Source organism: Micromonospora marina, from assembly GCF_900091565.1.
GTDB lineage: Bacteria > Actinomycetota > Actinomycetes > Mycobacteriales > Micromonosporaceae > Micromonospora > Micromonospora marina.
The window spans coordinates 169,921-227,591 of sequence record NZ_FMCV01000003.1 but is presented as its reverse complement, the minus strand read 5'-3'; the positions used below and the strand labels follow the sequence as shown (position 1 = coordinate 227,591).

Genomic DNA, 57,671 nt, shown 5'->3' with positions numbered 1-57,671 from the left:
GAGTCCTGCGGGATGAGCTGCATGCGGCGACGCTGGTGCACCGGACGGCGCCCCAGCGTCGGCTCCAGGACCTCGCCGGACAGCGTCACCCGGCCCGAGCTGGGGCGCAGCGTCCCGACGACGGCCCGGGCGAGCGTCGTCTTGCCGCAGCCCGACGTGCCGAGCAGGGCCAGCGCCTCGCCCGCGCGCAACCGCAGGGACACGTCGTCCAGGACGATCCGCCCACCCCGCGGCACGGTCAGCCCGGACACGGTCAGGACCTCCGCGCCCCGCACCGGCGTGGCGGCGCGGCGGCGCATCTCGGCCGGCAGGTCCGGCACGGCGGCGAGCAGGTCCCGGGTGTACGCGGCGGCCGGGCGGGCGAGCACGCGGGCGGTCGGCCCCTCCTCCACCACCACGCCGCCCCGCAGCACGATCAGGCGATCGGTCATCCGGGCGGCCGCGGCGAGGTCGTGGGTGACGAACACGACCGCCAGCCCGCGCCCGGCGGAGAGCCGGTCCAGCTGGTCGAGCACCTGCTTGCGCACCAGCCCGTCCAGGCCCGTCGTCGGCTCGTCCAGCACCAGGCCGCGCGGGTCGCCGGCCAGCAGCCGGGCCAGCGCCAGGCGTTGCTGCTGACCGCCCGAGAGCTGGTGCGGGTACCGGCGCAGGAAGGCCCGGTCCCCCGGCAGGCCCACCTCGACCAGTCCCCGGCTGACGGCCGCATCGGACCGGTCCGCGGCCAGTTCCCTGATCTGCGCCCGTACCCGCAGCGTCGGGCTCAGCGCCGACGGCGGATCCTGCGGCAGGTACGCCAGCACCCGCCGCCGGACCCGGCGCACCTCGGTGCCGGAGGCGGTCAGCACGTCGTGCCCGTCGACCGTGACCGTGCCCCCGGCCACCCGGAGTCCGCGCCGTACCGCGCCGACGAGGGCCATCGCCAGCGTCGTCTTGCCCGCCCCGGACTCGCCGACGACGGCGACCCGCTCACCCTCGGCGACCCGCAACGACAGGTTCTCCAGGACGGCCCGGCCGGCGGTGTCCTCGACCCGCAGCCCACTGATCTCGATCATCGCAGCACCCGCCCGACGATCCGGTCGATGCCGAGGTTCGCGGCGACGGTGAGCACACCGAGCAGGATCGCCGGCACCGCGACGCCCCACGGGGTGAGCTGGATGCCCTCGACGTTCTGGCTGATCATGGCCCCCCAGTTCGGGCCACTGGAGCCGAAGCCGAGGAACGCCGCCGCAGCCGTCAGCGTGACCGCGATGGCGAGGCGGGTGCCGAAGTCGGCGAGCACCGGCCGGACGATGTTCGGCAGGATCTCCCGGACGATCACCGACAGGTGCGAGTCGCCGCCGGCGTACGCGGCCACCACGTACCCGTCCTCGACCGCGCGGAGCGTCTCGGCCCGGGTCACCCGGGACACGAACGGCGTGCCGGTCAGCACCACCACGATGATCATCGTGGTGGCGCTGTACCCCCAGCCGTGCAGCAGCACCAGCAGGATCAGCACCGGCGGCAGGCCCAGCAGCAGGTAGTCCAGCCGGGACACCACGGCGTCGGTGATCCCGGCGAAGTAGCCGCCGAGCAGGCCCAGCACCAGACCGAGCACCGTCGCCAGGATCGTCGCCACCACCGGCACGGCCACCAGCGGACGCCCGCCGGCCAGCACCCGGTCCAGCACGTCCCGTCCGGCGCTGTCGGTGCCCAGCGGGCTGCCCGCCGCCGGAGCGCTGTAGGGCAACCCGACGATCCGCTCCGGCTCGCCGGCGAACAGCGGGCCGAACAGCGCCACACCCAGCACGAACAGCACCACGGCCGCGGCCGTCCCGGCGAGCAGCCACCGCGCGGCCCTCATCGGGCGGCCACCCGTAGCCGGGGGTCGACCGCGAGGACGAGCAGGTCGGCCACGACGAACGAGACGAGGATGATCGCGGCGAGCAGCAGCCCGACCCCCTCCAGGACCGCGGTGTCGTGGTTGCGGACCGCCGCCACCAGCGTCTGCGACAGGCCCGGGTAGTTGAAGACCACCTCGACCACTGTGGTGCCGCCGAACAGTCCGGACAGCAGCCACGCGAACGTCTGCGCGCACGGCGGTGCCGCCGCGGGCAACAGGTGCCGCGCCACGACGACCCGCTCGGGCAGCCCGGCCAGCCGGGCCGCCTCGACGTGGGGCATCGCGTCCGCGTCGATGACTGTCGCCCGCACGATCCGGCTCGCCCACGCCGCGCCGAACAGCGTCAGCGCGGCCACCGGCAGCACCAGGATCTCCGGCCGGTCCAGCGGGCCGCCGCCCAGCGGTGGCAGCGAGATCGCCGGCAGCAGCGGCCACAGGTCGGCGAAGACCAGCACGAGCAGACCGGCGGTGACGAACTGCGGGATCGACACCGCCACCACCGCGACAGCCGACACCACCCGGTCCACCCGGCCGCCGGGACGCAGCCCGGTGAGCAGACCCAGTCCCATCGCCAGCGGCACCGTCACCGCGGCGGTGAGGCCGACCAGGAGGCCGGTGGCGGCCAGCGGCTCGGCCACGACGTCCACCACCGGCCGGTGCATCGAGGTGCTGGTGCCCAGGTCGAGGCGCAGCGCCGCGGTCCCCCACTCGACGAACCGCACCGGCCAGGGCCGGTCGACGCCGAGTTCGGCCCGGCGCTGCGCGACCTCCTCGATGGTGGCGTCGGGCCCGAGTGACGCCGACGCGGCGTCACCCGGGAGCACCTCCGAGCCGGCGAAGAGCACCACCGCCACCGCGAACAGCGTGGCCACCGTCGCCAGCAGCCGTCGGGCCAGGAACCCGAGCGCGGTCACGCCGGCCCGGTCGCCCGGTCGAACAGCTGGACCGACTGCATCGTGCGGACCCCGCTGATCCCCTTACGGGCGGCGTCGAGCTGCTCCTGGAAGCCCCAGAGCAGGTCGCCGCCCTCCTTGTAGAACTCCTCCTGCAACGCCTTGAACGCCTCGGCGCGGGCGTTGTCGTCCACTGTCGCCTGGGCCTTGGCCAGCCGCGCCTGGTAGGCCGCCGACGTGCCGGTGACGTTGAACGGCGCCTTGCCGTGGGTGACCGCCGACAGGTGCACGGCGGCCGGCCGGTTGACGTAGTAGAACGCCTGGAACGGGTGCGTGGCCAGCGTCATGAGGTCGGCGTAGTAGGCGTCGGGCGAGATCTCCTGGAGGGTCAGCTCGACGCCCGCCTCCTTGAGCTGCTGGGCCATCAGCCGGCTGGCGTTGAGCATGCCGGGGACGATCTCGCCGGTACGCAGCGTCAGCTTGGTGATCCCGGCCTCGGTGAACAGCCGCTTCGCCTGCTCCAGGTCCCGGGCGCGCGCCGGCAGGTCGGCGTAGCCGGGCAGGCTCTTGCCGACCACGTCGTCGGCGGTCGAGCCGAGCCCGAGCAGCGCGTTGTCGACGAGCGCCTGCCGGTCCACCGCGAGCCGGACCGCCTGGCGGACCCGGACGTCGTCGAACGGCGCGAGCTTCTGGTTCATCGCGAACGACAGCGCGTTGGCGTTCGCCGCACCGCCGCGGACGACTGTCAGCTCGCTGTTCGCCGCCTCGGTCTTCGCGCCGGTGGAGCTGATGCTGACGGCGTAGTCGACCTGTCCCGCCTTCAGCGCCGACAGCCGGGCGCCGGCGTCGAGGATGCCGACGATCTGGAGTTCGGCCACGCTCGGCTTGCCACCCCAGTACTGCTCGTTGGCGACCAGCCGGGTCGTGGTGCCGTTGCGCTCGGCCAGCCGGTACGGGCCCGAGCCGATCGGCTTGCTGAACTCGGTCATGCCGGCCGGGAAGACCGGTGAGAAGACCACGAGGACGGCCTCCTTGAAGTCGCCGCGCGGGGTCAGCAGCGGGACCGTGACAGTGCGGTCGTTCACCGCTGTCACCTTGGCGAGGTCGACGTTGGCGTAGACGGAGGCCCGGTTGCTGGGCTTGGCGCCGAGCGTACGGATGCTGTGCACCACGTCGGCGGCGGTGACCGGCTTGCCGTCGTGGAACGTGACCCCGGAACGCAGGTTGATCGTCCACACGCTGCCGTCGGCGTTGGGCTGCACCGACTCGGCGAGCTGGTACTTGTACTCGCCGTTGTCGAGCACCATCAGCGAGTCGTACACGTGCCGCATGACGATGAGCGTCGCGCCGATGCTGGTCAGCAGCGGGTTGCCGGCCTCGGCGTCGGTGACCGCGTTCGGCGCGCCCACCTTCAGCACCGCCAGCGACCCCCCGCCGGCCGCCGCCGGCGACGGCTGCTCGTCGTCGTCGCCGCAGGCCGACAGCAGGGGCACGCCGGCCACCGCGGCGCCCGCGACGAGGCCCATCCGGAACAGCGCGCGGCGATTGAAGGGCGAGTCGTACGGGGTGGGCGACATGGTTCCTCCACAAAAGGTCGTGCCGGTGAAATCGGATCGCAAGACGTCTGCGGATCTGACGGTCGCCGATCATCGGCACGGGTGTCTGCTCAATAGGGCGCGGTGTCAGGGGGCCGTAGGGGCGGACATCAGCGCCATCAGGTCCGGGGTGTACAGCTCCCGCAGCGAGACGATGCCGGCCACCGCGTCGAAGTAGCGGGTGGTCAGCTCGGGGCTGCTGCCGACGGCGCGCAGCAGCGCGCGGCGCTTGTCCCGCGCCTCGGCCTGGGCCACCAGCAGGGTCGCCTGGTAGTTCTCCATCAGCCGCTGCTCGCGTTCCCGGTCGTAGTCGGCCAGCGCGGCGTCGAGCCGGGTCCGGTCGCCCAGGTGCTCGCCCACCGTCTCGGCGAGCAGGTCGGCCTGCATGAACGCGTCGGCGATGCCGCGCGCGGTCAGCGAGTCCTTGTGGTGACCGGCGTCGCCGACGAGCGCCCAGCCGGGCCCGTGGGCGCGGCGGAAGAAGTTCTGCTGGTCGCCGGTGCCGTGCAGGCCGCCGATCTGCCGGCCGCGTTCCATCTGCTCGTACAGCCGCGGCGCGTTGGTCCGGACGTTGTCGAGGTAGGCCGCGCGCGCGTCGTGCCGGACCTCGTCGAAGCGCTGCTGCGGACAGTAGGCGGCGATGAGCACCGCACCGTCGTTCGTCGGCACCGCCGACACCCAGCCGGTGTCGCCCTCGTACATCTCGAAGTGCGTCTTCGGGCCGTTCCAGAACGCGTAGTACGCGCAGGTCAGCGGCGGGTGGGACGTCGTCGTCGGCGCGCCGGTGAGCCGGGCGACGGTGGAGCGCATCCCGTCGGCGCCGACGACCAGCGCGGCCCGCTCCTCGCCGCGGTCGGTGCGCACCCCGACGACCCGGTCGTCCTCCCACAGCAGGCCGGTGACCCGGCAGTCGTCGCGGAACTCGGCACCGGCGTCGGCCGCGGCACCGGCCAGCAGCGGGTCCAGGACCGAACGGCGGGGCGCGTACGCCGCGCGGATGCCGTCGATGCCGCTGCAGCAGCCCTCGACGCGCACGTCACCCAGCTCGTAGACGACGTGGTCCAGCGGCGGGCAGCCGCTGGCCCGCAGCGCGCCCAGCAGACCCCAGCGGGCCAGCCGCGCGACGCCCGGCTGCTGGATGTACAGCGTGGAGAGCTTGTCGGCCGGAAAGGCGCTGCGGTCCAGCAGCAGCACCCGGTGCCCCTGGCGGGCCAGGAGCATGGCGGTCGGCGCGCCCGCGCAGCGGGCCCCGACGACGACGACGTCGTACATGATCGTTCAACCTCCATCGGCGGTACGGGCGAGGACCACGGCCGTGTTGATGCCCCCGAAGCCGAAGCCGGTGGACAGGGCGTACCGCAGCCGGGCGGGCTCGGGCCCGGGGCCGGCGAACCGGATCCGGGCATCGATCGGTCGGTCCAGGTTCGGGTTGGGGTGCACGAAGCCGCCGGTGAGCTGCGCGACTGTGGCGACGGCCTCGACCACCCCGGCCGAGCCGAGGCAATGGCCGGTCAGCGCCTTGGTGGCGTTCACCCACGGCCGGCCGGCGGCGGCGCCGAGCACGTCGTGCAGCGACGCGAGTTCCGTCTCGTCGCCCAGCCGGGAACCGGTGGCGTGGGCGTTGACGTAGTCCACCTCGTGCGGGGCCAGCCCCGCGGCGGCCAGGGCGGCCCGGATCACGCGGGCCTGCCCGGCCGCGTCGGGGTCGGCGAGCCGGTTGGCGTCCAGGCCGAGCGCGTACCCGGCCACCGTGGCCAGGATCGCCGCACCGCGCCGGGCCGCGGCGGCCGGGTGTTCCAGCACCAGCGCCGCGGCGGCCTCGCCGGGCACGAAACCGCGCCGGTCCCGGTCGAACGGCCGGCAGGCGGCGGCCGGGTCGCCACCCGGTTCGGCGAGCGCGCCGAGAACGGCGAAGCCCCGATGGTGCATCGGTGTCAGTTCGGTGACCGCGCCGACCAGGACGCAGCAGTCCACCGCGCCGGCCGCGACCAGCCGGGCGGCGTGCACGATGCCGACGTTTCCGCTGGCCGAGGCGCCGCCGACGGTGAACCCCTCGCCGGTCGCGGACAGCACCTCGCTGAGCGTCCCGACGTGGTCGGTGTCCTGGACGTGCAGGGCGAACCGCGCCGGCAGGTACGCCGGCCGCTCCTGCCAGGTCCGGTACAGCTCGTGCGTGTAGCGCGCGGTCAGGTTATGCCCGGCCACCACGATCCCGACCCGGTCGCCGGGGATCCCGGCGCCGGGCAGGCCGGCCCCGGTCCACGCCTGCAGCGCCGCCGCGACCGCAGCCCGCACCGGCTGCGGCGCGCGGGCCGCGGCCCGGACCGCCCGGCGGCGCAGCGGCTCGGGCACGCCGGCCACCGCGTCGTCGAACGACCACCAGGTGATCGGCGCGGCCAGGCCGTCAGCGGTGCCGACGACACCGGTGCGGCCCGCCCGCAGCGCCGTGGTGAACGACGGGACGTCCGCCCCGATCGCGCAGACGATTCCGGTGCCGGTCACCGCGACCGTGCTCACATGTGCGTCCGCAACAGCTCGACGATCCGGTCGAGGTCGTTGACGTCGCGGAACTCGGAGATCGGCACCACGATGCCGAGCCGCTCCATGGCCAGCGTCACGACCTCGGCCCGGTCGATGCTCGTGCAGCCGAGGTCGCTCAACGTGCGCCCGGCGGTGACGCTCGCCGGGTCGACGTCCGGGACGACCTCGACGAGGCTCGCCTTCACGACCTCGAAGACGGTCATGCCGGTGACACCCGCGTCCCGGGGCGGTCCCGCCTGGTGAACCGGTGGCCCCGCGTGGTCCCGGTCGCCATCCGGTTGTGCGGGTTGCCGTTGTGTCCCGCGACGAGCACCGAGCCCCAGCGGTCCAGCGACACGGCGCCGCCGTACTCCTCGATGACGTCGGTGTCCGGGTACACGTCCACCGACACCGGCACGTACCGGCCGGCGAAGCCGAGCCGCATCTCCTCGGTGCGTCCCGCGTGCGGCAGCGACGCGTGCATCAGCGTGGACCAGAACATGATGGCCTCGCCGGGCCGCATCACCATCGACACCGCCTTGGACTCGTCGGGCTTCCAGTCCGGGTCGATCTGCAGCTCACGGTAGTCGTAGCCGAAGAAACCGCGGCGTACGCCGTCCTTGTCGGTGCTGTTGATGGAGGTCGGGTCGTAGTGCATCTTCTTGGTCTCGTCGTAGAACATCGTCCGGTGGGTGCCGGGGATGAACTGGAGGCAGCCCGTCTCCTCGTTGGCCTCGGTGAAGGCCGTCCAGACGGTGATCGTGCCGCCGAAGTCCTTCGCGTCGCCGGGCCAGAGGATCTGCGGCTTGCCGGAGGCGTTGGCGAACGTGTCGGCCTGGTGCCAGTCGGTGCCCTCGTCGCCGGGGTACTTGGGGAAGAACTCCGACCGCCAGCACTGCACGTCCGGTCCGAGCACGCTGACGACGCGGTCGACGATCCGCGGGTGGCAGATGTGGTCGGCCAGGAACTCGTTGTCCAGGTGCCGGTCGTAGTTGGAGATGTTCGTGTTGCCGGACAGCGCGGCCTCGTCCTGGTAGACCGCGTGCGAGCGGTCCAGCAGGCGCAGCCGTTCCCGCCGCCACCGCCGCTGCATCTCCTCGACCTCGTACACCGGGAACGGGCCGAAGTACCCGTTGCGGTGGAAGTCGGCCAGCTCCTCGTCGGTGAGTGTGTAGTCGTCCTCCATGTCATCCTCCTACCTGTTGCAGGGAATGGTGGCGTCGGGACGCGTCCACCACCTCGGCGAGGCACCCGACCGTGGGCTCCTCCATCTCGGCGCCGGTCAGCGCGATGCCGAACCGGTCGTTCACCATGGCCACGATCCGGGTGAGGGCCAGCGACGTGGCGCCCAGGTCGAACAGGTCGCCGTCCACCGGCACGTCGCGGCGCAGCACCTCGTCGGCGATCGCCTTCACCCCGGACACGACGTCGTCGCCGGCCGGGCCCGCCGGGTCGGCCGGGCCGGCAAAGCCGGCCAGGCGGTCCAGGACGGCCACGTCGGCCTTGCCCTGCGCGGTGAGCGGGATGTCGGCGACCACGTGGAAGCGGGACGGCCGCAGGTAGCCGGGCAGGTCCGCCACCGTCGCGGCGAGGTCCGCCTCGGTGAGTCCGGCCGGGTCCGCGCCGGGCGGGGGCGCGACGTAGGCGACCAGGCGTACGTCGCCCTCGCCGAAGTCCTGGGCGGTCACCACAGCGGTGCCGACGCCCGGGTGGGCCAGGACCGCCGCCTCCACCTCGCCCGGCTCGATCCGGTAGCCGCGGACCTTCAACTGCCTGTCGACCCGGCCGAGGTAGACCAGGTCACCGTCGGTGCGCACGGCCCGGTCCCCGGAGCGGTACCAGCGCTCACCGCCGGAGGTGACGAAACGCTCGGCGGTCAGCTCCGGCTGGTGCAGGTAGCCCCGCGCCAGCCCGGCGCCCGCCACGTACAGCTCCCCCGGCGTGCCGTCCGGCACCACCGCGCCGGACTCGTCGCGCAGCTCGATCCGTACGCCGGGCAGGGGCCGGCCGATCGGGCTCACCGACGGCCGGTCGAGGTCCGCCGCGACGATCCGGCGGGCGGTGGCGTGCACGGTCACCTCGGTGATGCCGTACATGTTGACCAGTTCCGGCCGGTCGTCGCCGCGCCGGGCGATCCACGGCGCCAGCACCGCGACGTCGAGCCGCTCGCCGCCGAACACCACCAGGCGCAGCTCGTCCGGGCCCTCGTCGGCCAGGTAGGCGGCGGCGAGCCGGCGGAACGCCGACGGGGTCTGGTTGAGCACAGTGACCTGTTCGCGCCGTACCAGGTCCAGCATCAGCGCCGGGGTCCGGGCGACGCGCCCCGGTACGACGACGAGCCGCCCGCCGGACAGCAGCGCCCCCCACAACTCCCAGACCGAGAAGTCGAAGCCGATCGAGTGGAACAGCGTCCACGTGTCGTCGCCGCCGAAGCCGAACCGCTCGGTGCCGTGCTCCAGCAGCGCCACGACGCTGCGGTGCGACACCTCCACGCCCTTCGGCGCCCCGGTGGAACCCGACGTGTGGATGACGTACGCGGGGTCGTCCGGCCCGGCCTCACCGGCCGGCTCCGGTACCGCGTCCGCGCCGACGGCCCGGTCCGCCGGGCCGGCGCCGGCCGTGGCCCCGCCGTCGCCCGGGTCGCCGTCGGCGTCCTCGTCGTCGGCGTCCTCGTCGTCGGTGTCCTCGTCGTCGGTGTCGTCGTCCTCGCTGTCGTCGGCCCACAGCACCGGGCCCGACCACTCCGCGAGCGAGTCCGCGGTCCGGGTCACCGCCACCGTCACCGGAACCCGGCTGCCGGCCAGCACCGCGGCGACCCGCGCGGCCGGATGCTCGGCGTCCACCGGCACGTAGGCGCCGCCCGCCTTCACCACCGCCAGGACGCACACGACCAGGTCGACCGAGCGGTCGACGCACACTCCGACGTGGACGCCGGGGCAGACCCCGTACCCGCGCAGCCGCTCGGCCAGTTCGCCGGACAGGCGGTCCAGCTCGCTGTAGGACAGCCGGTGGTCGCCGCAGGTCACCGCGATCCGGTGCGGCTGTTCCGCCGCCCGCCGGGAGAAGATCGTGTGCAGGCAGTCAGTCACGGGCATCGGTCACCGCTCCGTCTTGGTGGCGTACATGCCCCAGTGCTGGGGCGTCAGCGACAGGTCGGACAGGCTGGACTGGACGAACATCCGATCCCAGCCGCCGCCGCCCTTCTCCGCCGGGATCCACTGGCGGGTGAACACCTCGCGGGTGGCCGGGTCGCTCATCGCGCGGACGCCCATCAACGTGTAGTACGAGCTGAGCGACTTCAGGTGGATGAAGTGGTGGATGCGGTCGGACCGGCCGAACGCCTCCTCGTACAGGTAGATGGTGGCGTGGCCGGCCAGCGCCCGGTTCCAGCTCTCGCACAGGGCCCGGGCGAACGCGCGTCCCTCGGCCCGGAACTCGTAGCGCAGCTCGCCGGTGCGGTGCATGAGGATGCCGCAGGTGGCGGAGTTGAGCTGCTCCTCGACCGGCACGTCGGTCTGCAGCTGCGCGGTGGGTACGGCGAACGTGGCGGCGCCCTCGGTGGTGCGCACCGAGTCCGGCGTCTCGTCCGACGTGCCGTACATGCCGAAGGCCGACGGGATGAGCACCGTCTCGTGCAGGTCGCCGTCGAGGAACATCCGGTCCCACGTGCCGCCGCCGCGGGCGGGGTCGATGCGCTGGCGCATGATGATGTCGCGCCAGCCGGCGTCCCGGCTGCCCATCTCGATCAGCGTCTCGTACGCGTGCAGCGACTTCAGGTGCATCAGCCAGTGGAGGCGGTCCTTCGTGCCGAAGGTCTCCTCGTAGACGAACACCGTGATGATGCCGGCGTAGTTGGTGTTGAGGTACTCCGACAGCTCCCGGGCGAACTGCCGGGCCTCGGAGCGGAACTCGGCACGCAACTGACCGACCCGCTCGACGATCACGCCGGCGTTGCCCGAGTGCAGGATCGCGGCCGGGTCGACCGAGGTCTGGGCCTGGGCGGTCGGCAACACGAACGGCGGACTCGATGTGGTGGTCATCGGAGACTCCTTCGCTTCGGCTGGTTCGGTGGGCGCCCGGACACGCTAGTCAGCATCGGAGCAGCCGCTCTGCTCACTAATGGCCACGGGCGGACAGTGCCGGCGCAGGACGTCGGCCGCCCCGCGCATCAGCAGTTCGGCGATCACGTCGACGTGCCGCAGCCGCCAGTCGGCCAGTTCGGTGCCGCGCACGTACCTGTTGAAGGCGCCCATCGCCGGTCCGGTGTGGACCTGGAAGTTCGCCCGTTCGGTGGTGTCGCCGCGCAGCGCCACCTCCGTGGCGCGGGCGAAGTACCACTTGAACGCCAGGGCCATCCGCCGTCGCGGGCCGGCCCGCTCCACCTCCGCGGCCCGGCCGGTGGCCCGGTAGTGCCGCTCGGTCTCCCGCCACACCTGCGCGAACGACCGGCGGAAGGTGGTCCGCTCCACGGCGTCGCGGATCGCGGCGGGCACCTCGTCCCAGGTGTCGTAGCGGTGGTAAAGCTGGAGCAGCTGGGTGGCCCGCGCCGCGAACATCGTGCCGCGGCGCAGCACCTGCACGCGGGAACCGAACTCGAACGTGTCACCGGCCGGCGCGTACGCGGTGTCCTGGATCCCGGCGCGCGCCAGCAGGTCCTTGACCTCGGGTGACGTCCCGGCCTCGGGAGTCGCCTGGTTGATCGAACCGGTGACCACGAAGTCGGCGCCGAGCACGAACGCCGCGGCGACCGCCTCCGGGGTGCCCAGCCCGCCCGCGGCGCCGACCCGGATCCGCTCCGGGTAGCGGTGCCGGAGCATCTCCGCGTCGCGCAGCAGGGCGAGGTCCGGCACGAGGGTGAGCGCGGACCGCGCGTCGGTGTGCCCGGCCGAGTCGGCCTCGGCGCACAGGTCACCGCTCACCGGCAGCCGCGCCGCCGCGGCGGCCTCCCCGGCGGACAGCGCACCCTCGGCCACCAGGGCGGCGAGCATCGCCGCCGGCGGCGGGGCCAGGAACGCGGCCGCGACCTCGGGCCGGGACACCTTCGCCACGACGTGCCGGACGGCGACCGGGGTGCCGTCGGCGCTCAGGTGCGCGCCGGCGAAGCGGAACCGCACCAGGGCCGCTGTGACAGCCGTGTACCCGGCCGCCTCGACGTAGCGGACGTCGTGCCGGACGTACAGCTCCGCCAGCGCCGACTCCAGCGCCGGGTTGTCCGGCATCGCCAGCAGGTTCATGCCGAAGCGGCCCGGACCGGGATCAGTCGTGAGCGAGCGCAGGACCGCCTCGACCTCGTCGCGGCGGAAGCCGCCCGCGCCGAAGAAGCCGAGCAGGCCCGCCTTGCCCAGGCGGGCGACCATCGCCACCGAGCTGATCCCGCGGTACATCGAGCCGGCGAGGTAGGACCACGTGACGCCGTAGTCGGCGCGGAAGCGCTGGCAGCCGAGCGCCGCCGGTCCCGGGCCGCCACCGTCCGGCACGGCCGGCGCCGCGGCGAGCACCGGGCGGAACAGGTCCGTCAACACCCGGCCCGGCCCCAGCTCCCGTACCGTGCGCACACCGCGGCCGACCAGGTACGCCATTGTCTCGCGCCACCGCACCGGGCGGCGCAGCTGCACGGCGAGCAGGTCGGGCAGCAGCAGCGGGTCGTGCGGCCGGGCGGTCACGTTGGAGATCACCGGCACCCGCGGCGGTGCGAACCGGACCTGCGCCAGCACCTCGGCGAACTCGCCCGCCGCGGCGCGCATGTACCGCGAGTGGAACGCGGCGGCCACCGGCAGCGGGACGCAGCGGCCCAGACCGGCGGCGGTGACCGCCCGGGCCGCCGCCGACAGCGACTCGCGCGGGCCGGAGAGCGTCACCTGGCCGTCGGCGTTGTCGTTGGCCACGTCCACGTCGTCGACACCGGCGGCGGCGAGCACCCCGGGCAGCCGGTCCATGCGTTGTCCGACGACGGCGAGCATGCCGCCGCCGGCCGCCCGCGCCATGATCTCGCCGCGGCGGCACACCAGGCGCAGCGCCTCCTCGAAGTCCAGGCAGCCGGCCGCGAACAGCGCCGCGTACTCGCCGAGGCTGTGCCCGGCGAGGTAGTCCGGCGGCGGCTGCTCGTCGCGCGCCGCCAGGTAGGCCAGCGCGCCGACGACGAACAGCGCGGGCTGCGCGTACCGGGTGTCGCCGAGCAGGGCGTCGTCGCGGCACAGCCGGGCCACCGGTACGCCGATGATCCGGTCGGCGGCGGCGCACTCGGCCGGGAAGCGGTCGAACAGGTCTCCGCCCATGCCCCGGCGCTGCGCGCCCTGCCCCGGGAACACCCAGGCGGACTTCGGTCGTGAGGACACGTCTTGGACTGTCCGGCCCGCCGGACCGGGCGTGCTGCCCAGAGTTGAGCAGCACGCCCGGTCCGGCGCCGCTTAGGTTGCGGCGAAGGCCGGCCTTCGGAGCGGGGAGCGTATGAACGAGCAGACCGCCATCCCGGACCGCGTCGAGATCGTCCTGGACGTCCTGTCGGGCGTGCTGCCCGCCGGGGTCACCGCCGACGCCGACACGCCCCTGGGCGATCTGGGGCTCGGTTCCCTCGCCGCCGCGCGGCTGCTGCTGGAGGTCGGCGCCGTGTTCGGCACCGAGCTGCCGACCGACGCCCTGCGCCGCTGCGCCACCGCCCGGGAGCTGGCCGAGCTGGCCGCCGACGCCGCGCCCGCCGGTGCGGGGCTGCGTCCCGAGGTACGCCCCGAGCCGGCACGGCGGCACGAGCCGTTCCCGCTCACCCCGCTCCAGGAGGGGTACCTGCTGGCCAAGGCGACCGGCCTGCCCGGCTGCCACCTCTACCGCGAGTACGACATCCCCGAGCTGGACGTGGACCGCCTGCGCGCGGCGTGGGGGCGGCTGGTCGGGCACCACGAGGCGCTGCGGCTCGTGCTGACCCCCGACGGGCGCCAGCGGGTGGCCGAGCGGCCGCCGGACTGGACCATGCCGGTCGGCGCCGACGCCCAGGAGGTACGCCGGCGCCTCTCCCACCACTCCTACGGATCGGCCGACGAGCCGCTGTGGTCGGTCGAGGTGACCCGTGCCGCGGACGGCGGCGGCGTGCTGCACCTCAGCGTCGACGCGGCGATCGTCGACGGCGCCGGGCTGGAGCTGATCGTCGAGCAGCTCCGGGCGCTCCACGACGACCCGGGGCACGAGCTGCCCGCCCCCGGCGCCGCGCTGCGCGACCTCGGCGTGGCGCTCGCCGCCCACCGCGACGGCCACGGGTACCGCGCCGGCCTGGAGTACTGGGCCGGCGCGCTGCGCGACCTGCCGCCCGGCCCCGCCCTGCCCACCGCCGGCGCGCAGCCCGGCCCGGTCCGGGTGCCGTACACGGCGGCGCTGACGCGGCGCGAGTGGGCCGCGGTGACCGCGTACGCGGCCGAGCTCGGCGTGTCCCCGACCGCTGTGGTGCTCACCGCCTTCACCGAGGCGCTGCGGCGGGCCGGCGCGGACGGGGCGTTCTCGCTCGTGCTCACCACGAACAGCCGGCTCTGGCTGCCCGCCGAGGCGGCCGCTGTGCCCGGGCCGTTCACCTCGACCACCGTGTTCGTCGCCGAGTCGGCGACCGGGCGGCCGTTCGCCGAGGCCGCCCGGGCGGTCCACGACCGGCTGCGCCGCGACCTCGAACACGCCGACGTGCCCGGCGTGGCCGCGCTCCGCGAGCTGCGGTCCCGCCGGCTGCCGGTCCCGGTGCAGCTGCCGGTGGTGTTCACCAGCCTGCTCGACGTGGGCGGGACCGGCGCCGACGGCCGGTACGCGGTCAGCCAGACCTCCGGCGTCACGCTCGACGCGCAGATCGGCGAACGCGACGGGGAGCTGCGCGTGCGGTGGGACGTGGTGCCGGACGCCTTCGGTCCGGGCGTGGTCGCCGCGACCTTCGCCTGGTTCGTCAACACGCTGCGCTGGCTGCGGCCCGTGCCCGACGGCGCCGGCCGGCCCCTCAACGACCTCCAGCAGGCGTACTTCGTGGCCCGGACCGCGGGTGGCACCGGGCCGTGGAGCGGCTGCCAGGTGGTGCACGCCTTCGCCGTCGAGCGGCTCGACCTGCCCCGGCTGGAGGCGGCCTGGCTGGGCCTGCTCGCCGCGCACGAGCCGCTGCGCACCGTCGTCACCCCGGACGGACGGCTGGTCACCCGCGAGGACGTGCCGGACCGGTGGCACATCCCGGTGACCGGGCCGGACGAACCGGGCGGCGCGCCGTCGTGCGACGCGGTGCAGCGGGACATGGTGGGGCGGGCCTTCCCGCTCGGCCGGCTCCCCCAGGGTGAGGTGCGCGTCCAGGTGGACGAGGCCGGCGCGGCGACCGTGCACGTGGCGCTGGACCTGCTGGTGGCCGACGGCCGCAGCATCCACCTGCTGCTGCGCGAGCTGATGCGCCGCTACGCCGAGCCGGGCACGCCGGTGGCCGGGCCGCCCCGCGCGCCGCAGGCGGCACCGGACCCGCACGCCCGCCGGTACTGGCAGGACCGCCTGGCCGACCTTCCGCCCGGCCCGCCGATCGAGGCGCGCACCGGGCCGCGACGGCGGCGTACCGCCCGGGTGCCGGGCTGGACGCGGATCCGGCGGCTGGCCCGGGAACGCGGCCTCGCCCTCGACGCGCTGCTCATGGCCGCGCTCACCACCGCGCTCGGCACCTGCCACCACGACCGCTTCGCGGTGCCGCTGGTGCGCTGGACGCCGCGGTCCGAGCCGTTCCGGCCCGCCGAGCTGACCGCGCTGAGCTGGCTGGCCGCCGGCGAACCGGGCGAGGGCCTGCTCGACCTCGCCGAGCGCTACGACCGGCAGATCACCGCCGACGCGGCGGCCGACGGCGCGTCGGGCCTGGCCGAGCTGCGGCGGCTGGTGCTGCGGCGGATGCGCGACGGCGGCGCCGGCTACCCGGTCGTGTGCACCGGGCTGCTCGAGCTCGGCGACGTGCCGCTGCCCGACGGCGTGCGCGCCGGCCCGTGGCTGACGTGCACGCCCGACGTGGCGCTGGACTGCATCGCGATCGACGAGGGCGACGGCACGCTGCGGCTGTTCTGGGACGCCACCGAGGACGCGATCGGCGACGACGACCTGGACCGGATCTTCGACGCGTACCGGTCGGCGCTGGCCGAACTGGCCGACCTCAGCGACGTCGTGTACGGGTGGAACGACACCGCCGTCGAATTCCCGCACGCCGGGCCGGTGCACCTGCTGTTCGAGGCCCAGGCGCGGGCCCGGCCCGAGGCGGTCGCCGTACGCGGGCGCGGCGGGACCACGTCCTTCGGTGAGCTGAACGCGGTGGCGAACCGGATCGCGGTCCGGCTGCGCGCCGCGGGCGTCGGTGCCGGATCGGTGGTCGGGATCAGCCTCGCCCGGGGGCCGCTCATGGTCGCCGCCGTGTACGGCGTGCTCAAGGCCGGTGGCGCCTACCTGCCGGTGGAGCCGTCGCTGCCACCGGCCCGGGCCGCGCTGATGCTCGCCGACGGGGGCGCGGTCGCGCTCGTCACGACGAGCGACCTGGACCTGCCGGCGCCGGGCCGGCCGGAGGGGATCGCCGTGGTGCACGCCGACCGGGTCGGCTCGGCGGCCGTACCGGACCCGGAACCGTGCACCGGCGAGGACGACCTCGCGTACGTCATCTTCACCTCCGGCAGCACCGGCCGGCCCAAGGGCGTCGCGGTCACCCACCGGGCCGTGCACAACCTCCTGCACTGGGCGCGCCGGACGTTCCGCTTCGGACCGCAGGACACCGGGCTGTGCGTGACGTCGCTCGGCTTCGACCTGTCCGTGTTCGACATCCTCGGGCTGCTCGGGTACGGCGCCTCGATCTACGTCGCCGACTCCGAGCAGCAGAAGGATCCGGCGCTGCTGCTGGACGTCCTGCTGCGGGAGCCGGTCACGTTCTGGAACTCCGCGCCGACCACACTGGCGCACGTCGTACCGCTGGCCGCCGCGCACCGCGGCGGGCCCGGCACGACCGGCCTGCGGCTGGTGTTCCTCAGCGGTGACCACACGCCGCTGTCCCTGCCGGGCGAGCTGCGGGCCTGCTTCACCGCCGCCGAGATCGTCAACCTCGGCGGGGCGACCGAGGCCACCGTGTGGTCGAACTGGTACCGCGTCGGGACGGTCGACCCCGGGTGGCGCAGCATCCCCTACGGCCGGCCCATCGACAACGCCCGCTACTACGTCCTGGACGACGACCGGCGCCCGTGCCGGCCCGGCGTCGAGGGCGACCTCTACATCGCCGGGGAGGTGCTCAGCGCCGGCTACCACAACCGGCCGGACCTCACCGAGGACCGGTTCGTGCCGTGCCCGTTCGGGCCACCCGGAGACCGGATGTACCGCACCGGCGACCGGGCGGCGTTCCTGCCGGACGGCAACCTGACCTTCCTGGGCCGGGCCGACCACCAGGTGAAGATCCGCGGGTTCCGGGTCGAACTCGGCGAGATCGAGCACCGGCTGCGCGGCCATCCGGGCGTCAAGGACGCGGTGGTGGTGGCCCGCGAGGAGGGCGGCGAACGCAAGCTGGTGGCGTACCTGCTGTCCTCCGGTGGCGTCGCTCCGGCCGTCCGCGACCTGCGGGCCTTCGCCGCCGAGACGCTGCCGGACTACATGGTGCCGAGCCACCTGGCGGTGCTGGAGCAGTTCCCCGCCACCGACAACGGCAAGCTGGACCGCGCCGGGCTGCCGTGGCCGCTGCCGCCGGTCCTGCCGGACGCCGCACACACACCGGTCGCGCCGCCGGAACCGGCGGACGCCCCGCCCGCGCCGGGCGTCCGTCAGGTCCTCACGGACCTGTTCGCCGACCTGCTCGGCGAGACCGTCGACCCGGCGGCCGACCTGTGGGACCAGGGCGCCACGTCGTTCACCATGGTTCAGGTCTCGGCCCGGCTGCACGAGCGTCTCGGCCCCCGGGTGCCGGTGGCGGCGCTGCTGGAGCACCCGACGATCGACGGCATCGCCGCGCACCTGTCGCCCGGCCCGCCCGAACCGGTGCCCGCGGGCGCGCCCCCGGCCACCGCGCCGCCGCCGCGCACCGTCGACGTGCTCTCCCCCGCCGAGCGGTCCGCCTTCGCCGCGGCCCGGTTCGACCTGCGCGACGACGGCGAGGCCGTACCGCTGCCCGGGGAACGCCCGGCGCGGCGGCGGTACCGGCGGCGGGCCTCGCGCCGCGACTTCCTCGACCGGCCGGTGCCGCTGCCCACCGTGGCGGGCCTGCTGAGCCTGCTGCGCCCGCTGGCCGACGGCGACCGCACGCGGCGGCTGTACCCGTCGGCCGGCGACACCTACGGCGTGCAGGTCTACGTCCACGTGCCCGGCGACCGGGTCACCGGGCTGCCGGCCGGCGTCTACTACCACCACCCCGACGAACACGCGCTGCGCCGGGTCGGCGACGGAACCGCCCTGGACCGCACCGCGCACTTCGTCTACAACCGGCCGGTGTACGACCGGGCGGCGTTCCAGCTCCTCCTCGTCGGGCAGGCGCGGGCGATCCGCCCGCTGTACGGCGACGACGCCGAGCGGTACCTCGCGCTGGAGGCCGGCTACCTCGGCCAGGTGCTGATGGGCGCCCAGGCCGACCACGGGCTGGGGTTGTGCCCGGTCGGCGCGGTCGCCGAGGCGCCGGTCCGCGCCGCGTTGCGGCTGGACGACGACCACGTGTTCCAGCAGGCGTTCCTGTGCGGCCCGGTGACGCGCGACGACGAGACCGACACACCCGCCGCCGGGCCGCGCGAGATCGCCGTGGTCGGGGTGGCCGGCCGCTACCCCGGCGCGGACGACGTCCCGACGCTCTGGCGCAACCTCGACGCCGGCCACTGCGCGATCACGCCGCCCCCGCCCGGGCGGGGAGACGGACCGGCCGGCGGCTACCTGTCCGGCCTGGAGACGTTCGACAGCATGGTCTTCGGGATCACGCCGGCCGAGGCCGCCGTCCTCGACCCGCAGGTACGCGTGCTGCTCGAAGTGGTGTGGGCGTGCCTGGAGGACGCCGGCCACACCCCGGCGTCCCTCGGCCGGGTCGGTGTCTTCGTCGGCGTGATGTGGCACGACCACCGCCTCGCCGGCACCGACCGGTGGCGCGACGGCGACCCGGCCCGGATCTCCGGCACCGGGTCCGAGATCGCCAACCGGATCTCCCACGCCTTCGACTTCCGCGGCCCGAGCGTCGCCGTGGACACCTCCTGTTCCTCCGCGCTCACCGCCCTGCGCCAGGCGGCCGAGAGCCTCGACCGGGGCGACTGCGACGCCGCCCTGGTCGGCGCGGTCAACCTGCTGGCACATCCGTACCACGCGGCGGTGCTGCGCGGGCTGGGCCTGGTCGCCGAGACGCCGCACCCGGCACTGGACGCCGCCGCCGGCGGCTGGTCGCCGGGCGAGGGTGCCGGTGCCGTGCTGCTGCGCCGGCTCGGCGACGCGCGCCGGGACCGCGACCGTGTCGACGCCGTGGTGGAGGGCACCTGGGTGGGGCACAGCGGCGCGACGAGCCGGTTCGGCACGCCCGACGCGGCCACCCTCGCCGGCTCGCTCGCCGAGACGGTCCGCCGGGCCGGGCTCACCGCCGCCGACATCGGGTACGTCGAGTGCGCGGCCTCCGGGGCCGCCCTGTCCGACGCCGCCGAGATCGAGGCCGTGGGCCGGTTCCTGGCCGCCGCCGCGCCCGAGGGGGTACGCGTGCCGATCGGCACCCTCAAGCCGAACCTGGGCCACGCGGAGGCCGCATCAGGGCTCGCGCAGCTGACCAAGGTGCTCCTCCAACTGCGGCACCGCCGGCTCGTACCGACCCTGCTGGCGGAGGCGCCCCACCCGCTCGTCGACCTCGACGCGCTTCCGGTGCGGTTCGTGCACCGGTCCGAGCCGTGGACCGGCGGCCCGCTGCGCGCGCTCGTCACCGCCGTCGGCGCGACCGGCACGGTGGGGCACGTGGTGCTGCGGTCCGACGAGGAGGAACGATGAGCAACCCGTGGATCAAGAGCCCGGCCGACCCGGACGCCCCGATGCTGCTGTACTGCGTCCCGCACGCCGGGGGCGGCGGCTCGTTCTTCCGGCCGTGGCGCGCCGCGCTGGAGCCGTACCTGGGTGTCTGCCCCGTCGTGCTGCCCGGCCGGGAGTCCCGCCTGCGGGAGGCACCGTACACCAGCATCGACAGTCTCGTGCCGCCGCTGGCCGCGGCGATCGGCGCGCACGCGGACCGCCCCTACGCGTTGTTCGGGCACAGCATGGGCGCGGTGGTCGCCTACGAGACCGCCCGGCGGCTGTCCGCCGGGGCGGGCGGCCCGGCACGGCTGTTCGTCTCCGGCCGGCGCGCGCCGCACCTGCCGGCCCGCCGGCCGGACCGGCACACGCTCGGCGCGGACGAGTTCCTGCCGGCGGTAGCGGCGCTCGGTGGCACGCCGGACGAGGTGCTGCGGCGACACGACCTGATGGCGTTGTTCCTGCCGGGGCTGCGCGCCGACTTCGCGGTCAACGAGACGTACCGCCAGTTACCCGGCCCGCCGCTGCGCTGTCCCGTGTCGGCGTTCACCGGCGACGCCGACCCGGAGGTCGACGTGGTGGAGATGCGTTCCTGGGCCGATGTCACGTCGGCCGGCTTCAGCCTGCGGGTGTTCAGCGGCGGGCACTTCTACCTGGCCGGTCCGCCCGCCGAGCTGGCCGAGGCGCTGCTGGCCGATCTCGCCGTACGGTCCTGAGCCGGTCCGGAGACGACGGAACGGGACGGGCCCTGCGCCCGTCCCGTTCCCGTTTCTCCGTTCCTCAGGTCGGCAGCGAGGCCACGACCTCCTGGGTCGCCTGGAGCAGGATCCGCGCCATCGTGCGCAGTTCCTCCTCGGTCATCACCAGCGGCGGCACGATCACGATGGTGTCGCTCGGCGCCGAGTGGATGATCATGCCCAGTTCCCGGCACCGTTCGGTGATGCGCGTCGCGACGCCCAGCTCCATCGGGAACGGCTCGCGGGTCTCCACGTCGGCCACCAGCTCGACGGCGGCCAGCAGGCCGCACTGCCGGACGTCGCCGACGTGCGCCACGCTGCGGAACTTGTCCAGTTCCTCGGCCAGGACCACGGCCTGCGCCTGGCCGTGCCGGATCAGGTCGTCCTTCTCGAACAGGTCCAGGCTCGCCAGCGCCACGGCGACGGCGAGCGGGTTGCCGGAGAACGTGTGCCCGGACAGCAGCATCTTGCCGTCACCGCGGAACGCGTCGAACACCTCCTTCGACGCCATCGTCGCCGTCAACGGCATGTACCCGCCGGTCAGGCCCTTGCCGACGCACAGGATGTCGGGCGACACCCCGTCGGCCTGGCAGGCGAACATCGGGCCGGTACGGCCGAAGCCCACACCCAGCTCGTCGGCGATGAGCAGGACGCCGTACCGGCGGGCGATCTCGGCGACCCGGGCCAGGTGACCGTCGCGTGCCACGATCATGCCGCTGACGTTCTGCACGCGCGGCTCGACGAGCACGGCGGCCACCTCGTCGCCTTCGCGCTCCAGCACCTCCTCCAGCGTGTCCGCGCAGGCCAGGTTGCAGTTGTTGTGGCACAGTCCGCAGCGGTACGCGTACGGCTGGGCGAACGAGCTGGTCTCGCGCAGCAGCGGCTGGTAGAAGTTCTTCAGGATCGTCATCTGGCCCACCGACAGCGCGCCGATGGTGTCGCCGTGGAAGGCCCCGCCCATGGACACGAACTTGTTGCGCTGCGGCGATCCCTTGAAGACCCAGTAGGAGTACGCCATCTTCATCGCCGTCTCCACGGCGCTGGAGCCGGACTCCAGGAACAGCACCTTGTCGATGCCCTCCGGGGCGAGCCGGACCAGCCGGTCGGCGAGCTCCGCGGCGCCCGGGTGGGTCATGCCGTAGAGCGTGGTGTGCGCGATCTTCGCCGCCTGCGCGGCCAGCGCCTCGTTCAGTTCCCGACGCTGGTGGCCGTGGATGTTGACGCCCAGCGAGGAGCCCGCGTCGAGATAGCGGTTGCCGTCGCTGTCCACCAGGTAGACACCCTCGCCGTGGGTGATCACCAGGGGCTTGGCGTTGAGGTAGGCGTCGGTGGGGGTGTACGGGTGCCACACGCGCTGCTGGTCCAGCGTGCGCAGGCGTTCGGTCTCCGTGGTTTCGAGGTCCATGCGTCGGCGCTCCGTCATCGAAGGGAACCAGGACAACAGCACGCAGTCCACCGGAACAGGGCCGGTGACGTCTGCGCAGTAGTGCGCAGGGTGGCCGGTGCTCAACTCTGAGCAGAGGTGTCGCCGAGGCCCGGAAATGCTCATCCGGAGCCGGCGCCGACCGGTGCGGCCGAACGCTGGAGAGGGGACGCCGACGTGACGACCTCCGAACAACCGGACCTGATGTCACAAGCCGCACGGGAGACGGCCTACGACACCTACGCCGCCCTCCGCGACACCAACCCGGTCTCCCGGGTCCGGATGCCCACCGGCCAGGACGTCTGGCTGGTCACCGGCTACGACGAGTGCACCAGCTTCCTCACCGACTACCACCGGTTCAAGACCAGCCCGACCGTGATGCCCGAGGGCATGGAGGCGCCGGCGCTGCCCGAGGCGGTGGTACGGCTGCTCGGCGGCAGCATGGGCAGCGTCGACCCGCCCGAGCACACGCGGCAGCGCCGGCTGGTGCAGCAGGCGTTCACACCGCAGTACGTCGAACGGCTGCGCCCCGGCGTCCAGCAGATCACCGACCAGCTGGTCGACGGGCTGCTCGACCGCGAGGAACGGACCTTCGACCTGGTCGAGGACTTCGCGGTGCCGCTGCCGCTCACCGTCATGTCCGACATGCTGGGCATCCCCCGCGCCGACCGGGACCGGTTCCGGCTCTGGTCGGAGCTGCTGCTGTCGCTGGACCCGACCTCCGCGCAGTCCGCGCCGCAGGGCATGAGCCCGGCCGAGGTGATGGCGGAGATCGAGGAGTTCGTGCGCTACCTGGACGCGCTGATCCAGCGCAAGCGCGCCGAGCCCGGCGACGACCTCATCTCCGGGATGGCCCTGGCCGAGGCCGACGGCGAGCGGATGAGCGACGACGAGCTGCTGAAGATGGTGGCGCTGCTCGTGGTCGGCGGTCTCGGCACCACCCAGCACCTGATCGGCAACATGGTCCTGGCGCTGTTCCGCAATCCCGACCAGTTGCGGCTGCTGCGCGACAAGCCCGAGCTGGCGCCGGGCGCCGTCGAGGAGATGCTGCGCTACCACGGCCCGATCGAGATCAGCTTCCCGCGGTTCGCCGCCGAGGACACCGAGATCGGCGGCGTGCCGATCAGCCGCGGCGAGATGGTCATCGGGGTCCTCGCGGCCGCCGACCGCGATCCGGGCCGCTACCCGGAGCCGGACCGGCTCGACATCGAACGGACCGCCAACCGGCATCTCGCGTTCGGCCGGGGCGCCCACATGTGCCTGGGCGCGCCGCTGGCCCGCGTCGAGGGGCAGGTCGCCATCACCACGCTGATCGCCCGGATGCCCGACCTGCGCCCGGCGCAGAGCCTCGACGAGACGCCCTGGCGGCCCGGCCTCACGCTGCGCGGGCTGACCGCGCTCACGGTCGAGTTCTGACCGGGCCGGCGCGACCGGCTCCCACTGCGGTTCGGCCGGCCGGCCGGTGCGCATCCCGACCGAACCGCAGAGGGAGGAGACGACGTGGCGAACGCCATCGTCGCTGACGGACTACGCAGACAGTTCGACAAGGTGACCGCGCTGGACGGCCTGGACCTGGTGGTGCCGGAGGGCACGATCACCGGGATCCTCGGGCCGAACGGCGCGGGCAAGAGCACCGCCGTCCGGCTGCTCACCACACTGCTCGCCCCGACCGGCGGCCGGGCCGAGGTGGCCGGATTCGACGTGGTCACCCAGGCCGCCGAGGTACGCCGGGTGATCAGCCTGTCCGGGCAGCACGCCGCCGTCGACGAGAACCTCTCCGGGTTCGAGAACCTGGAGATGCTGGGCCGGCTGCTGCACCTGGGCTCCCGGCGGAGCCGGCAGCGGGCCGACGAGCTGCTGCAACGCTTCGACCTCGTGGACGCCGCCGGGCGCCGGGCGAAGGAGTACTCCGGCGGCATGCGCCGGCGCCTCGACCTGGCCGCCGCGCTGATCCGTACGCCCCGGGTGCTGTTCCTGGACGAGCCGACCACCGGCCTGGACACCCGGAGCCGGACGGCGCTCTGGGACACCATCGGCGAGCTGGTCTCCGGCGGCATGACGCTGCTGCTGACCACGCAGTACCTCGAGGAGGCCGACCGGCTGGCCGACCAGATCGTGGTGATCGACCACGGCCGGGTGGTCGCCGACGGCACGCCGGACGAGCTGAAGCGACGGGTCTCCGGCACCAGCCTGGAGATCACGGTCGGGCCGGACGCCGACCTGACCGCCGCGCAGGCGGTGCTCACCTCGCTCGGCACCGGTCCGGCGAGTGTGGACGAGGCCGCCGGCCGGATCTCCGTGCCGGCCGGTGACGGTGTGGACACGCTGCTGGCCGGCGTGCGGCTGCTGCGCCAGGCCGGCATACCGGTCCGGGACGCCGCGCTGCGCACCGCGACGCTGGACGACGTCTTCCTCGCCCTCACCGGCGGCCCCGGCCCGCGCACCGGTGACGAGCCCGTCAAGGAGACCGTGGAGGAGAAGCAGTGAACGCCGTCGTACTGGCCTTCGGTGAGGGCGTCGTCGTCGCCAAGCGCAACCTGCGGATGATCCTGCGCGTACCCGAGATGCTGCTCAACGCGGCCATCGCGCCGGCGATGATGACGCTGCTGTTCGGCTTCATCGTCGGCGGCGCGATCGACGTGCAGGGGGTGCCGTACCGCGAGTACCTGCTCGGCGGCATCTTCGTCCAGGCGGTCCTCTTCGGCGCCGTCAACACCGGCACCGCGATCGCCGCCGACCTGCGCAACGGCATCGTCGACCGGCTCATGTCGATGCCCATCTCCCGGTCCGCGGTGCTCGTCGGCCGCACCACGAGCGACCTGGTCAACAGCGGCGTGGTCATCACCGTCACCGCGCTGCTCGGCCTGGTCGTCGGGTGGCGCAGCCGCACGTCGCTGCCGGAGGCGGCACTGGGTTTCCTGATCCTGTTGGCGTTCGCGTACGCGCTGTCGTGGCTGATGGCCGTCGTGGGACTGGCGTCCCGGGCGCCGGAGGCGGTCAGCAGCACCGGCTTCACCATCGCCATCCCGCTGGGCTTCCTCTCCAACGCCTACGTGCCGATCGACTCGATGCCGGGGGTCCTGCAACCGGTCGCCGAGTGGAACCCGGTCTCGGCGATCGTCCAGGCGGTCCGGGTCCAGTTCGGCAACGTCGACCCGGCCACCGCGCCGGACGTCTGGCCGCTGCAACACCCGGTCGCCGCCTCCGGGCTGTGGATCGGCGCGCTGCTGGCCCTGTCGATCCCCCTGGCGATCGCCCAGTTCCGCAGGTCCGCCGGGCGCTGAGAACGACGACTCCGCCCGCGCCCTCGGCGTGCGGGCGGAGTCGTCGTCGGTGAGGGCCTACTCCACCAGGACGCGGTCCGGCGCGCGGCGGCGCAGCCGGCTGGAACGCCGCAGCGACCGCAGCCACATCAGGGTGCCGCCGCCGTCGAGCAGGAACGACAGCATCGCCAGCGCGAGCACGTCCGCCCAGGTGAACTGGCCGGTCATCTCGTCACCGCGGAAGAAGCCGACGACCCGGACCAGGTAGAACCACAGCAGCGGGATCGTCGCGGTGAACAGGACGGCCAGGGCCACCACGCGGCCCAGCACCCAGACCACCGCGTAGATCCGGATGGTGCGCATCTCGCCGCGCCCGACCCCGGACTGGTCGATGAGCCGGCGGCGCAGCACCCGCCGGACGAGGTTGCGCAGGTAGGCGCCGGTGTCGGCCATCAGGCTGCGGGTGTCCAGCGCCGTCGTGATCAGGTAGTAGAAGTCGGTGCGCAGGAACAGGAACGTCTGCCAGAGCAGCCGGATGAACGAGGTGAACAGCACGCCGGCCACCACCAGCCGTACCGGCTCCGGCAGGCCGAGGACACCGGCGTCGTTCAGCCACAACGTGATGAACAGCAGCGCCGCGCCGATCACGTCGACGAGCGGCCCGACCAGCACCGCGACGAAACGTTCCCGCTTGGACGCCATCCACATCCCGGACAGGTCGGTCTGCGCGACGATGGCGTACATCTGGTTGCCGACCGTCATCCGGGCCGACGTGCCGGCGGCGCGTGCCCCCACGACGTGGGCCAGCTCGTGCAGCCACACGCCGACCACCGCGATGCCCAGGACGACCAGCAGGTAGGCCCAGAAGTGGGAGTGGAACATGAGGCTGGACGGTCCGGGCACCAGCCCCGGCCGGTCGACGGCCATCCCGACCGCGACTCCGACGATCACCGCGCAGACGGCGAGCACCGGCCGGCTCAGCAGGCGCCGCGCGGCCCGAGGGGACAGCCACTCCAGATGCCCGCCGCGTCGCGGCCGGCGCGGGCCGGCCTCCGGCGGCGGATCCGGTACGCCGGCCGGGGCGAGGAACCCCTCGTCGGCCAGCGCCTGGAGGAACGCGTCGGCGTCCGGCGACGCCTCGTGCGTCGCCTCGAAGCGGCGGACGGCCGCACCGACCGTGGCACCGTCGCGCAGCCACTCCAGCAGGTCGAGGCCCTCGGCCGGGATGGACAGGTAGACCTGACGACTGTCGTCCCCGATCACGGCGAAGTCACCGTCCCTGCGGGCGGTGTACGGCCGGACCAGGACCGGTGCGTCGAGGGCGAAATCGGTCACTGTGGGACATCTCCTCTGACGGTGCGGGACTGGGCGCAGGGGCGGGGGTCCGGTAACCAGCCCCCCGCCCCCGTCTCAGCGGGCTCAGCTCAGCGCGGGCGCGCACGGGGCGACGGTGCTGGCCTTGATGGACTCCAGCTTGCGCACCGGAAGCGGCTTCTTGGCCGCGGTCTCCTTGGTCATGGGAACACCTCCTCTCCACCTCTCGTCGGAACCGGGGGCACCCGCCGGCCGGCTTCGGCGGGAGATCGTGTGCCGAGGGCGACCTCGCCGGCGACGAACCGTGCGGCGAGGTCGACGAGGCTCTCCTCGGCGTGGAACAGGGACAGGTGGTCGCCGTGCCCGGCGACGTGCAGGACGGACCCGCCGATCCGGGCGGCCACCGCCCGCGACCCGGCGGGATGAGCCGTGTGGTCGTCCTCGCTGGTGACGACGAGCGTGCGCGTGGTCAGCCCGGCGAGGTACGGGCGCAGGTCCGTGCCCATGATGGCGCCGTTGAGCCGGCAGTACCGGCGCAGCAGCTCCGGCGTCGCGTACGGGTACGTGACCAGGTGCGCCAGCCGGGGCGGGGCGACGCCGAGCATGGTGTTGGTGAGCACCGCGTGCACCGCCGCCGCCTGCTGCGGGCTGCGGGCGGCCATCGCCATCAGGGCTTGCAGGTTCTGCTGGTGGTCGGTCTTCGGGCTCTCGTCGCCCAGGTCGAAGTCGCCGTGCCAGAGGCTCAGCGACGACACCCGCTCCGGGGCCCGCGCCGCCGCGACCACCGCGAGCACCGCGCCGCCGCACAGACCGATCAGGTGCGCGCGGCGCAGCCCGAACCGGTCCAGCACCGCGAGGAGGTCGCCGGCCTGGGCCACCACACCGGTGTCGCCGGAGAAACCGTCCAGGTCCGCGAACAGCCCCCGCGTCTCGGGCACGAGCACGTGGAAGTCGCGGGACAGCCGGTCGGCCCAGCCCTCGGCGAGCCGGGCCGGCATCCCGCACGCGGACACCATCAGCACCGGCGGCCGCTGCGGATCCCCGGCCGCGTACGTGGGCAGCACCGCCCCGTCGCCGGTACGCACGTCGGTGCGCCGGAACCGGCGGGTGAAGTCCCGCTCGCGCGCCTCGGCGACCACCCGCGCCTCGTCCGCCGGCGGCGGAGCCGGGTTCGCGTCGAGGTCCAGCAGGCCGCTCAGCACCCGCTCGAACGAGCCGAGGTCGGCGGCGCCGGCCACCGGCACCGGCGCCGGCACGTCCAGCCGGTCGCACAGCCGGGCCAGCGCGGCCGCGGTGGCCGGGTCGGCGCACCGCACCCGTACCGGTGGCGGCAGCACCCGCAACAGCGGCCCCGCCGCCAGCAGCGCGGCGGCCAGATCCCGCCCCGGCGTCACGCGCCCGCTCCGATCCACTCGTAGCGGCGGTGGTAGGCGCGGACGCCGGTGCAGGCGAGCAGGGTGCGCGGGCCGGTCACCCGGTCCAGCACCTCGGCGTACCGCCCCGGGTCGATCCGCTTGTCCGCCACCGGCACCAGGCAGTCGGCGTTGTCGGCGAGGATCCGCTTGTACTCGTCGAACGTCAGCTCGCACCGGCCGGCGAGGTGCTCGCCGATGCGCATCCGGCCCACCTCGGCGGTGGACCGTGCGTCGACCAGGCCGCTGTAGAACTCGGCGGCGCAGCCCGAGCCGTACGAGTACATGCCCACCCGTACCGGCTCGTCGGGCCGCAGGTGGTCGATCAGGCTGGCCAGGGCCAGGTAGACCGAGCCGGAGCAGAGGTTGCCGACCAGCCGCGGGTATTCCAGACCGGGCGCGACCCGGCGGGCGAAGTCCACGTCGGCGTCGGGCAGCCGGTGCTCGCGGGCGAGCTTGCGGTGCGCCGCGCGGACGATGCCGGCGAACGGCGTGTGCATGGCCAGTCCCGCGAACGTGGTGGCGAAGTCGACGTCGGCCACCTTCTCCGCGTAGTGGGCGTAGGCGTTCGTCAGGCAGTCCAGGTAGGCGAACAGCGAGCGGTCGGCGTCGGCGACGTCGAACGTCGGACCCGGCCGGGCCGAGTCGAACGTCTCGTAGCTGTGCGTCCCGAACGCCCCGAGGTCCACGTCGAGCACCCGCGGGTCGTCGCCGAGCAGCACCGCGGCGGCGCCGGTGCCCATCGCCGGCTCGGTGTACGAGGCGTTCTCGTTCACCAGCGACACGTCCGTCGCGATCACCAGCGCCTTGGCACCCGGCGACAGGCCGGCGGCGAGGTAGCCGCAGGCGAGCTGGAGCGCGCCCGTCGCGGCGTAGCAGGCCTGTTTCACCTCCAGCATCCGGCAGCGGCGGCTCAGCCCGAGGTGCCGGTGCACGTACGAGGCGATCGACTTGCTGAGGTCCAGGCCCGACTCGCTGGAGGTCACCAGCAGTTCGATCCGGTCGCGGTCGGCCTCGTCCATCGCGTCGAGGATCGGCTTCGCGGCGTTCACCGCGTGTGTGACCGGATCCTCGAACGGCAGCGCGACCGACTTCGCGGTCATCATCAGGTTGCCGAGGCGGGTCGCGTCCAGGCCGCGCCCCTCGAACAGGACCGGCACCGCGACGGAGGTCACCCCGCAGTACACGTTCAGGGCCTCGATGCCCACGTTCATGCCGTCACCTCGCAGAGGTACGCGACCAGGTGGTCGATGTCGGGCAGGTCACTGAAGCCGGCGAGCGGCGCGTCGACGCCGAGCCGCTCACGGAGGGCCATGATGATCTCGACCCGGTCGATCGAGTCGGCGCCCAGGTCGCGCAGGTGCGCGCCGCCGGGGATCCGGTCGCCGGGGACCGCCGGCAGGATCTCGGTGATCACCTCGTGGACCACCCGCCGGACCGCTTCGTCGCTCACGCCCACGTCCCTCCCTCCGTCCGGGTCTGCGCCAGGGCCACCGCGAGCGGCCGCCCGGTGTCGCGGTCGGCGAGCACCACCCGGACCGTCTCGTCGGCGCCGGGCACGTCGCCGCCCGGCCGCCGGGACACCCGCACCCGCAGCACCGCGCCCACGTCGGCGTTTCCGAGGTAGCTCATCCGCTGGTCCAGCACGATCCGCCGGAGGTAGCCGGCGTCGGTGCCGCCGCGGTGCCGCCACAGCCGCAGCGCCGCCCAGTCCACGATGGAGAAGTAGGACGCGAAGTAGAGCAGCCCCACCCCGTTGAGGTCGCGGCTCGGATCGACCGGATAGTCCAGCGCCAGCCGGTCGAGCGGGTCGGACGGGTCGGGCTCGGCGCCGAGGGCGCGCAGTTCGGCGTACGCGCGCCGGGGCGAGTGCCGCGCGGGCAGCGCGGGCAGGTGCCCGTGGCGGAACCCCGGTGGGGACGCGCTGCGCAGGTCGCCGTTGCCGCCGGACGGGCCCCGCACCACCCAGCGGTTGAAGTTCTGCGCGTACAGGCATGCCGGGTCGGGGTGGGCGTAGAACTCGTCCGGGTCGACGACCCGTCCGGGCCGGTCGCCGCGCCGGATCTCGTGCAGCGTCAGCACCGACTCGCTGCCGGAGGCGAAGGAGCGCGAGTCCACCCGCAGCACGTCGCCGAAGGTCATGCCGCGCACGTGCAGGTCCGCACCGCCGCGCAGGTGGATGTAGTGGAACGCCAGGTAGGTCGGCAGCCCGTCGGCGTCGCGGGCGGTGTAGACGTTGGTGTCGCAGAGCGCGCTGACGGTGTCCCAGGTCCAGTCGCCGACCTGGCCGACGAACAGCGATCCCGGCCCGCACATGCCGGGCCGCACCACTGTCGTCCGGGTCGTCGCGTCGGGTCCGAGCAGTTCCAGCTCGGGAGTCAGGACGGTCACGACCCCTCCCCTCCGGCGCCGCGCAGGAAGTCGGTCAGGATCCGGTTGCACTCCTGCGGGCTGGTCAGGTACGGGAAGTGGCCGGCGTCGGCGATCTCCGCGTAGCGGGCGCCCCGGATGCCCTGGTGCAGCAACCGCGCCGTCTCCGACGGGATGACCGTGTCGTGCCGGCCCTGCACCACGAGCGCCGGCAGGTCCAGCTCGCCGAGCCGGTCGCGGAGGTCCGGCCGGGCCGCGAACACGTCCAGGTAACGCAGTCCCGTCTGGGGGTCCATGCTCTCGCAGCGCAGCAGCAGCGCCTCCACGGCGGCCCGCTCGCGCCGTAGCCGGTCCGCGCCGGCCCCCTCGATCGTGCGGTCGAGGTCCTGGGCCGCGACGACAGCCAGCCGGTTGATCTCACCGACCCGGTTGCCGATCTTGTAGGAGCTGCCCAGCAGGATCAGCGAGGCGGTGTCCCCCGGATGGTTCAGGGCGAACGTGAGCGCGACCAGGCCGCCGAACGACGCGCCCGCGACGTGGACCGGGCCGTCGACCCCGATCTCCCGCAGCACCCGCAGCTGGAGGGCGGCGATCCCGTCGAGGGTGAGGTCGGCCGAGGCGGTGCTCGCCCCGACGCCGGGGTGATGGACGCTGATCACCTGGTACCGCCCGGCCAGCGCCTCGAACTGCCGCGCGAAGACACCCGCGCCGATGTTGAACGGGTGCGCGAGCAGCAGCGGCGGCCCGTCGCCGGCGGTGAAGACCTCCACCTGGGCGCCGGCCACCGGCACCACCCGCCGGCGTACGGCCGGCTGGTGTTCCCGCAGCACGGTGCCGTTGTCGTCGGCCGGCGCCTCGTCGCGCAGCGCCTGCCGGACGTCGTCGGGCACCCGGTCGGCGGGCTGGTAGACCGCCCGGGCCGCCTCCCCCGCCGTGCGGACCCCACCGGTGACCAGGTCGGGCATCTCCCCCGGTGCGGCGGTGAGGCCGGCGACGGCGGCCACCACCGCCTCGGCGTCGCCGGGCCCGAAGCCGACCGGCACCGCCAGCCGGACGGTGCCGGCGAGCGGCCCGCCGACCGCCAGGTGCGGCCCGCCGCGGACTCCGGCACCGGCGTAGAGCCAGGCCAGCCCGGACATCGTGGGATGCTCCCGACCGGCCAGGCCGGGCATCCGGGCGAGGTCGAGCAGGACGCAGTGGGCGCCGTCGACGTCCACGACCGGCAGGCCGGCCGCCCGCAGTCCGTCGCGGAGCACCGCGACGGCGGCGACGCGCCGCCGGACCAGTTCCGTGACGCCGTCGCGGTCCGCCAGTGCGGCCCGCAGCGTCATCCGGGTGGCCCGGTCCACCTCGGAGCCGCGCCGCGCCACGTGCTCGCGCAACCGCGCCGCCAGTTCCGGGTCGCGGGTGGCGACCAGCCCGCCCGCCGTGACGCCGAAGTCCTTGGACAGGCTGAGCGTCGCCGTGTCGGCGACGGCGAGCAGGTCCCGCACCACCGGCCAGGGATCACCGCCGGGGCCGGCGAGCTGGACCGCGTTGTCGACCACGCGGCTGGCGTCCAGGACGAGCGGCACCCCGTGCGCGGCCGTGACGCGGCGCAGCTCCCGGAGGACGCCGGGTGCGACGGGTACGCCACCGGCGGCGTTGTTCGCCGCCTCCACCACGACGAACGACACCGACCCGGTGGGCCGACGGGTCAGCTCCGCCGCGAACGCCGCGATCGTCTCCGGGTCGAGCCGGCCGATTCCGACGGCCACCGGTTCGTAGCCGAGGTCGGCGAGCGTGGACAGCCAGGTCGGGAAGGCCGCGGCGTGCAGCACGACACCACGCGGGCCGGGGTGGCAGCGGCACAGCAGTTCCTCGGCCGTCCGCCCGGACCGGGTGGGCACCACCTCGGGCATGGGCAGCCAGTCGTGCGCGGTGAGCTCCGGTGGGGCGGGCCGCTCGGCGAGCAGCCGCGTCCGGGCGGCGACGAAGCCGTCCGCCCGTTCCGCCCAGGAGTCGGTGAGCAGGTCGAAGGGGACCAGCTCGGTGGGCAGGGCGAGCGCGTTGTACCCGTGCGCGGCCAGCAGAGCCGTACGTCCCGGCCGCAGCGCCGGGTCCGGCGGCGGTCCCGCGCTCTCCGGCGGCGCGACGTCCTCCGGCGACTGGTCGACGCGCGGCGGCGGCGCGGCGGCGCCCGACAGCGGTGCGGGGTCGGCGGGGGCGCCGTCCACGAGGTCCGGATCGGCGATCATCAGGATGATGTCGGTGACCGAGGTACGGTCACCGGTCGACGGCTGGCACAGGTAGATCGGCGTGTTCTCCGGCCGGAACTTGTTCTTGAACTGGAAGTTGCCGGGCCCGAACACGCCCACCGAGTGCAGCTCAGCCAACGCGTCCGCCACCGCCGGGTCGGCGTTGCGCGACTCGGTGATGGCGACGCCGAAGCTCGCCCCGAAGCTGAACGACGTGCAGCCCTCGGCGGCGGTCAGCTCGATGATCCGGACGATCGCCCACTCCAGCCCGCCGGCGGGCATCTCGTCGGCGTAGAACTCCAGATCGAGCAGGTACCCCCGCTCGGACGGGATCCGGGTCACGATGACCGCGTTGACGAGGACGCCGTCCACCCGGGTGAGGAAGACCCGGTGCCGGGGGTCCAGCGTGCCGCCGCCGATCTCCTCCCGGACCACGCCGACGTACGGGTTCACCATCTGCTTGCGGCGGCCCCAGGAGTCGATCAGGCCGACGATCTGCCGGTCGGTCTCCGGCGACGCGCCGGCCCGGTACTCCTCGATCCGGCAGTCACCGGCGCGCTCGAACCGGTGCAGGAGGCTGCGCAGCCGCTGCATCCGGCCGCCCCGTACGGTGAACGAGGCCAGGTCCGTCAGGCGTTGCACCGCCCCGAACGGGGTCGCGGTGACCGGTTCCCCGGCGACCTCGGTCAGGTGGGCCAGGGACAGGAAGTTCGGGCGCAGGCCGTGCCGCCGCGCCCACGCGATCCACTCCGCGACGAGGTCGTGGAAGTGGTCGTGGTGCCCGACGAAGCTCCAGGCGAACACGTCGTCGCCGCGGACCGAGAAGTTGACGTAGCCGGCCCGCGCCGAGTCGACGAAGGCGTACGGCGCGATGTCCCGGCCGGCCAGCCCGCCCTCCTTGGCGTGGCGGCGGTCCAGGTCGGCCAGGAGGTCACGCAGCGCCGGACGGCCGGGCAGGGTCCGCTTACGGACGACGACGGGCTCACCGTCGACCTCGGCGCCGCTCTCGATCGTCCGGCCGGTGACCTGCGGACCGGTGCCCGGCTCGGTCCGCACGCCGGTCCCGGCGGACCGCCCGGCCAGGAACGCGGTGAGGTCGGCCATCGTCGGGTGGTCGAACAGCAGCGTCTTGGGCAGCGCGCCGTAACGCTGTTCCAGGGCGCCGACGACCCGCAGCATGTCGAACGAGGTGAGGCCGCTGTCGGCGAACGTCCGGCCGGGCTCGACGGGACGTTCCAGCACCCCGGTCACGAGCTCCTCGACGCCGTCGCCGAGTGTGGCCGGCCGGGGGGCCCGCGTGCCGGCGGCCACGAGTGCCGCCACCGCCTCGACCGTGTCGTGCTCGTACAGGTCGGCGGCGGTGACCTCCACGTCGAACGTGGCCACCACCAGCCGGGCCAGCTCCATCCGGAAGATCGAGTCGAGGCCGAGGTCGGCGAACGCCCGGTCGGCGGTGATCTCCGTACGGTCGGCGCCGAGCACCCGCGCCACGCAGTCGCGTACCGCCTCGGCCACCTCCGCGGGCGCGGCCGGAACCGCGGCCGCGGCCTCCTGGACGGCGACGGCGGCGGCCGGCCGTTCGGCGGGGCCGTGCGGTTCGGCGGGCCGCTCAGGCGCGGCCGGTCGCTCGGGAGCGACCGGTGGCGCTGCCGCTGCCGGACCGGCTCCGGCCGGGTGGGCGTCCGGCCGGGCGAGCACGCCCACCGACGACGCGCCGTTCGACGCGCGTCCGCCGTTCACCGCCACCGCGTCGGCGGCGGTACGCCGGCCCGTGCCGTTGCGGCGCAGCGCCGACGGGTCACGCAGCACGATCCGGCCGGCACCGATGCTGCGGACCGGGGCGGGCGGCTCGGCCGGAACACGCGGGGCGGGCGGCTCCGCCGGGGCGGGCCGGGCCGCTGCGGCGGCGCGGGCCGGGCCGTCGTCGAACCAGAACGGCCGGGCCTGCAGCGGCGGGGCGGGCACGGAGATCCGGGCCGGCCGGTGGTCCCAGGTCGCCGCCCAGTCCACGTCCCCGCCGGCCAGCCAGGTCTCGGTCTCCGGGTCACGGCGGGGCGGCGCCTCGCCGCGCAGCACCGCCACCGCCTCGGCGGCGTCGGCGACCACCGCGGCGAACCGGTGGGCCAGGGCCTCCCGTCCCACCTGGAGGGTGTACGCGACACGGGCCATGTCGGCGCCCTCCGCGAGGCGGTCCGCGACCCGGCGCCGGTACTCTGCCAGGGCCGCGGGACCGGACGCGGACAGCACCAGGCGCCAGGGGCCCGCCGCCGGGGACGCCGGCAGCGGCGGCGGCGACTGCACGACCACGTGGGCGTTGGTGCCGCCGAATCCGAACGAGCTGACCCCGGCGACCCGCTCGCCGGTCCACGGCACGTCGTGGTCCAGCACCGTGAACGGGGTGCCGTCCAGCCGCAGGTACGGGTTGCGGCGGTGCTGGTGCAGCGTGCGCGGCAGCCGTTCGTGCCGCAGGCTCAGCAGCACCTTGAGCAGCCCGGCTATGCCCGCCGCGGCCTCCAGGTGGCCGATGTTCGTCTTCACCGCCCCGACCGCGATCGTGGCGTCCACGCCCTCGAACGCCTTCTTCAGCCCCTCGATCTCGATCGGGTCGCCGAGCCGGGTGCCGGTGCCGTGGGCCTCGATGTAGCTGACGCTCGCCGGGTCGACGCCACCGGCCCGGTACGCCCGGCTGACCACCTGGGCCTGTGCCTGCGGGTTCGGGGCGGTCAGCGACGGCCCGCGGCCGGCGTGGTTGACCGCGCTGCCCCGGATGACGGCGATCACCTGGTCCCCGTCGGCGACCGCCGCGCGCAGCGGCTTGAGCAGCACCACACCGCAGCCCTCACCGCGGCCGTACCCGTCGGCGGACGCGTCGAACGTCTTGCACCGGCCGTCGGCGCTGAGCATGCCCGAGGACTGGAACGCCACGAACAGGCCGGGGCTCAGCAGCACGTTCACCCCACCCGCGAGCGCCGTCGCACACTCCCCGGCCAGCAGCGCCCGCACCGCGCGGTGCACGGCGACGAGCGAGCTGGAGCAGGCGGTGTCCACGGCCTCGCTGGGTCCGCGCAGATCCAGCAGGTAGGAGACCCGGTTGGCCAGGATGCAGTCGGCGAGACCGCTCGCGGTGTGGGCCTCGACCGGCACGTCGTGCGCGCGGAGCAGGTCGTCGTAGTCGCAGGCGGATACGCCGACGAAGATCCCGGTGTCGGTGCCGGCGAGGTCCGCCGGCCGGTATCCCGCGTCGGCGACGGCCTGCCAGGCGGTCTGGAGGAACAGCCGCTGCTGCGGGTCCATCAGCGCGGCCTCACGCGGCGCGATGCCGAACAGGTCGGCGTCGAACGAGCGTACGTCGTCGAGGAAGCCGGCGCGGACGCCGGTGGTGGCGGGGTCGTCGAGCAGGTCGGTGCGGTCGGCCGGGACCGCCCGGACGAGGTCGTCGCCGGCGGCGAGGTGCCGCCAGAACGCGTCGAGGTCCGGCGAGCCGGGCAGCACGCCGGCCATTCCCACCACGGCGACCGCGTCGGCCGGCAGGTCCGCCGGCGGCTCGGCGGCGTCCGCAGCGGGCCGGTCCGCCGCGGGCCTGGCGTCCACAGTGGCAGGGACCGGCCGGGCCGGGAGTACGGTGCGCAGGTACGCGCCGAAGGCGGCCAGCGTCGGGTGCTCGTAGAGGACCGTCGGCAGCAGGTCCACCCCGAACCGCTCGTTCGTCTCGTTCACCAGCTCGGTCAGCGAGATGGAGTCGAAGCCCAGGTCGAGCAGTTGGATGTCCGGGTCGACCTCGTCCGGATCGACGAGCAGGAACCCGGCGGCGAGCGCACGCAGTTCCGTGTCCGGATCCGGTCCCGGCTCCGGGCCGCCGGCCGGGACGTCCGAGGACTCCGGCGCGGTCTCCGCCGGGAACCGCACCGCGACCACCGGTTCGGTGCCGGACACGACACGGTCGAACGCCCGTACCGCCTCGGCCGTCGGCAGCGGCGCACTCCCCCAGCGTCGCGCGAACAACCGGCGGGTGGCGTCGTCGACGGCCATGCCGCCGTCGGCCCACAGCGGCCAGCAGACGGACACCGTGCCGGGCCGGCCGGCAGCGAACTCGTCCAGGAACGCGTTGGCGTAGGCGTAGTCGACCTGCCCGAGGTTGCCGGTCCGCCCGGCGATCGACGAGCACAGCGCGAGGAACTCCAGCGGCTCGGTGCCGAGCGCGTCCACCAGATGCCGCAGGCCGGACACCTTCGGGGCCAGCACCGCGTCGACGGCGGCGGGTGGCTTCGTCAGGGCGCGGGCGTCGTCGTGCACGCCCGCGGCGTGGACCACCCCGTCGATGCGCCCGTAGCGGCGGCGGATCTCGGCCACGGCACTGCGTACGTCGGACTCGGCGGTCACGTCCGCGCGGACGAACGCGAAGGCGTCGTCGGCCGGCGCGGTCCGGCCGACCAGCACCACCGCCGACGGCGCGCGGGTCGCGGCGAGGTGGACGGCGAGGTGCCGGCCGACGGCGCCGGTGCCGCCGACCACGACGTACACGCCGCCGGTGCGCCGCAGGACCGGGCCGGGCCGGAACGGCACCATCCGGCGGACCTCACGGACGCCGCCGGTCCAGCGGACGTCGTCCACCCGCTGTTCCGGCGGGCCGGAGACGTGCCACAGGTCCGCCTCGGCGGTCACGCCACCCCGGACCACCGCCCCGGAGAAGCCGCTGTGCTCCAGGGCGAGCGTGCGCAGCGCCGCCGTCACGGCGGTGTAGGCGGGCCGCTCGTCCGGGCAGCCGACGACGATCCGCAACGGCGCGGCCGGATCGGGGGTGAGCACCTCGGCGGCGGTCCGCAGGACCGTGTGCAGGCTCTCGCGCACCTCGTCGGCGAGCCCGGCGGCACGAGCCGGCAGGTGCACCACGACCACGTCCGGGTCGGCCTGGTCGTGGCGGCCACCGAACGTCGGGCCCTCGCCGATCACCCGGATGCGGGCCGGCGGTCGCCCGCCCTCCGGCGGCGGCTCGGCCCGCCACTGCGGCCGCAGGTACACACACGGATCGTCGTCGGGCACGGCGGTCTCCGGTGCCGCCGCGTCCGGCGCGACGGTCTCCGGCACGGCGTTCGCCCGCGTCACCGCCTCCGGGCTCGGCGGCACGGCGTCTCGGCCGTCGGCGGTCCGGTCGCCCTCCGGTACGGACGGCGGCACCGGCGGCCGTGCGGTGCCGGCGGGCTCGGGCAGCCACAGCCGCTGCCTGTCGAACGGGTACGGCGGCAGCGGCACCCGTCCCGGCCGTACCGGCCAGCGGCCGGCCCAGTCGACCGGGACACCGCGTACCCACAGCTTCGCCGCCTGGTCGAGCCGGCCGCGGCGCAGCAGGTCGGCGGCGATCTCGGCGCCGCCGTCGCCGTCGAACAGCGGATCGGTGCCGGCGGTGCCGGTGGTGACCTCGCCGGACCGCAGCCGGCGGACCAGCTCGTCGACGTCGGACACGACGACGGCCAGGCGGTGGTCGAACTCCGCCCGCCCGACCTGGGTGCTGTACGCGAGCTGGTCGAGGCGCGGGCGCGTCCGCTCGACCAGGTCGGCCACGGCGGCCGTGAGCGTCCGCAGCTGCTCGGGGGTCCGCGCCGACAGCACCACGACGTGCGGCCCCGGCTGGACGGGTGCGGGCGGCGGCGCGGGATGCGCCCGGACCACCAGGTGCGTGTTCGCGCCGCCCGCCCCGAACGAGCTGATCCCGGCCCGCCGGGGCGCGGTCCACGGCTGCGCGCTCGTCGGCAGCAGGAACGACCCGGACAGGTCGATGCGCGAGTTGACTGTGGACAGGTTCGCGCAGGGCGCGATCGTTCCGTGCGCGAGTTGCAGCAGCACCTTCGTCAGGCCGGCGATGCCGGCGGCGCCTTCGAGGTGACCGATGTTGGCCTTGACCGAGCCGACCGGGATGCGCCGGCCGTCCGGCAGCGCACCGCCGAGCGCCCGGCCGAGGCCGGCGATCTCGATCGGGTCGCCGAGGGCCGTGCCGGTGCCGTGCGCCTCCAGATAGCCGACGTCGCCGGGTGCCACGCCGGCCGCGGCGAGCGCCCGGACCACCAGGTCGGCCTGGGCCGTTGGGTTGGGCACCGTGTAGCCGGCGGTCCGGCCGCCGGAGTTGACGAAACCGCCCTCGATGACGCCCCAGATCCGGTCGCCGTCGCGCAGGGCCGCGGACAGGGGTTTGAGCAGTACCGCGCCGACGCCCTCGCCCGGCACGAACCCGTCGGCACGCTCGTCGAACACCTTGCACGCGCCGTCGGCCGACAACATGGTCATCGACGACAGCGCGATCAGGTGGGCTGGGTGCAGGACCAGGTTGACGCCGCCGGCGACGGCCGCCGAGCACTCCCCGCGGCGCAGGCTCTCGCAGGCCAGGTGGACCGCCGTCAACGAGGAGGAGCAGGCCGAGTCGACGGCGAAGCTCGGCCCGGTCAGGTCGAGCGTGTACGACACCCGGTTGGCGATCGACCAGTACGCCGAGTGCCCGTCGGTGTAGCGGCCCTCCGGCCAGCCCTGCGCGGCGGCGATCCTGCCGTACGAGCCGTACATGGTGCCGACGAAGACGCCGGTGTCGCGCGGCAGCACTCCCCCGAGGGCGCCCGCGTCCTCCAGCATCAGCCAGACGGCCTCCAGGAACAGCCGCTCCTGCGGGTCCATCGCGGCCGCGTCCTTCGGCAGGATGCCGAAGAAGCCGGGATCGAACCGGTCGACGTCGGTGAGGAACCCGGCCCACCGGCTGTACGTGTGCCCGGCCCGGCCGCGGCGCGGGTCGAAGTGCTCGCGCCAGTCCCACCGTTCCGGCGGCACCTCGGTGATCGCTGTGGTGCCGGTGACCAGGTTCTGCCAGAACCGCTCCAGGTCCGGCGCGCCCGGGTAGCGGCCGGACAGGCCGACGACAGCTATCGCGTCCGCGTCGCCCCGGGCGGCGGAGGCCGAGGCAGCCGGCACGGCGGGGGCGACCGAGGTGGACGGGGCGACCGAGGCGGCCGGGTGGACGGGTGCCGGCTCGGCGTCCACCGCGGCGATCCCGAGCGTGCCGGCGAGCGGACCCGGCCGGTCCCGGGCCAGGTGGTCGGCAAGCTGCTCGATCGTCAGGTGCTCGAACAGCAGAGTGGCCGGCAGGTCGCCCAGATCGGCCGAGAACCGGCGTACGAGGTGCTGGCTGACCAGCGAGTCGACGCCGAAGTTGTCGAACGTGACGTCGTCGTCGAGCTGGTCCGGGCGGTACCTGAGGACCTCCGCGAAGACCGCGCGGACGTAGTCCCGGGCGGCGCGGGCCGGCACCCGGTCCACCGGCGGCGCACCGGCCGTCGCCACGAGCACGCACTGCTCCTGCTCGTCGTCGGGGACACCGGGCATGCCGAGGATCCGGCCGGTCAGGCCCGCCTCGGCGAACGCCGCACGCCACCCGGCCGGTGACAGCAGCGGGGAGTGCGGCAGCCGCCGGTGGGCGTCGGTGAACCGCCACCAGCCCGGCAGGAGGCCGAACGTCGCGGTGAGGAAGTCGGAGGCGCGGGTGACCTCGTTGAGCAGCAGCACACCGCCGGGGCGCAGCAGGGACCGGGCGTGGCGCAGGCTGCCGACCACGTCCGCGGTGGCGTGCAGCACGTTCGTGGCGAGCACGACGTCGTACGAGCCGGCCTCGAAGCCCTGACCGGCCGGTTCCCGTTCGATGTCGAGGACGCCGAACCGCAGGCCCGGATGGCGTCCGCCGAAGCGGTCCTCGGCCTCGCGGAGGAACGCGGCCGAGACGTCGGTGAAGTCGTACCGGACTCCCGGGCAGGCGTCGAGGACGAACGCCGAGCCGGCGCCGGTGCCGGCGCCGATCTCCAGCACGCGGCCCGGACGGCCGCCGGTCCGGCCGAGCGCGGCGGCGGCCTGCGCCGCCACCAGGCGGTGGTAGAAGTCCGCGGCCCGCTGCCCCTGGTAGACGGCGGCGACCAGATCGGTGCTGCCGCCGGGGAAGAGCACCTCGGTCGGTGCGGTCCGGCCGTCCAGGACGCCGGGCAGGGCGTCGACGCACCGGGCCAGCAACGCGACGTGCGGGGCGAGGTCGGGGTGCCGGGTGAGCACGTCGGCGGTGGACGGGCCGGCCGGCGGCCCGGCCACGGCGGCGGCGACGGCGGCCGCCAGCGGCCCGGAGGCCGGCCCGGGACGGTCCCGGAGCCGGTCGCGCAGCAGGTCGCGGGCCAGCCCGTCGAGGGTACGGAAGGCCGCGCTGGACCGGTCCAGCGACGGGTCGGTGCCGACCGTCGCGGGTGGGGCGGTGGTGACGGACTCGTCGGCGGGCGGGGACGGGTGGACGCCGAGCGCGGCGAGCCCGTCCCTCGTGCCCTTGAGCACTGCCACCTGGGGGTGCGGGCCGGCGAGGATCCGTTCCAGCGCCGCGACGCCCTCGGCCGGCTCGATCGAGCCGATGCCCAGCGCCGCGAACCGGGCCGCGTGTCCGGGGTCGGCGACCACGCCGACGCTGCCCCACCAGCCCCAGTTGACCACGCGTACCGGTTGTCCGCGGCGGTGCAGTGCCAGCCCGTACGCGTCCTCGTACGTGCTCGCGGCGGCGTAGTTGGCCTGCCCCGGGGCCGGGGCGAACGACAGCGCCGAGGAGAACAGCGCGAAGAAGTCCAGCGGCTCACCGGCCAGCGCGTCGGCGAGCACGCCGACACCGGCGACCTTCGGCCGCAGCACCTCGGTGAACGCCGCCTCGTCCATCGCGGACAGGGCGCGGTCACGGAGCACGAGCGCGGCGTGGAACGCGCCGTCTACGGGGCCGAACCGCTGTCGCGCCTCGGCCACCGCGCGACCGACCGCGACGGCGTCGGTGACGTCGGCGCGCAGGTAGACGGCCTGCCCGCCCAGCGCCTCGATCTGCGCGACCAGGGACCGGACGCGCCCGTCCTCCGGCGAGCGGCCCAGCCACACCAGCCGGGCACGCCGGGTCCGGGCGAGGTGACGGCTGACCTCGAACCCGATGCCACCGGTGCCGCCGACGACGAGGTAGACACCGCCGTCGCGCAGCGGCGCCTCGCCCGCCGGTCCGGTCACCGGCTCCAGGCGGCGGACCAGGCGGCGGTCACCGCGCAGCGCGACGAACCGGTCGGTGCCGCCCGCACGGCGGATCGCCTCCGCCGAGGTGGCGTCGCCGGGGCCGGCGTCGACGCAGGTGACCCGCCACTGCGGGTACTCGGCGGCGATCGCGCTGGCCAGCCCGGCCAGCCCGGCGGCGTGCGGGTGGACCGGCTCGCCGGGCAGGCCCGCCACCCCGGACACCACGAAGGTGAGCGTCAGCGGTCCCCGGTCCGCGCCCAGGTCGAGCAGGCGGCGCAGCAGGCGGAACGCGTCGAGCGTCGCGGTGTCCTCGTGCGGCGGGGCGGCCGGATCGGCCGTGCGGGCGAGCACGTACACCGTGTCGTAGCGGCCGGTGGGCAGCTCGCCGAGCGGCAGTCGGTCGCCGGCGCCGAGGGCGGCGGCCAGCGCGGCGTCGGCGGGGGTGTGCACGGCGAGGACCCGTCCGGCAGGCGGTTCGCCGGGGGGTGCGTCGACCGGCCGCCAGGTCGGCACGTACAGCAGGCCCGGCTCCCCGGCGGCCGGCGGCGCGGCCACGACCGGCCGGCTCTCGGCGGCGGACGGGGTGCCGGGCGCGTCGTAGGGGCGCAGCGTCACACCGCCGAGCCGGGCCCTGACGTCACCGGTCGGGTCGGTGAGCACCACGTCGAACCGTCCGCCGTCGCGGCGCACCACGTGGACGCGGGCGGTCGCCGGCAGCCGGTCCGCGACGAAGACGGACTCGACGGCGAACGGGACGAGCATCCGGTCCGCGGGATCGACCAGCCCGGCGACCGCCTGCAACGCCCCGTCGAGCAACTGGACGTCGCCGTCGGGTCCGGCGGTGAGCGTGCCGAGCGCCTCACCGGCGCCCAGCCGCAGCTCCGTCAGCACCCGGAAGGACGGCCCGTAGCGCAGACCGGCCCGGGCGAACCCCGCGTACAGGTCGTCGACCGGACGGCGGACGGGACAGCGGGCCTCGACCGATGCCAGGTCCACCCGCTCCGGCGGCGCCGGGTCGGCGGCGCGGCGGGTGGCGACGGCGTACGGCGCACCGCCGACAGTAAGGGTGATCCGGTCGTCCCGGGTGACGACAGCCGTCACCGGCTCGCTGACCACGACGGGCCGCAGCCAGGTCACGTCGGCGGCGCGGGCGGTCCCACCGGCGGTGGCGTGGCGCAGGAACGCCGCGCCGGGCAGCACCGGGACGCCGTGCAGCGTGTGGTCGGCCACCAGGGGGTCGGCCGGGGTGAGGGCCGTCTCCCGCCGGTCGCGGCCGGTCCAGAAACGGTCGCGGGCGAAGGGGTACGTGGGCAGCGGGATGCGACGCCCGGCCGGCATCGCCGTCCAGTCCACGTCCGCGCCGGCCACCCAGCGCTCGGCGAGCGCGACCAGGTCGGCCGGCGCGTCGGGCGCGGGCGGTCCACCGGCCAGCTGCCGCACCAGGTCGGCGGTGTCGGCGGCGACGAACGCGGCCCGGACCGCCAGGTGCGCGCGGCCGTGCGTGAGAGTGGCGGCGACGTCGTGGACGTCGACCGGTTCGGTACGCAGGCGCTCGGCCAGCCGGTCCGTCAGGTCCCGCAGCGCGGACGCGGTCCGGGCCGAGACCGGCACCACCACCGGCCCGGTGCCGGTGCCCGCCGTCGGGGCCGGCGCCTCGGCGACCACGAGATGGCAGTTGGTGCCGCTGAAGCCGAACGAACTGACGCCGGCCACCAGCCGGTCGGCGTGCCAGCCGGTGAGTTCCCGCACCACCGGCAGCCCGGGGATCGGCTCGGTGGCGTGCGGGGTCGGTGGCAACTGCCGGTGCCGCAGGCTGAGCAGCACCTTGATCAGGCCGGCCACGCCGGCGGCCATCGTGGTGTGACCGATGTTCGCCTTGACCGAGCCGATCCGGCAGTGCGGGCCGACGACCTGGGCCAGCGCCTTGACCTCGATCGGGTCGCCGAGCGCGGTGCCGGTGCCGTGCGTCTCGACGTACCCGGCCTCGACGCCCGCCCGGGCGTGCACCTCACGCAGCAGACGGACCTGGGAGACCGCGCTCGGCGCGGTGATGCCGTTGGTGCGGCCGTCGCCGTTCACGCCGCCGGCCAGGATGACGCCGTGTACGTGGTCGCCGTCGGCGAGCGCCCGGTCCAGCCGCTTGAGGACGACCACGCCGACGCCCTCGCCGAGCACGATGCCGTCGGCGGCGGCGTCGAACGGCAGGCACCGGCCGGTCGGCGACAGCATCCCGGTCTGGCTGGTCCAGACCTGCATCTGCGGTGTGCACATCACGGCGACGCCACCGGCCAGCGCCGTGTCGCAGTCACCCGAGCGCAGGCTCTCGCAGGCCAGGTGCACCGCCGTCAACGACGACGAGCACGCGGTGTCGATCGCCATCGTGGGGCCGGTCAGGTCGAGCAGGTACGCGATCCGGGCCGGCAGGATCGAGCTGGCCCCGCCGAGGAACGCCTCGCTGGTGTCGCCGCGGCCGTGCCGCTCCAGCAGCCGGGGATAGTCGCCCGCGCCGCAGCCGACGAAGACGCCGCACCGCATCGGCCGCCCGGCGTACCCGGCGTCCTCCAGCGCCGCCCACGCCTGTTCCAGGAAGACCCGCTGCTGCGGGTCCATCGCCTCGGCCTCGAGCGGCGAGATGCGGAACAGCCCGACGTCGAACGCGTCCACGTCGTCCAGCAGCGCGGCCCACCGGCTGCGGGTACGACCGGGCGCGGCCGGGTCCGGGTCGTAGAGTCCCGTCAGATCCCAGCGCTCGGGCGGGACCTCCCGGATGGCGGACCGGCCGGCGGCGAGGTTGTCCCAGAACGTGTCGAGGTCGGGGGCGCCCGGGAACCGTCCGGCCATTCCGATCACCGCGATCGCGGTGGCCGGGTCCGCAGCCGGCGGCACCTCCGCCGCCGGTGCCGGCGTCACGGTCGCGGCCGGTGCCGGTCTCGGCTCCGGGTCGGGCGGCGACGCCGACGGTGGGCGGACGGCGAACGTCAGCGGCGGCGGGCCCGGCGCCGCGGCGGGCGCGGCGGCGGGCGCGGCGGCGGGCGCGGCGGCGGGCGCGGGCGCGGCGGCGGGCGCGGTCAGGACCAGTGGCGGCGGGCCCGCGGCCCCCGGCGAGGTGACGGCCGGCCCGGCGGCCTCGGCGGACGCAGGCGCCTCGGCCGCAACCGGTCGGTCCACGCCGGACGGTGCCGGGGGCGTGGTGGCCTGGGCACGCAGTGCGGCGGACTCGGCCAGGTCGCGCAGCACCGCGCGGGCGAGGTCCGGCACGGTGGGGTGGTCGTACACGGCGGCCGAGTCCAGGTCGGTGCCGAACCGCCGGTTGAGGTCCCGCACCAGCTCGACGGCGCCGATGGAGTCCAGTCCCAGGTCGGCGAAGGTACGCGACGGCAGCACCTCGTCCGGGCGCAGGTACAGCAGGCCGCCCACGATCTCGGTCACGGCGTCGGCCACCGCGCCGTCGTCGGGGCCGGGCTCGGGCTGCGCCACGGGCGTCGCCCGGCCACGGAACCCGTCGACCTTGGTGAAGTGCTCCCGCACCAGGGCGGCGGACTCCGCGCCGAGGACGTTGCCGTGCATGCGGACCTCGCTGGCGATGACGTCGGGCAGCCGATCGAGGATCCGGCCGGCGAGTTCGTTCTTGAGCGACCGGATCACCGCCGGCGGCTTGTCCGCCATGGACCGGGCCAGGTCCAGCGCGGCCGGTACGACCTCGTGCGGCGGCAGCACGGTCACGCCGGCGCCGCGCCGGCTCAGCTCGGCGCCGGTCATCGACCGTCCGGTCAGCATCATCTCCGCGGCCAGGGCGGGGCCGAGGCGTTGCTCCAGGATGTACGTGGCACCCATGCCCGGGGTGAAGCCGTAGCGGGTGAAGTTCGCGCTGTAGACCGACGTGTCGCCGAGGACGACCACGTCGCCGTAACAGGCGAACGCCAGTCCCCCGCCGGAGGCGTGCCCGGCCGCGGCGGTGACGACCGGCCGGGTGCAGCGCAGGATGCCCTCGTACACGAGCGCGGCGTCGGTGAACGTGCCCTCGCCCTCGGCCAGCGACCGCAGGGCCTCCGGCGTGCCGCCCATGCTGAAGACCGAGCCGTGGCCGGTGATCACGACCGCGCGTACGTCGTCGCGCCGCTCGATCTCCGCGAACGTGTCCGCCAGCGCCGTGAGGAGTCCGTCGGTGAACATCGGCGCGCGCATCGACACCAGCGCGACGCCCTGGTCCAGGACGCGGAACTCCAGTTCCGGACCGTCCGGAGCGACCACGTCGCCGTCGGCGTCCGCCATCGGGCCCGCAGGCGACGCGACGGTGTCACCGCCGCCGGTCCCGGCGCGGTCGGCGCCGCCGATTCCGGCGCGGGCGGCGTCCCAGCCGCCGAGCCAGCACGGCTCCTCCGGCAACGGGCAGGCCGGCAACGGTATGCGGCGGGGATGCCCGTCCGGGTAACAGGCGGACCAGTCGACCGCGCCGCCGCCGACCCAGTGCCGGGCCACCTCGTGCAGGTCGCCGGCCCGGAACGCCGCCACCGGATCGCCGGTGACGGGCGCGCCGGTGGTCACCACGTCCCCGGTGTCCCCGTCCCGGGCGAAGCGTTCCAGCGCGCTGCGCAGCGCCTCGGTGCCCGACGTCACGACGGCGATGCGGACCGGCTGCGCCGCCCGTCCCACCTGCGTCGTGTAGGCGATGTCACGCACCGCGCGGTCCGCGGCGAGTTCGTCGAGGCGCGTGGCCACGGTCAGCCGGCCGATCGCCTCCACTCCGACCAGGTCCGCCAGCCGCGCCGGGTCGAGCCCGAGGTCGCCGAGGGTCGCCGAGGGTTCCAGCGCCTCCTCGGGTACGCCGAGGAGGTCGGCCACCGCCGTCGTCGGGCCGGTCGCCACCGGCAGGCCGGCCGCCATCGCGCCCGCGTACGCCCGCAGCGTCTCGGCGGTCGGCGCGGAGAGCACCACGAGCGCCGGCCCGTCCGGCGCGGGCGCGGCGGCGGGGGCGAACTCCTCGACCAGCACGTGGGCGTTGGTGCCCCCGGCGCCGAACGCGCTGACGCCGGCCCGCCGCGGGACGCCGGGCGGCGGGGTCCACGGTTCCAGCCTGCGCTGGACCCGCAGCGGCACGGCGGCGAAGTCGATGTGCGGGTTGAGTTCCTCGGCGTGCAGCGACGGCACAAGCGCGCGGTGCCGCAGTTGCAGCAGCACCTTCGTCAGGCCGGCTATTCCGGCGGCGCCCTCCAGGTGCCCGATGTTCGACTTGACCGAGCCGATCGCGCACGCCCCGGCCGGCAGGTCCACACCGTCGAACGCCTGCCGCAGGCCCTCGACCTCGATCGGGTCGCCGAGCGCGGTGCCGGTGCCGTGGGCCTCGACGTAGCCGACGGTGGCGGGGGTCCAGCCGGCCGACTTCAGGGCGGCGCGGACGAGCGCGGCCTGGGAGCCGGGGCTCGGGACCGTCGCCCCGGCGGTACGTCCGGTGTGGTTCACCGAGGTCGCGCGGATGACGCCGTACACGTGGTCGCCGTCGGCGAGCGCGCGCGACAGCGGTTTGAGCAGCACCGCGCCGACCCCCTCGCCGGGTACGTAGCCGGTGCCGTCGGCGCCGAACGCCCGGCACCGGCCGTCGGTGGACAACCACTGCCCCTGCGCGAGCTGGAGGTACTTCTGCGGGTGCACCGTCACGTTCACGCCGCCGGCCAGGGCGAGCGTGCACTCGCCCCGCCGGATGCTCTCGACCGCGAGGTGCACGGCGATCAGCGACGACGAGCAGGCGGTGTCGACGGCCAGGCTCGGCCCGGTCAGGTCGAAGGTGTGCGAGACGCGGTTGGGGATCGCGCAGTGCATCGCGGTCGGCGCGACGCCGTCGGTGGCCCCGCCGACGAGCTGGTAGTGGTTCCACATGACGCCCGCGTAGACGCCGACGACCTCGCCGCGCAGGGTCTCCGGCGGATGTCCCGCGTTCTCCAGGGCGTGCCAGCAGGTGGTCAGGAACAGCCGTTCCTGGGGGTCCATCCGCTCGGCGTCGCGCCGGGACACGCCGAAGAAGGTCGGCGCGAAGCGGTCGACTCCGTCGAGGAACCCGCCCCACCGGCCGTAGGTGCGTCCTGGGGTGCCCTTCTCCGGGTCGAACAGCGCCGCGTGGTCCCAGCGGCCGGGCGGCACCTCGGTGATCGCGTCGACGCCGCCGGCCAGGTTGCGCCAGAACGCGTCCAGGTCGTCCGCGCCGGGGTAACGCCCGGCCACGCCGACCACCGCTACCGCGTCGTCGTCCGGCCCGCCCGGGGCCGGTCCGCTCACGGCCTGCTCACCTGCGGCCGGTCCGCCGTCGGCCCGGCGCGGGACGGCGGCAGCACCGGCGGCCGGGCGCGAGACGAAGTCGGCTCCGAGGGCCGGGCTCGGGGCGACGGCTCCGGTGCTCGCAGCCGAGCCGGCGGACGGCACGAGTTCCCGCAGCCGGTCCGGCTGCCCGTGCAGGACCAGGACCGCGTCGTACGGGCCGCGCAGCACGTCGCGCAGGACGCCGAGCGCGGTGTCGGTGGGCATCGGCTCCTGGCCGGTGCGTTCGGTCGAGCGGCGCAGGGCGTCGGCGGGCGCGCGCATGCCGCCCTGCGCCCAGTACGGCCAGCCGATGACGACGGTCCGGCCACGGCCGCGCCGCTCGACGTGCCGCAGGCCCGCGTTGGCGTACGCGTAGGCGGCCTGGCCGGGGTTCGCCACGTCGGCCGACGCGGAGGAGAAGGCGACCAGGAAGTCGAGCGCGTCACCGGCGGTGGCGGCGTCGACGTGGCGCAGGCCGTCGAGCTTGGGGGCGGCGACGGCGGCGGGGTCGCCCGGATCGCCGCGGAAGAACAGCCCGTCCCGGGTGACGCCGGCGCAGTGCAGGACCCCGTCGATCCGGCCGAACCGTTCCCGTACCCCCGCCACCGCCGCGTCCACGGCGGCGGCGTCGGTGACGTCGGCGATGGCGACGTGCACCTCGGCGCCCGCCGCGCGGCACCGGTCGGCGAGCGCCGCCGCGGGCGCGGTGCGCGACAGCAGGGCGATCCGGGCCCGATGCCGCCGCGCGAGGTGAGTCGCGAGGACGGCGGCGAGACCGCCGGACCCTCCGGTGATCAGGTAGACGCCGCCGTCGCGGAACGGCTCCCCGCCCGTGGCCCCGGCCGCCGGCTCCACCTCGCGCCAGCGCCGCACGAGACGCCGCCCGCCGACGTGACGGACCTCCGGCTCGGTGCCGGCCGACCGCAGTTCCGCGCGTACCGCGGTGGCGAGGTCGCGGGCGTCGTCGACCTGGACGTACCGGCAGCGCAGCCCGGGGATCTCGGCCGTCACGGTACGGGCCAGCGCCGCGGTAGCCGCCTGCTCGGCGGTGGGTTCGCCGGTGTGCACGACGAGCAGGTCGCGCGGTCCGGCGTCGACGAGTGCGGTGGCGGCGCGCCACAGGTCGGCGGCCGGGTCGTCGGTCAGCAGGACGACGGCGGGCGGCAGCTCACCGGCGTCGCCGAGCCGGTCGACGGAGTCCACGTGGGTGGCGGTGAGCCCGGCGGGCAGCGTGCCGCCCACGACCAGTGCCTCCGGGGTACCGGTGCTCGGCGGCGCCGGGTCCGCGAGCACCCACGCGTCGACGAAGGCCAGCACCGCGCAATCGGGGGCGGCCGGAGCCGCGTCGGCCACCGGCGCGTCCGACGACTGCGGTACGGCCGGGGCGGGCCCGGTGGACAGGTGCGCGGCGAGCGCGTCGATTGTGGTGTGCTCGAACAGCAGCGTCGGATAGAGCTTGCGGCCCACGAGGTGCTCGACCCGCTCGGTGAGCCGGAGCAGCGCGACCGAGTCGAAGCCGAGGTCGTAGAACCCGGTGCCGGTCGGCACCTCGGCGGCCGGCCGGCCGAGCATGTCCGCGACGGCGGCGCGCAGCGTGTCGGTGAATCCGTTCGTGGCACCCGGCGAGGACACCGCCGGCTGTCCGGGCGCCGTCGCCGCCGGCCCGGACCGGACCGGTGCGGCGTCGGGCGACACGTCGGCGAGCAGCCGGCGCACCAGGCCGGATTCGCGGATGCGCTTGCAGGTGAGACCCGTGAACCCGGCCAGGAACCGGCCGTCCGCGTCACGGATCGTGTAGTCGGTGGTGATCACGTCGCCGGACGGCGCGAGCCGTTCCGGGCGCGGGACGTGGACGTGACACACCGGCGGCAGCGGCTCGGGTGCCCGGAACTCCTTGACGAACATCGGCACGAACGGGTCGTCGGTGGGCATCTCGACCTGCCCGAACCCGGCCAGCGTCGAGGCGTCCAGCGAGGCCGGGTGCAGGTGGAACCCGGCGGCTGTGGCCCCCGGATGCTGCTCGCGGGTCAGGTCGGCCAAGAGTGCGCCGCCGCCGATGTGGAGGGTGCCGTGGCAGCGCATCGCCGGGCCGTGGCGGATGTGCTCCCGTACCGCCCGCCGGTAGAGCACGTCCACGTCCTCGTGCCGGTCGGCGGCGGCCCGCAGCCCGGCCAGGTCGAGCGGCGGCGGGACCGGCTCGTCGGTGACGCAGATCAGCCCGTGCGCGTTGTCGTGCCAGCCGGACACCGGGTCGTCACCGCGAAGCCAGCGGCTGCGGACGGTGAACGGACGCCCGGCGTCCTGCGGTTCCCCGATGGAGAGCACCACCTCGCGGTCGAAGCCGTCGGTGGTGACGATCGCCTCGGCGAGCACGGTGTCCCGCAGGCAGAGCCGGCGGTGGTCCCAGCCCGCCGCGACGGCGGTGCGGTAGACGAGGTCGAAGAAGACGACGCCGGGAAGCACCGACACCTCGTGCAGCCGGTGGTTCCGCATGACGAAGTCGTCGTGGGTGAGCCGGAACCGGCTCTGGACGTCGGCCATCGGGAACCTGCCTCCGGTCTTCTGGTCAGTCGGTGGTGACGAGTTGCAGCCGCAGCAGGGACGCCGTGAGCGGCTCGCCCGGGTCCGGCCGGGCCGGGGGTGGCGCCTCGGCCGGCGCGTCGCCGTCGAGCCACAGCCGCCGGCGCCGGAACACCGGCCGGGGCAGCGGCGCCCGGCGGACCGGACCCGGCGGCGCACCGCTGAGCACGAGGTGGGCGTTGGTGCCGCCGAGGCCGAACGAGCTGACGCCGGCGACGCGTTCGGATCCGGCGGGCCAGCCGACCGGTTCCGTGGTGGGGTGCAGCGGCGAGCGGTCGAAGTCGAACCGCGGGTTCGGGGTGTCGCAGAACAGGGTCGGCGGGATCGTGCCGTGTTCCAGGGCGAGCGCCGCCTTGAACAGCCCGGCCATCCCGGCGGCGCTGAGCAGGTGGCCCAGGTTCGACTTCACGCTGCCGATCTCGATCCGGCCGCCGGGCCGGTCGCCGAAGACGTCGTTGAGGGCACGCAGCTCGATCGGGTCGCCGATGAGCGTGCCGGTGCCGTGCGCCTCCAGCATCGTGATGTCGGCGGGGCGCCGGCCGGCGGCGGCCAGCGCCTGCCGGACCACGTCGGCCTGGGCGGCCGGGCTGGGGGTGGTGACGCCCATGGTGTGCCCGTCGTTGTTCACCGCCACACCGTCGATCACGGCGTGGACACGGTCGCCGTCGGCGAGCGCGGCCGCCAGCGGTTTGAGCAGCACCACACCGCAGCCCTCGCCGGGCACGAAGCCGTCGGCGCGTTCGTCGAACGTCCAGCACCGACCGGTCGGGGACAGCGCCCGGGCGGCGCTCAGGTCGAGGTACGTCTCCGGGTCGAGCAACACCTCGACGCCGCCGACGACGGCCAGCTCCGACTCCCCCGCCAGCAGGCTGCGGCAGGCGACCTGCACCGCGACGAGCGACGACGAGCAGGCGCTGTCCACGACCAGGTTCGGGCCGCGCAGGTCGAAGTGGTGTGCGACGCGGGCGGCGATGAAGTTCTGGTCGGAGCGCAGGACGTCGGTGCGGATGGGCACGCGCCGGCCGTAGTCGGACAGGCGCGCCCCGGCCACGACTGCGACGCGCCGGCCGCGCAGTTCGTCCGGGGCGTACCCGGCCTCCGCCAGGCACTCGGCGGTGCCTTCCAGGAACATCCGGATCGCCGGGTCCAGGCAGCGCGCCTCGTCGTCGCCCATGTCGAAGTAGCCGGGATCGAACCACTCGATGCCCTCGACGAAGCCGCCCCACTTGCTGATCGACCGTCCGAGGCCGGGCTCCGGCGAGTACCAGCGGCGGTGGTCCCACCGCTCGGCCGGCACCTCGGTGACCGCGCAGCGCCCGTGCAGCAGGTTGTCCCACAGCGTCGCGACGTCGGTCGCCCCCGGGAACCGGCAGGCCATGCCGATCACGGCCACCCGCCGGTCATGGTCCGGCCGCGCGCCGCCGCCCGCCGCCGCCGTCGGCACGGGCTCGTCAACGGGTACGGGCGAGGTCACGGGTACGGGCACAGTCACCGCCTCGGGCGCAGTCACCGCCTCGGGCACACTCACCGGCGCGGGCCCGGGAGTCGCCGCCTGCACGCCGAGGTGGGCGGTGAGGCGCTCCAGCGTGGGGTGAAGCAGCAGCGTCGCCGGGTCGAGATGGGTGCCGAGCCGCTCCTCGATGCGGACCAGCAGCTCGCCGAGCAGCACGGAGTCCACGCCCAGGTCGCCGAACTCGACGGTCGGGTCGAGGTCGCACTCGGGAATGCCCAGTGCCGCCGAGAAGATCCCCACGAGCCATTCCGGCGGGGCCACCGGCCCGCCCGACGCCACCGCGATCGGGGCCGGGGCGGGGGCCGGGGCCGGGGCGGGGGCGGGCGTACCGGCAGGCGGAGCGCCGCCCACGACGGGGGGTGACGCCGGCGCCGGACGGCGCGGGCGCAGCCGCAGCAGGGCGTCCGGGTCGGGGGCGTCGCCAAGCGGCGGGCACGGCAGCACCACCGCGCCGGACGGCAGGGCTAGCACGCGGTCGACGACACGTAGCCCGGCGGCGTCGTCCAGCGGGGCGAGACCGGCCGGCGCGCACGGGTTGGGGCGTCCGCTCGTGGATCCGGTCTGTGCCCACTGCGGCCAGTCGACCGCGCGGAACTCGGTACGCCCGGCGGCGATCGACGCGCGGACCAGCTCGTCGACGGCGATGTTCGCGGCGGCGTAGTCGGAGACCCCGGCGGCCAGCCCGGTCACCGTGGCACACACCGAGGAGAACACCAGGAAGAAGTCGAGCGGGTCGGCGGCGCACAGCGACACCAGGGTCTCGAAGCCGTCCAGTTTGGGCGCCAGCACCGCGCGGACATCCGTCAGGTCCTTGTGCAGGAACGCCGGGTTGCCCCGGCTCTCCACACCGGCGCAGTGCACCACGCCCCGCAGCGGGCCGAGTTCGGCGCGGACCTGCCGCAGGAAGTCCTCGACGCCGGGGAACCCACCGGCGTGCTGGAGCACACGCACGCCGCGGGCGCGCAGGTCGTCCGCGACGCCGGTGTCCGCGTGGACGCCGACCAGGGCGATCGACCGGGCGCCGTGACCGGCCAGGTGCCGGGCGACGAGCGCGCCGACGCCCCGGGTGCCGCCGGTCACCAGGTAGGCCGCGTCCGGGTCGCAGCGCAGCGGCGCATGGGGCGCCGGTACGAGGTCCAGGCGCGGCCGGTGCCGCCGGCCGTCGGCGTACCGGACCTCGCCGTAGGCGTCGCCCCGTACCCACTCGGCCAGGATCCGGGCGGCGAGATCGGTGTCGTCGCCGGGCCGGTCGGTGTGCAGCACGGTGGCGGTGACGCGGGCGTACTCGGCGCCGAGGACCTTGACGAAGCCGGCCGTGCGGACGTCGCCGACGTTCGTGTCCAGGATCCGCAGCGGCGTGCCGGGACGCTCGGCCAGCAGCCGCTGGATGATCCGTACCCGGGTCTCCCAGCCGGGTCCGCCGGGCAGGCCGACCAGCCCGCCGACCTCGGGCACGCGGGACAGCACGGCGGTGAGGTCCGCGACGTCGTGCACGGCCAGGCCGCCGAGGCGGGCGACGAGATCCGGACCGCCGCCCACGCACAGCATCACCCCGGCCACCGGCGAGGCGGCCGGTCCGGGATCGTCGTCCGGCTCCCACCCCTTGACGTAGAGCGGGACGTCGGCGGGTGGCGGCGTCGTCGGCCCGACGATCGGCGCCTGCGTGCCCGACGGCCCGGCGCCGGCCGATACGTCCTCGGGCACCCAGCACCGCATGCGGGCGAACGGGTACGCCGGCAGGTCCACGACGGTCCGGCCCGGCTCGTGGAGCGCGGCCCAGTCGACGGCTCCGCCGGTCACCCAGTGCCGGGCGAGGTCGGTCAGGCTCGCGCCGGACGGCGGCACGGCGTCCGGGTCCGGCGCGGCGGGGGCGCGGCCGCGCAGCACGGCGGGGTCGGTGCGGTAGGCGGTGAGGCGTTCGCACAACGTCGCGACGTCCTCGACCACGACCGCCAGCCGCTGCCGCAGCGGCTCCCGGCCGACCTGGAGCGTGTAGGCGATGTCGGCGAGCGCCGGCCCGTCGTGCGCCAGCAGCGCGGCGGCGTGGTCGGCGGCCGAGCCGGGGTGCTCCCCGGCGGCGATCCGCCGGACCGCCGCGACGAGGTCCGCCGGGCTCGGTGCGCGGTCCCGGCGCAGGTACGCGACGAGCCGCCGCACCATCTCGTCGAGGCGGTCCTCGTCGTAGGCGGACAGGACGACGAGCTGCGGGCCGGGCTGGGCGGCCGGGCGGGTACGGGCCGGTGGCGCGGCGACGACCGCGTGGGCGATGGTCCCGCCGGCGCCGAACGAGCTGACGCCCGCGACCCGGGGGCCGGTCCACTCGGCCCGCTGCCGCTGCACCCGGAACGGCACGGCGTCCCAGGGGATGTTCGGATTGAGTTCGTCGGCGTGCAGCGACGGCGCGAGCACGCCGTGCCGCAGTTGCAGGATGACCTTGGTGAGACCGGCGAGTCCGGCGGCGGCCTCGGTGTGCCCGATCGTCGACTTCACCGAGCCGATCGGGATGCTGCCGGGCGGCAGGTCGGTCCCGGCCGCGTCCCGGTAGGCCCGGGTCAGCCCGTCGATCTCGACCGGGTCGCCGAGCGCCGTGCCGGCGCCGTGCGCCTCCACGTAGCCGATCTCGGCGGGTCCGGTGCGGGCGTCGCGCAGCGCCCGCCGTACCACGTCGGCCTGCGCGACCGGGCTGGGCACGATGTAGCCGTTCGTCCGTCCGGCGTGCACGACGGCGGTGCCGCGGATCACGGCGTGCACCGGGTCGCCGTCGTCGAGCGCCCGCCGCAGCGGCTTGAGGATCAGCGCGCCGACCCCTTCGGCCGGTACGAACCCGTCGCCGCCGGCGCCGAAGGTCCGGCTGCGCCGGTCACTGGCGGTGAGCTTCATCCGGTGCTGCTGGATGAACTTGTTCGGGTGCAGTGACAGGCTCACCGCGCCCGCGACCGCCAGTTCGGCCTCGCCGCGGCGGAGGCTCCGCACCGCCAGGTCGAGCGCGACCAGCGCGGAGGAGCACATCGTGTCCACGGTCAGGCTCGGGCCGTGCAGGTCGAAGCAGTACGACACCCGGTTGGCGATGCCGCCGAGCGTCGCGCCGGAGTCCTGCGGGACGCCGCGCAGCGTGCGCTCCGCCCCGAACAGCGGGTACTCGTTCCACATCGCGCCCGCGTACACGGCGACCGAACAGTGGTGCCGCTCCCGGAGCCGGGCGCGGGTGTATCCGGCGCTCTCCAGCGCGGCCCAGGTCACTTCGAGGAACAGCCGTTCCTGCGGGTCCATCAGGGCGGCGTCGCGGGGGGTGATGCCGAACAGCAGCGGGTCGAACCGGTCGACGTCGTCGAGGTATCCGCCGTCCATGAGGTGAGTCGGCCATCCCGGTCGCGCCCGGTGCGGCGGGTGCGGGGTGACGCAGTCGCGGCCGCCGGTGAGGTTGTCCCAGAACGCGTCGAGGTCGGGCGAGCGCGGGTAGCGTCCCGCGACACCGATCACCGCGATCTCCATCTCGCCCTCCTCCCCCGGCGCCGGCTCCACGGTGACGGCCGGAGCGGGCACGACGGTCGGAGCTGGCGGTGCGGCCGGAGTTGGCGGTGCGGCGGACGCGACAGGTGCGGAGGGCTGGGCGGCGGGTGCGAAGGGCTGGGCGGGTCCGGCGGGAGCCACGCCGGCGGGTGCCGTACGACCGGCCGCCGCCAGCGCCGCGGCGACCTCGGCGAGCGTGGCGTGCTCGAAGAACAGCGTTCGCGACCGTTCGCCCAGGTCGCTCTCCAGCCGGGCGGTCAGCCGCGTCACGAGGAACGACGACAGACCCAGCTCGGTCAGCGGCAGGAGCGGGTCGACGGACTCGGCGGGCAGGCCGGACACCTCGGCGTACACCTCGACCAGGTAGGCCCGCAGCGACCCGGCCTCATCGCCCGGCCGGGCGGCGGGTGGGGCCGGCGGCGTCGCACCGAAGGGGTAGCCGGGCAGCGGCACCCGCGGGCGTGGTTCCGGCCAGTACCGCCGCCAGTCGACCAGGCCGCCACCGACCCAGTCCGCGGCGGCGTCGGCGTCGGTCGGTGCGGCGGCCGGCGCGGACGGCGCACCGGCGACGCCGTGCAGCACCCCGTCGCGGGCCTCGCCGCGCAGGTAGGCGTCGAGTCCGCCGACCAGGTCCGCGACGCTCGCGCACCGCACGGCGAGCCGGTGCGGCAGCGGCATCCGGCCGACCTGCGTGGTGTACGCCACGTCGGCGAGGTCGAGCGCCGCGGTGGAGACGTGCTCGCGCAGCCGGTACGCGGACCGGCGTAGCCGCTCCGGATCGGCGGCGGAGAGGACGACGGCGTGGGCTGGATCGGTCTGTTGCGTCACGGCACCTGCCCGCCTGGGAAGGGTCGACGGCCGAGGGGCCCGGCCGAGTCCTCACGCTAGGCAGTCGTACCCGCTTCGCCTGCTCAACGTTGAGCAGGCCGCTCGCTTGCGGCGCCCGCTCAACCGTGAGCAGACACGCCGTCGGCCGTCCCCGTAGAAACGGGCCGGAACCGGCGATCTCACCTGAGGAGCGAACCGATGACCACGACGGTCGAGCCGTACCGCGCGCTGAACCAATCGTCGCTGCCGCTGGAGCGGGTGCTGCACACGCTCAACTCCGGCTTCATCCTGCACCGGGTCGGCCAGATGGCCTACGGGTTCGCCGCCGAGGGGCGCCAGTTCAGCGTGGACCTGCTGCAGTACATAAACACCTCGCAGGAGGGCGTCGCGACGTCGTTCGCCTTCGAGGAGGTGTTCGGCGGCCGGGACCGGATGCACTGGTTCATCCACCTGAAGTCCCCGCAGGACTACCGGATCCTGCTCAACATGGTCGACCACGACCTGGAGTTCCGCCGGATCTCCGACGAGGACCGGCTGCCGCACAAGGGCGGCGGCAACTGGGACCGCATCTTCGTCCACCGCAGCCTGCACGAGGACGTGCTCGTACCGCAGCACGGGATGGACCACGACGGCGGCGACGCGGAGCCGACGACCTTCGTGCCGCCCGCCTCGTCCCAGCTCAACCAGCCGGCGGAGCAGCAGATCAACTCGGCGACGGCCGGCGCGATCGTCATGCGGACCTCGGACGTCAAGTACGAGTTCCGCGAGGAGGGCCGGATGTACGCGGCCCACTGGCAGCACTACGTCAACGAGCGGCTCGCCGGCCGGGTCACCGCGACGTTGTACGAACAGACCTGGGGCCAGCAGGACCACCTGTTCCAGCTGATCCACCTGCGCAGCGTCGACGACTACCACGAGCTGGCCGAGCTGGAGCGGAGCAAGGAGATGGCCACCGAGGTGTTCGGCCGGCGCCGGCTGCACGAGTCCAAGGGCGGCGGCGCCTGGGACCGGCTGTTCATCGAGGGCAGCATCCGCGACACGCTGCTGCTGCCGCAGGTGCCGAGCGGCGCGGCCTGAGCACCGATGGCGTACCGCACGATCGAGCTCCGGCGTGAGCCCGGGCTGTTGCGCGTCACGCTGGCCCGGCCGGAGCGGCGCAACGGGATCGACGACGAGACGCTGCGCGAACTGCACGCGGCGCTCGACGAGGCCGAGGGCGACGCCGCCTGCCGGGCGGTGGTCCTGGCCGGGCGGGACGGCGTGTTCAGCACCGGCATGGACTTCCGGAGCGC

At 75.0% G+C, this 57,671-nt stretch carries 26 protein-coding genes (2 of these 26 only partly in view); 7 read left to right on the top strand and 19 right to left on the bottom strand.

Annotated elements, in window-relative coordinates; genetic code table 11:
• From GA0070215_RS29485 to fabD, 11 genes are all read right to left on the bottom strand, one after another.
• On the bottom strand, positions 1-1,052 hold the 5' portion of the coding sequence (locus tag GA0070215_RS29485; protein ID WP_091042517.1) for an ABC transporter ATP-binding protein. It extends 505 nt beyond the left edge of the window; the window shows 1,052 of its 1,557 coding nt (coding positions 1-1,052); the start codon lies at positions 1,050-1,052; its stop codon lies off the left edge, out of view.
• Positions 1,049-1,840 (bottom strand): ABC transporter permease, encoded by a 792-nt coding sequence (locus tag GA0070215_RS05515; RefSeq protein WP_018783915.1) that lies wholly within the window; start codon positions 1,838-1,840, stop codon positions 1,049-1,051. The genes GA0070215_RS29485 and GA0070215_RS05515 overlap by 4 nt, the downstream gene beginning before the upstream one ends.
• Entirely contained in the window at positions 1,837-2,793 is a 957-nt protein-coding gene (locus tag GA0070215_RS05510) for an ABC transporter permease (RefSeq protein ID WP_091042512.1), read from the bottom strand. Before GA0070215_RS05510 ends, GA0070215_RS05515 begins: the two co-directional genes overlap by 4 nt.
• On the bottom strand, positions 2,790-4,349 hold the full coding sequence (locus GA0070215_RS05505) for an ABC transporter substrate-binding protein (RefSeq protein ID WP_091042509.1): 1,560 nt from the start codon (positions 4,347-4,349) through the stop codon (positions 2,790-2,792). The genes GA0070215_RS05510 and GA0070215_RS05505 overlap by 4 nt, the downstream gene beginning before the upstream one ends.
• 105 nt (positions 4,350-4,454) lie before the next feature.
• Positions 4,455-5,639, bottom strand: a complete 1,185-nt coding sequence (locus tag GA0070215_RS05500) for an NAD(P)/FAD-dependent oxidoreductase (protein ID WP_091042505.1) — start codon at positions 5,637-5,639, stop codon at positions 4,455-4,457.
• Between the two features lie 6 nt (positions 5,640-5,645).
• A complete protein-coding gene (locus tag GA0070215_RS05495) occupies positions 5,646-6,884 on the bottom strand; it encodes a beta-ketoacyl synthase N-terminal-like domain-containing protein (RefSeq protein ID WP_091042502.1) in 1,239 nt (412 codons plus the stop codon).
• Positions 6,881-7,111: a phosphopantetheine-binding protein gene (locus GA0070215_RS05490; RefSeq protein ID WP_013287026.1), complete on the bottom strand. Its 231-nt coding sequence runs from the start codon at positions 7,109-7,111 to the stop codon at positions 6,881-6,883. The genes GA0070215_RS05495 and GA0070215_RS05490 overlap by 4 nt, the downstream gene beginning before the upstream one ends.
• A complete protein-coding gene (locus GA0070215_RS05485; RefSeq protein WP_018783910.1) occupies positions 7,108-8,073 on the bottom strand; it encodes a chlorinating enzyme in 966 nt (321 codons plus the stop codon). Before GA0070215_RS05485 ends, GA0070215_RS05490 begins: the two co-directional genes overlap by 4 nt.
• A gap of 1 nt (position 8,074) precedes the next feature.
• Complete coding sequence (locus GA0070215_RS05480) at positions 8,075-9,982, bottom strand: non-ribosomal peptide synthetase (RefSeq protein ID WP_091042497.1); 1,908 nt, start codon at positions 9,980-9,982, stop codon at positions 8,075-8,077.
• A gap of 3 nt (positions 9,983-9,985) precedes the next feature.
• Entirely contained in the window at positions 9,986-10,927 is a 942-nt protein-coding gene (locus GA0070215_RS05475) for a DUF6039 family protein (protein ID WP_018783908.1), read from the bottom strand.
• 45 nt (positions 10,928-10,972) lie between these two features.
• On the bottom strand, positions 10,973-13,222 hold the full coding sequence (gene fabD / locus GA0070215_RS05470) for an ACP S-malonyltransferase (protein ID WP_244166870.1): 2,250 nt from the start codon (positions 13,220-13,222) through the stop codon (positions 10,973-10,975).
• Positions 13,223-13,334: 112 nt separating this feature from the next.
• Here fabD and GA0070215_RS05465 point away from each other — a divergent pair, with 112 nt between their 5' ends.
• The gene (locus tag GA0070215_RS05465) at positions 13,335-19,832 is read left to right on the top strand and encodes a non-ribosomal peptide synthetase (RefSeq protein ID WP_091042493.1); all 6,498 of its coding nucleotides are present in this window, start codon (positions 13,335-13,337) and stop codon (positions 19,830-19,832) included.
• Positions 19,829-20,566 carry a thioesterase II family protein gene (locus tag GA0070215_RS05460; protein WP_091042489.1) on the top strand — a complete coding sequence of 246 codons (738 nt, stop codon included), beginning with the start codon at positions 19,829-19,831 and terminating at the stop codon, positions 20,564-20,566. Before GA0070215_RS05465 ends, GA0070215_RS05460 begins: the two co-directional genes overlap by 4 nt.
• A gap of 64 nt (positions 20,567-20,630) precedes the next feature.
• Here GA0070215_RS05460 and bioA read toward each other — a convergent pair whose 3' ends face one another.
• Positions 20,631-21,992: an adenosylmethionine--8-amino-7-oxononanoate transaminase gene (gene bioA / locus GA0070215_RS05455; protein WP_091042486.1), complete on the bottom strand. Its 1,362-nt coding sequence runs from the start codon at positions 21,990-21,992 to the stop codon at positions 20,631-20,633.
• 195 nt (positions 21,993-22,187) lie between these two features.
• Between bioA and GA0070215_RS05450 the strand changes: the two genes are divergently transcribed.
• The 3 genes from GA0070215_RS05450 (at position 22,188) to GA0070215_RS05440 (ending at position 25,294) form a co-directional block, all read left to right on the top strand.
• Entirely contained in the window at positions 22,188-23,426 is a 1,239-nt protein-coding gene (locus tag GA0070215_RS05450) for a cytochrome P450 family protein (protein ID WP_091042482.1), read from the top strand.
• 84 nt (positions 23,427-23,510) lie between these two features.
• Entirely contained in the window at positions 23,511-24,497 is a 987-nt protein-coding gene (locus GA0070215_RS05445; protein ID WP_091042479.1) for an ATP-binding cassette domain-containing protein, read from the top strand.
• Positions 24,494-25,294 (top strand): ABC transporter permease, encoded by an 801-nt coding sequence (locus GA0070215_RS05440; protein ID WP_018783901.1) that lies wholly within the window; start codon positions 24,494-24,496, stop codon positions 25,292-25,294. Before GA0070215_RS05445 ends, GA0070215_RS05440 begins: the two co-directional genes overlap by 4 nt.
• 57 nt (positions 25,295-25,351) lie before the next feature.
• Here the strand turns inward: GA0070215_RS05440 and GA0070215_RS05435 are convergent, their stop codons facing one another.
• The 7 genes from GA0070215_RS05435 to GA0070215_RS05405 form a co-directional block, all read right to left on the bottom strand.
• On the bottom strand, positions 25,352-26,608 hold the full coding sequence (locus GA0070215_RS05435) for a hypothetical protein (protein WP_018783900.1): 1,257 nt from the start codon (positions 26,606-26,608) through the stop codon (positions 25,352-25,354).
• A gap of 179 nt (positions 26,609-26,787) precedes the next feature.
• A complete protein-coding gene (locus GA0070215_RS05430; protein ID WP_091042476.1) occupies positions 26,788-27,981 on the bottom strand; it encodes an alpha/beta fold hydrolase in 1,194 nt (397 codons plus the stop codon).
• Positions 27,978-29,213 (bottom strand): hydroxymethylglutaryl-CoA synthase family protein, encoded by a 1,236-nt coding sequence (locus tag GA0070215_RS05425; protein ID WP_091042472.1) that lies wholly within the window; start codon positions 29,211-29,213, stop codon positions 27,978-27,980. Before GA0070215_RS05425 ends, GA0070215_RS05430 begins: the two co-directional genes overlap by 4 nt.
• Complete coding sequence (locus GA0070215_RS05420; RefSeq protein ID WP_244166869.1) at positions 29,210-29,452, bottom strand: acyl carrier protein; 243 nt, start codon at positions 29,450-29,452, stop codon at positions 29,210-29,212. Before GA0070215_RS05420 ends, GA0070215_RS05425 begins: the two co-directional genes overlap by 4 nt.
• Positions 29,449-30,390, bottom strand: coding sequence for an LnmK family bifunctional acyltransferase/decarboxylase (locus GA0070215_RS05415; RefSeq protein WP_091042466.1), 942 nt, complete (start codon positions 30,388-30,390; stop codon positions 29,449-29,451). The genes GA0070215_RS05420 and GA0070215_RS05415 overlap by 4 nt, the downstream gene beginning before the upstream one ends.
• The gene (locus GA0070215_RS05410; RefSeq protein ID WP_091042880.1) at positions 30,387-50,489 is read right to left on the bottom strand and encodes an SDR family NAD(P)-dependent oxidoreductase; all 20,103 of its coding nucleotides are present in this window, start codon (positions 50,487-50,489) and stop codon (positions 30,387-30,389) included. Before GA0070215_RS05410 ends, GA0070215_RS05415 begins: the two co-directional genes overlap by 4 nt.
• 25 nt (positions 50,490-50,514) lie before the next feature.
• A complete protein-coding gene (locus GA0070215_RS05405) occupies positions 50,515-56,379 on the bottom strand; it encodes an SDR family NAD(P)-dependent oxidoreductase (protein ID WP_091042463.1) in 5,865 nt (1,954 codons plus the stop codon).
• Positions 56,380-56,577: 198 nt separating this feature from the next.
• Between GA0070215_RS05405 and GA0070215_RS05400 the strand changes: the two genes are divergently transcribed.
• Both GA0070215_RS05400 and GA0070215_RS05395 read left to right on the top strand, forming a co-directional pair.
• Entirely contained in the window at positions 56,578-57,456 is an 879-nt protein-coding gene (locus tag GA0070215_RS05400) for a DUF6039 family protein (protein ID WP_091042459.1), read from the top strand.
• A gap of 6 nt (positions 57,457-57,462) precedes the next feature.
• Positions 57,463-57,671, top strand: partial view of an enoyl-CoA hydratase-related protein gene (locus GA0070215_RS05395; RefSeq protein ID WP_018783891.1) — the 5' end (the start) only. 550 nt of this gene lie beyond the right edge of the window; the window shows 209 of its 759 coding nt (coding positions 1-209); it begins with the start codon at positions 57,463-57,465; its stop codon lies beyond the right edge, outside the window.

Coding starts and splice junctions, on each gene's coding strand:
- GA0070215_RS05515 (WP_018783915.1), bottom strand. CDS start 1,840: ATGAGGGCCGCGCGGTGGCTGCTCGCCGGGACGGCCGCGGCCGTGGTG.
- GA0070215_RS05505 (WP_091042509.1), bottom strand. CDS start 4,349: ATGTCGCCCACCCCGTACGACTCGCCCTTCAATCGCCGCGCGCTGTTC.
- GA0070215_RS05500 (WP_091042505.1), bottom strand. CDS start 5,639: ATGTACGACGTCGTCGTCGTCGGGGCCCGCTGCGCGGGCGCGCCGACC.
- GA0070215_RS05490 (WP_013287026.1), bottom strand. CDS start 7,111: ATGACCGTCTTCGAGGTCGTGAAGGCGAGCCTCGTCGAGGTCGTCCCG.
- GA0070215_RS05485 (WP_018783910.1), bottom strand. CDS start 8,073: ATGGAGGACGACTACACACTCACCGACGAGGAGCTGGCCGACTTCCAC.
- GA0070215_RS05480 (WP_091042497.1), bottom strand. CDS start 9,982: ATGCCCGTGACTGACTGCCTGCACACGATCTTCTCCCGGCGGGCGGCG.
- GA0070215_RS05475 (WP_018783908.1), bottom strand. CDS start 10,927: ATGACCACCACATCGAGTCCGCCGTTCGTGTTGCCGACCGCCCAGGCC.
- GA0070215_RS05465 (WP_091042493.1), top strand. CDS start 13,335: ATGAACGAGCAGACCGCCATCCCGGACCGCGTCGAGATCGTCCTGGAC.
- GA0070215_RS05460 (WP_091042489.1), top strand. CDS start 19,829: ATGAGCAACCCGTGGATCAAGAGCCCGGCCGACCCGGACGCCCCGATG.
- bioA (WP_091042486.1), bottom strand. CDS start 21,992: ATGGACCTCGAAACCACGGAGACCGAACGCCTGCGCACGCTGGACCAG.
- GA0070215_RS05425 (WP_091042472.1), bottom strand. CDS start 29,213: ATGAACGTGGGCATCGAGGCCCTGAACGTGTACTGCGGGGTGACCTCC.
- GA0070215_RS05410 (WP_091042880.1), bottom strand. CDS start 50,489: ATGGCCGACGTCCAGAGCCGGTTCCGGCTCACCCACGACGACTTCGTC.
- GA0070215_RS05400 (WP_091042459.1), top strand. CDS start 56,578: ATGACCACGACGGTCGAGCCGTACCGCGCGCTGAACCAATCGTCGCTG.